The sequence below is a fragment of the Paenibacillus paridis genome, assembly GCF_006345825.1.
GTDB lineage: Bacteria > Bacillota > Bacilli > Paenibacillales > Paenibacillaceae > Pristimantibacillus > Pristimantibacillus paridis.
The window spans coordinates 1-57,671 of sequence record NZ_VCIX01000082.1 but is presented as its reverse complement, the minus strand read 5'-3'; the positions used below and the strand labels follow the sequence as shown (position 1 = coordinate 57,671).

General features: G+C 48.9%; 42 protein-coding genes (1 of these 42 running past the window's edge). 33 read left to right on the top strand and 9 right to left on the bottom strand.

Annotated features, from left to right (window positions below; all coding sequences use genetic code 11):
• On the bottom strand, positions 1-3,332 hold the 5' portion of the coding sequence (locus FJQ58_RS11005; RefSeq protein ID WP_139993259.1) for a DEAD/DEAH box helicase. 22 nt of this gene lie to the left of the window's left edge; the window shows 3,332 of its 3,354 coding nt (coding positions 1-3,332); it begins with the start codon at positions 3,330-3,332; its stop codon lies off the left edge, out of view.
• 152 nt (positions 3,333-3,484) lie between these two features.
• Here FJQ58_RS11005 and FJQ58_RS11000 point away from each other — a divergent pair, with 152 nt between their 5' ends.
• Positions 3,485-4,459, top strand: a complete 975-nt coding sequence (locus FJQ58_RS11000) for an aldo/keto reductase (protein ID WP_139993257.1) — start codon at positions 3,485-3,487, stop codon at positions 4,457-4,459.
• Positions 4,460-4,591: 132 nt separating this feature from the next.
• On the opposite strand, the gene FJQ58_RS10995 is transcribed toward FJQ58_RS11000, so the two are convergent.
• Complete coding sequence (locus FJQ58_RS10995; protein WP_139993577.1) at positions 4,592-4,948, bottom strand: DUF2500 domain-containing protein; 357 nt, start codon at positions 4,946-4,948, stop codon at positions 4,592-4,594.
• A gap of 190 nt (positions 4,949-5,138) precedes the next feature.
• Here FJQ58_RS10995 and map point away from each other — a divergent pair, with 190 nt between their 5' ends.
• Both map and FJQ58_RS10985 read left to right on the top strand, forming a co-directional pair.
• On the top strand, positions 5,139-5,882 hold the full coding sequence (map, locus tag FJQ58_RS10990) for a type I methionyl aminopeptidase (RefSeq protein ID WP_139993255.1): 744 nt from the start codon (positions 5,139-5,141) through the stop codon (positions 5,880-5,882).
• An 85-nt stretch (positions 5,883-5,967) separates the two neighbouring features.
• On the top strand, positions 5,968-7,836 hold the full coding sequence (locus tag FJQ58_RS10985; protein WP_139993253.1) for a DUF2264 domain-containing protein: 1,869 nt from the start codon (positions 5,968-5,970) through the stop codon (positions 7,834-7,836).
• A 689-nt stretch (positions 7,837-8,525) separates the two neighbouring features.
• On the opposite strand, the gene FJQ58_RS10980 is transcribed toward FJQ58_RS10985, so the two are convergent.
• Entirely contained in the window at positions 8,526-9,383 is an 858-nt protein-coding gene (locus tag FJQ58_RS10980; RefSeq protein WP_139993250.1) for an AraC family transcriptional regulator, read from the bottom strand.
• Positions 9,384-9,625: 242 nt separating this feature from the next.
• Between FJQ58_RS10980 and FJQ58_RS10975 the strand changes: the two genes are divergently transcribed.
• The 5 genes from FJQ58_RS10975 (at position 9,626) to FJQ58_RS10955 (ending at position 14,430) form a co-directional block, all read left to right on the top strand.
• Entirely contained in the window at positions 9,626-11,005 is a 1,380-nt protein-coding gene (locus tag FJQ58_RS10975; protein WP_139993248.1) for an ABC transporter substrate-binding protein, read from the top strand.
• A gap of 83 nt (positions 11,006-11,088) precedes the next feature.
• On the top strand, positions 11,089-11,991 hold the full coding sequence (locus tag FJQ58_RS10970; protein WP_238403977.1) for a carbohydrate ABC transporter permease: 903 nt from the start codon (positions 11,089-11,091) through the stop codon (positions 11,989-11,991).
• A gap of 12 nt (positions 11,992-12,003) precedes the next feature.
• Positions 12,004-12,858 carry a carbohydrate ABC transporter permease gene (locus FJQ58_RS10965; protein ID WP_139993246.1) on the top strand — a complete coding sequence of 285 codons (855 nt, stop codon included), beginning with the start codon at positions 12,004-12,006 and terminating at the stop codon, positions 12,856-12,858.
• 68 nt (positions 12,859-12,926) lie between these two features.
• The gene (locus tag FJQ58_RS10960; protein WP_139993244.1) at positions 12,927-13,718 is read left to right on the top strand and encodes a histidinol-phosphatase; all 792 of its coding nucleotides are present in this window, start codon (positions 12,927-12,929) and stop codon (positions 13,716-13,718) included.
• A 13-nt stretch (positions 13,719-13,731) separates the two neighbouring features.
• Positions 13,732-14,430 (top strand): MgtC/SapB family protein, encoded by a 699-nt coding sequence (locus FJQ58_RS10955; RefSeq protein ID WP_139993242.1) that lies wholly within the window; start codon positions 13,732-13,734, stop codon positions 14,428-14,430.
• 84 nt (positions 14,431-14,514) lie between these two features.
• On the opposite strand, the gene FJQ58_RS10950 is transcribed toward FJQ58_RS10955, so the two are convergent.
• Positions 14,515-16,296, bottom strand: coding sequence for an ABC transporter substrate-binding protein (locus FJQ58_RS10950; protein ID WP_139993240.1), 1,782 nt, complete (start codon positions 16,294-16,296; stop codon positions 14,515-14,517).
• A gap of 127 nt (positions 16,297-16,423) precedes the next feature.
• On the opposite strand from FJQ58_RS10950, the gene FJQ58_RS10945 reads away from it, so the two are divergent.
• From FJQ58_RS10945 to FJQ58_RS10910, 8 genes are all read left to right on the top strand, one after another.
• The gene (locus FJQ58_RS10945) at positions 16,424-17,929 is read left to right on the top strand and encodes a DUF4153 domain-containing protein (RefSeq protein WP_139993238.1); all 1,506 of its coding nucleotides are present in this window, start codon (positions 16,424-16,426) and stop codon (positions 17,927-17,929) included.
• Between the two features lie 25 nt (positions 17,930-17,954).
• Positions 17,955-18,938 carry an alpha/beta fold hydrolase gene (locus FJQ58_RS10940; protein WP_139993236.1) on the top strand — a complete coding sequence of 328 codons (984 nt, stop codon included), beginning with the start codon at positions 17,955-17,957 and terminating at the stop codon, positions 18,936-18,938.
• Positions 18,938-19,792: a metallophosphoesterase gene (locus FJQ58_RS10935; protein ID WP_139993234.1), complete on the top strand. Its 855-nt coding sequence runs from the start codon at positions 18,938-18,940 to the stop codon at positions 19,790-19,792. The genes FJQ58_RS10940 and FJQ58_RS10935 overlap by 1 nt, the downstream gene beginning before the upstream one ends.
• Before the next feature lie 76 nt (positions 19,793-19,868).
• Complete coding sequence (locus tag FJQ58_RS10930) at positions 19,869-21,350, top strand: GNAT family N-acetyltransferase (protein WP_162341431.1); 1,482 nt, start codon at positions 19,869-19,871, stop codon at positions 21,348-21,350.
• A 336-nt stretch (positions 21,351-21,686) separates the two neighbouring features.
• Positions 21,687-22,835 (top strand): type III polyketide synthase, encoded by a 1,149-nt coding sequence (locus FJQ58_RS10925; RefSeq protein ID WP_139993230.1) that lies wholly within the window; start codon positions 21,687-21,689, stop codon positions 22,833-22,835.
• Positions 22,828-23,562, top strand: a complete 735-nt coding sequence (locus FJQ58_RS10920; protein WP_139993574.1) for a methyltransferase domain-containing protein — start codon at positions 22,828-22,830, stop codon at positions 23,560-23,562. The genes FJQ58_RS10925 and FJQ58_RS10920 overlap by 8 nt, the downstream gene beginning before the upstream one ends.
• Positions 23,549-24,709: an NAD(P)/FAD-dependent oxidoreductase gene (locus tag FJQ58_RS10915; protein ID WP_139993228.1), complete on the top strand. Its 1,161-nt coding sequence runs from the start codon at positions 23,549-23,551 to the stop codon at positions 24,707-24,709. The genes FJQ58_RS10920 and FJQ58_RS10915 overlap by 14 nt, the downstream gene beginning before the upstream one ends.
• 41 nt (positions 24,710-24,750) lie before the next feature.
• Positions 24,751-26,904 carry an MMPL family transporter gene (locus tag FJQ58_RS10910; RefSeq protein ID WP_238403975.1) on the top strand — a complete coding sequence of 718 codons (2,154 nt, stop codon included), beginning with the start codon at positions 24,751-24,753 and terminating at the stop codon, positions 26,902-26,904.
• A gap of 1,848 nt (positions 26,905-28,752) precedes the next feature.
• On the opposite strand, the gene FJQ58_RS10905 is transcribed toward FJQ58_RS10910, so the two are convergent.
• Complete coding sequence (locus FJQ58_RS10905; protein ID WP_139993226.1) at positions 28,753-29,808, bottom strand: ParB/RepB/Spo0J family partition protein; 1,056 nt, start codon at positions 29,806-29,808, stop codon at positions 28,753-28,755.
• Positions 29,809-30,271: 463 nt separating this feature from the next.
• Here FJQ58_RS10905 and FJQ58_RS10900 point away from each other — a divergent pair, with 463 nt between their 5' ends.
• The 11 genes from FJQ58_RS10900 to FJQ58_RS10850 all read left to right on the top strand — a co-directional run bounded on the left by FJQ58_RS10900 (position 30,272) and on the right by FJQ58_RS10850 (position 48,049).
• Positions 30,272-31,087 carry an AAC(3) family N-acetyltransferase gene (locus tag FJQ58_RS10900; RefSeq protein WP_420799827.1) on the top strand — a complete coding sequence of 272 codons (816 nt, stop codon included), beginning with the start codon at positions 30,272-30,274 and terminating at the stop codon, positions 31,085-31,087.
• A 212-nt stretch (positions 31,088-31,299) separates the two neighbouring features.
• Positions 31,300-33,057, top strand: a complete 1,758-nt coding sequence (locus tag FJQ58_RS10895) for a methyl-accepting chemotaxis protein (RefSeq protein ID WP_139993224.1) — start codon at positions 31,300-31,302, stop codon at positions 33,055-33,057.
• Positions 33,058-33,212: 155 nt separating this feature from the next.
• Complete coding sequence (locus FJQ58_RS10890) at positions 33,213-34,121, top strand: carbohydrate ABC transporter permease (protein WP_139993222.1); 909 nt, start codon at positions 33,213-33,215, stop codon at positions 34,119-34,121.
• Positions 34,122-34,142: 21 nt separating this feature from the next.
• On the top strand, positions 34,143-34,967 hold the full coding sequence (locus FJQ58_RS10885) for a carbohydrate ABC transporter permease (RefSeq protein WP_139993220.1): 825 nt from the start codon (positions 34,143-34,145) through the stop codon (positions 34,965-34,967).
• 121 nt (positions 34,968-35,088) lie between these two features.
• Positions 35,089-36,447 (top strand): ABC transporter substrate-binding protein, encoded by a 1,359-nt coding sequence (locus FJQ58_RS10880; protein WP_139993218.1) that lies wholly within the window; start codon positions 35,089-35,091, stop codon positions 36,445-36,447.
• 137 nt (positions 36,448-36,584) lie between these two features.
• The gene (locus tag FJQ58_RS10875; protein WP_238403973.1) at positions 36,585-38,363 is read left to right on the top strand and encodes a cache domain-containing sensor histidine kinase; all 1,779 of its coding nucleotides are present in this window, start codon (positions 36,585-36,587) and stop codon (positions 38,361-38,363) included.
• The gene (locus FJQ58_RS10870) at positions 38,338-39,942 is read left to right on the top strand and encodes a response regulator transcription factor (protein WP_139993214.1); all 1,605 of its coding nucleotides are present in this window, start codon (positions 38,338-38,340) and stop codon (positions 39,940-39,942) included. The genes FJQ58_RS10875 and FJQ58_RS10870 overlap by 26 nt, the downstream gene beginning before the upstream one ends.
• Positions 39,943-39,958: 16 nt before the next feature.
• Positions 39,959-41,809 (top strand): DUF2264 domain-containing protein, encoded by a 1,851-nt coding sequence (locus FJQ58_RS10865; protein ID WP_139993212.1) that lies wholly within the window; start codon positions 39,959-39,961, stop codon positions 41,807-41,809.
• A gap of 3 nt (positions 41,810-41,812) precedes the next feature.
• A complete protein-coding gene (locus FJQ58_RS10860) occupies positions 41,813-42,934 on the top strand; it encodes a glycoside hydrolase family 88 protein (RefSeq protein ID WP_139993210.1) in 1,122 nt (373 codons plus the stop codon).
• Positions 42,935-43,182: 248 nt separating this feature from the next.
• Positions 43,183-44,247, top strand: coding sequence for a peptidylprolyl isomerase (locus tag FJQ58_RS10855; protein ID WP_139993208.1), 1,065 nt, complete (start codon positions 43,183-43,185; stop codon positions 44,245-44,247).
• A 13-nt stretch (positions 44,248-44,260) separates the two neighbouring features.
• The gene (locus FJQ58_RS10850; RefSeq protein ID WP_162341429.1) at positions 44,261-48,049 is read left to right on the top strand and encodes an S-layer homology domain-containing protein; all 3,789 of its coding nucleotides are present in this window, start codon (positions 44,261-44,263) and stop codon (positions 48,047-48,049) included.
• A 69-nt stretch (positions 48,050-48,118) separates the two neighbouring features.
• Here FJQ58_RS10850 and FJQ58_RS10845 read toward each other — a convergent pair whose 3' ends face one another.
• Positions 48,119-48,787, bottom strand: coding sequence for an AlkZ-related protein (locus FJQ58_RS10845; protein WP_139993204.1), 669 nt, complete (start codon positions 48,785-48,787; stop codon positions 48,119-48,121).
• 178 nt (positions 48,788-48,965) lie between these two features.
• On the opposite strand from FJQ58_RS10845, the gene FJQ58_RS10840 reads away from it, so the two are divergent.
• Genes FJQ58_RS10840 through FJQ58_RS10825 form a run of 4 tightly spaced genes read left to right on the top strand, consistent with a single transcriptional unit; the run spans position 48,966 to position 51,545 of the window.
• On the top strand, positions 48,966-49,862 hold the full coding sequence (locus FJQ58_RS10840) for a copper amine oxidase N-terminal domain-containing protein (protein ID WP_162341427.1): 897 nt from the start codon (positions 48,966-48,968) through the stop codon (positions 49,860-49,862).
• Positions 49,863-49,890: 28 nt separating this feature from the next.
• Complete coding sequence (locus FJQ58_RS10835; protein ID WP_139993200.1) at positions 49,891-50,274, top strand: VOC family protein; 384 nt, start codon at positions 49,891-49,893, stop codon at positions 50,272-50,274.
• Positions 50,275-50,310: 36 nt separating this feature from the next.
• The gene (locus FJQ58_RS10830; protein ID WP_139993198.1) at positions 50,311-50,766 is read left to right on the top strand and encodes a GNAT family N-acetyltransferase; all 456 of its coding nucleotides are present in this window, start codon (positions 50,311-50,313) and stop codon (positions 50,764-50,766) included.
• A gap of 35 nt (positions 50,767-50,801) precedes the next feature.
• Positions 50,802-51,545, top strand: a complete 744-nt coding sequence (locus FJQ58_RS10825) for a spermidine synthase (protein ID WP_139993196.1) — start codon at positions 50,802-50,804, stop codon at positions 51,543-51,545.
• A gap of 16 nt (positions 51,546-51,561) precedes the next feature.
• Here the strand turns inward: FJQ58_RS10825 and FJQ58_RS10820 are convergent, their stop codons facing one another.
• The gene (locus tag FJQ58_RS10820; protein ID WP_139993194.1) at positions 51,562-51,756 is read right to left on the bottom strand and encodes a hypothetical protein; all 195 of its coding nucleotides are present in this window, start codon (positions 51,754-51,756) and stop codon (positions 51,562-51,564) included.
• A 17-nt stretch (positions 51,757-51,773) separates the two neighbouring features.
• Positions 51,774-52,694: an AraC family transcriptional regulator gene (locus FJQ58_RS10815; RefSeq protein ID WP_139993192.1), complete on the bottom strand. Its 921-nt coding sequence runs from the start codon at positions 52,692-52,694 to the stop codon at positions 51,774-51,776.
• A 156-nt stretch (positions 52,695-52,850) separates the two neighbouring features.
• Here FJQ58_RS10815 and FJQ58_RS10810 point away from each other — a divergent pair, with 156 nt between their 5' ends.
• A complete protein-coding gene (locus FJQ58_RS10810) occupies positions 52,851-55,769 on the top strand; it encodes a family 78 glycoside hydrolase catalytic domain (RefSeq protein ID WP_139993190.1) in 2,919 nt (972 codons plus the stop codon).
• Positions 55,770-55,887: 118 nt separating this feature from the next.
• On the opposite strand, the gene FJQ58_RS10805 is transcribed toward FJQ58_RS10810, so the two are convergent.
• On the bottom strand, positions 55,888-56,379 hold the full coding sequence (locus FJQ58_RS10805; RefSeq protein ID WP_139993188.1) for a DinB family protein: 492 nt from the start codon (positions 56,377-56,379) through the stop codon (positions 55,888-55,890).
• 121 nt (positions 56,380-56,500) lie between these two features.
• Between FJQ58_RS10805 and FJQ58_RS10800 the strand changes: the two genes are divergently transcribed.
• The gene (locus FJQ58_RS10800) at positions 56,501-57,448 is read left to right on the top strand and encodes a helix-turn-helix transcriptional regulator (RefSeq protein ID WP_139993186.1); all 948 of its coding nucleotides are present in this window, start codon (positions 56,501-56,503) and stop codon (positions 57,446-57,448) included.
• Positions 57,449-57,671: the final 223 nt, after the last annotated feature.

The following is a 57,671-nucleotide window of genomic DNA, read 5'->3' as shown; positions in this document are numbered from 1 at the left end:
CGGATTTCTTGTTCGCTTAAGGACGAGAGCGCCTCTTGGCCGGGCTGGATGACTTCGTCGATCAGGTTCTTTTTCTTCTGCTGAAGCTCGTACATTTTATCCTCGACCGTGCCTTGGGTGACGAGGCGGATAATTTGCACGACATTTTTCTGGCCGATGCGGTGCGCGCGGTCAGCGGCCTGCTGCTCGACAGCCGGATTCCACCAGAGATCGTATAGGATCACCGTATCGGCGCCGGTAAGGTTCAGTCCGGTTCCGCCTGCCTTTAGCGATAGCAGGAAGACCTCGCGTTCGCCATCATTGAACCGGTTGCAGAGTGCGACGCGCTCGGAGGCGGGCGTCTGGCCGTCCAAATAAAAATAGGGGACCCCGCGGTATCCCAGTTCTCGGCCTATAAGGCCAAGCATCTCTGTAAACTGGGAGAAGATGAGCACCCGCTTGCCCGCGCTTTGGCATTCATCGATAATGTCCAGCAGCTGCTCGAACTTGGCGGAGCTTCCTTCGTAGCCTTCGACGAACAGTGCGGGGTGGCAGCAAAGCTGGCGCAGCCTCGTGATTCCGGCCAATATTCGGATACGGTTTTTTTGAAAGCCCTCTTCATTCAGATGCTTAACCGTTTCCTGCTGCAGCTTGGCTAGAAAACCGACGTACAGCTGCTTTTGCTCCGGCAGCAGCTCAGACGCTTGAATCGATTCGATTTTGTCCGGAAGCTCTTTCAATACGTCGCTCTTCAATCGGCGCAGCAGGAACGGGCGAACCCGTCTCGCAACCGTCTCCCGTGTGAGCTCGTTAAACGCTTGCCTGTTAGGGAAGAGCTCAGGGAATACCGCTCCAAAGATCGACCAAAGCTCCTCCAGCGTGTTCTCAATAGGTGTTCCGGTTAACGCAAAGCGGTATGCGGCGTCGATGGCTTTGACGGCTTGCGCGGTTTGCGTCGTATGATTTTTGAAATATTGCGCTTCATCCATAATGAGCGTATGGTAGCTTTGCTTTGCATATTGTTCGATATCCCTGCGCAGCAGAGGATAGGACGTGATAATGACATCCGCTTCGGATTTTCCCTTTAGCACCGCGGAGCGCTCTGCTTTTGATCCATCCGCGATGACGGCACGAATGCCGGGTGCGAACTTTTTGAGCTCATTCAACCAGTTGTAGACAAGCGATGCAGGGGATACGATCAATGCCGGCTGCTGGCGCTCCCGTATTTCGGGAAGCACAGATAGAAGGAAGGCAATTCCCTGAACTGTCTTTCCGAGTCCCATATCGTCTGCCAGAATGCCTCCGAAGCGGTAATGGGCCAATGTTTTCATCCACTGATAGCCATATTTCTGATAGTCGCGCAGCACGCCAGAGAGCTCTCCGGGCACCGGGAAATCCAAATTGTCCGGATTTCGCATGTTTTCCAGCAGCCGTCGAAACGACTTGCCTAGCTTTATCGTTTTTCCGTTATCCTGCGCGTCAATGAGATGCAGCCCCCGAACGGTTGGAACACGGAATTTTGATCCTACAATATCGCCTTGGCGCAAGCCAACCTCATTCAAGAAACGAATAATTTCCTGGAATTCCGCTCCATCCAGCGGCAGTAATGCCCCGTCAGGCAGCCGATGGAATTTGCGTTTCACCTCTAGCGACTTTAAAAGCTTGCGAATTTCCGACTCGGGTATGCCGTCCATATCGAATTTGAATTCAAGCCAATCGGTTCGCTCCTCAAGCTGAACGGATATTTTAGGCGGAGCATGCTTCGTTACAATTCGGACTTTCACGGCTGAGGTAGCATATACGGCAAGCAGCTTCTCCAGCTGCGGAACGACGTTATGCAGAAATTCGAACTCGGAGTCCTCGTCCTCCATAATATAGCCGCTCTCGGTCTTGGCAAAAGGCACCAGCTCCATTAGCTCCAAAATCCGGCGCTCTTGATCGCCATCGCGCAGCAGAATGCGGTCGGTACCGCGCTTCGTGTCTCCGGTTTCAAGCGGATTAATGACGATATCGCCATATTGAAATTCAAGGCCGGCAAGCAGCCGATCTCTAAGCCGGTCCAAATAAAGCTTGGCTTTCAGCTGAGTTTGGAGAACGCGGTCGGAAATAGTCTCGGCAATCGCAACGCTGCCGAGCTTCATCAAGCCGGGAATGACCTTCTCCATAAAAGGCTCCATTTGCTCCGGTGCGATCTGCACCTTTGGCTTGCGCGAAGTATCAAGCAGCTGCTTCAGCTCAACGAGTTGCTTGCAAGCATCGGATTTCACTTTCAGCAGCTTGCCGCTGGATATAACCAGCCCGTACTCTTCCATAATCGTCAGCTCTTCCAAGCCTTCTACTTTAAGCTGATAGCTTTCGGACTCTGCCTGATCAAAAGCAAAGCTTAATGGCAGCGGCTCATCGCTTATCGTTATACCCGTAAACACCCGGTTGGCGTAGGCAAGCTGCACGGATGGCGCAGCGAGCAGCAGCGGCAGCAGAGCGTCCCAAGAAGACGGGGGAACGAGCAGCAGCCGCTCGCCGCTGGCCGGCGATTCGCCTAAGTAAAGATTGCGATTGGACATTTGGCGATACAACGATTCTTGGCGGTATGCCTCATAGAGCTGCGTCAGCACAGCATCGTCCTCAGGGCGAAAGCAATGCTGAGCGGGATCATACGTGAAGTGCTTGGAGAAAACAAAGGGCTCTCTGCGCTCGACCTTCTCCAAAAATTCCCGTATTCGCTGCACGATATATAAGCGCTTTGGCCCTACTTTAAGCTCAATGCCGAATAAGTGCTTTCGGTAGCCATAAGGATAGAGTTTGCAAGTGATTTCTGCTTCGAGCAAGATTCTCGTGTCAATGAGCGAGCTGCTCTTCCTGGACCGGGGCGGCCGATTGCCGAATAGACCAAGCAAGCTGCCCGCAATTCGGGTATCCGCTGCCTCAAGCCCCGCATGCCCAGCATAGCGTGGAATCAGATGCCCGTCACTCTCCAATGCATCTTCATCCTCTTCCTCATCCTCGTAAGGCTGATCCTCCGGATGAAGCAGTGAGGGGTATACACGTTTGGCGTTACCCTGCTGTGCTTGATAATCGCGAATTTGAAGCAGAGCGGCCGCGACATGCTTGCAATAAAGGTCATACGTGCTGAAAGCAAGGCAGGAGCAATCGGCATCGACATCACCGTTGCGCTTCATATCTATGATGACTTCGTATCTGCTATCTTCCTGTATCGTAATAGTGAAATTGGTTTGCCGGGAATTGACGGCTTCAATAGCCACTTTTCCTGCTCTATAATAAGCTTGCCCTCTCTCGAAGAAGGTATCGCCGCATAATGATTTAATGACGCGGGTGGTCAATTGAGCGCTCATAGCCTATAGTTCCTTTCGGGAGACGGAAACGTTTGTTCCGATTAATCGGTTTGTTCCTATCATATCAGAATTTGAGCGCGAGTTCCTATTTGAAAGTAGGCTATAATTTAAAATACGGAAAGCTTATTTATGGAAAAAAGGAGCTGATTCACATGCAATATCGCCATCTTGGCCATAGCGGGCTTCAAGTTTCTGCGCTCGGCTTAGGCACGAATGCCTTCGGGAAGCGCGCCGACTTCGAGGCATCCAAAAAAATCATTCATTATGCGCTGGATCATGGCATCAACTTTTTGGATACAGCCAATATTTATGCAGGCACCGAATCGGAGAAAATCATCGGGCAGGTGCTTGAAGGGAACCGGCACAGCGTTGTACTCGCGACCAAAGCGGGATTGCCAAGAGGGGCAGGCGTGAATGAACGTGGCTCTTCCCGTTATCATTTGCAGACGGAGCTTGAAGGCAGCCTGAAGCGGCTCAAAACCGATTACGTGGATCTCTACCAAATTCATACGTTTGATCCGGGGACGCCCTTGGAGGAAACGCTGAGAGCGCTGGAGGATATGGTACGGGCGGGCAAGGTGCGTTACATCGGTGCATCCAATTATTTTGCCTGGGAGCTCATGAAGGCGCTTGGCATAAGCGATCGGCTTGGCTTGAACCGCTTCGTAGCTACGCAGGTCAGCTATTCCCTTGCGGATCGTACGCCTGAGAACGAGCTTGTCCCGATGTGTCTCGATCAAGGCGTTGGCATTATCCCGTATTTTCCGCTTGCGGGCGGCATATTGTCAGGGAAGTATGGCAAAGGGGAGAAGGCACCGGAGGGCTCAAGAGCGCAGACGGATCCGAGCTTTCAGCGATTTCTAAACGAACGAACGATCGGGCTAGGTGATCGGGTTAGCGAGGTTGCAAGCCAGTTGGATTGTACGCCAAGCGTGTTGTCGCTTTCTTGGCTGATTCATCAGCCTGTGGTTTCGACGGTTATCGTCGGAGCATCTAAAGTGGAGCAGCTGGCGGAAAATCTGAAGAGCGCATCGCTTGAGCTATCCGCCGAAATGCTGAACGAGCTGGAGAGCGCCAGCGGCTCTTTCCGCCATGGCGAGCCGTTTGCATTCTATCGTTTACCTTAAATAAGCAAAAAAAGGAGGCGTTTCCGATACGGATGCTGCCTCCTTTTTGCTTTGGTTTTCATTTCGCTTCCTGCTAAACGAGCAACGCTCGGGGTGCAACAAATGGATTGCGACGACGGTTACGTTCTGGCCTCACAACGGTTGCCCGCCCATTTGGCGCTGAAAATCAACGATCCAATCGCCTTGAATGGATGCATAACCCGTGTCACCCTCTACGACCAGTCCGTATAATTTTTTGACGTCGACATATTCCCTGCGCTCGCCGTTATCAAATTCCAGCGTAATGTAGTAATAAGTGCGGGAGGAGCTTCCCGCATGACCAACGTCATTGTGGTTATCGTGGTTATGGAGATTCGTGTGATGGCGAACGTCCATGCGCTTTGACACGACGCGCGCGAATACCGTTTCTTTAGCCGCGCTAGCATTTTTGGCATGGGTGAAGATGCTATAAACAATACCGCCAATGACAATAACGAAAATAACGACCATAAATACAGGGACAAGCGAAATGATGCCAACTCCGCTGCCGGAAAATCCAATTCCATTCACAAGCCTTATCCTCCATAATCTTCTTTTAATGTAGTTAATTTTACTATTGAAACCCTTTGTTTGCTAGTGCGCTATGGTGATTCATGCTAAACTACTGATACTTAAGGAAGAAGAAGGGACGGGTTTTGCCATGACTATAGGATCACAAAAGGATGTTGAAGCGCTTCAGGAAATAGGCCGCATTGTCGCTTTTACGCTGAATGAAATGAAGCGGCAGGCGGTAGCAGGCATGACGACAAAGGAGCTGGATGAGCTTGGCGGCCGTATTTTGCACAGGCACGGAGCGCAATCTTCCCCTATGAAATCATTTCAATTTCCGGGACACACTTGTATCAGCGTAAATGACGAGGTCGCGCATGGCATACCGGGCAGCCGCGTATTGCAGCCGGGCGATCTTATTAATATTGATGTATGCGCGGAGAAAGACGGCTATGTTGCGGATACGGGGCATTCCTTCCAGCTAGCCCCTTATAGCGAGCCAGTGCTGCGGCTGTGCCACCACACTCATCAAACGATGATGAAGGTGATCGGTTCGCTGCGGCATGGCGTGAAAATAAACGAAATCGGGAAAATCATACAACAGGAAGCAAAGCGCGGCGGCTACAGCGTAATTAGTGATTTATGCAGCCACGGCGTGGGCAGAGCCGTGCATGAATGGCCGCAAATTCCGCCGGTTTACAATAAGCATGATCCGCGAACGCTCAAAGCGGGCCTTGTCGTTACGATAGAGCCTTTTCTGTCCACGGGGGCAGACTATGTCGTTGAACAAGCGGATGGATGGACGCTTCGTACGCCGGATAGAAGCTTTGCGGCACAGCATGAGCATACGATTATCATTACGAAGGATAAGCCGATTATTTTGACGGTGGCGTAGTTTGGCTGCTTTTGTATGAGTTTAAAGCATAGCCAGCAAGGATGGATTGACTAGTAATTATGATAATGGCAGAGGAGCCTTTACGATGTTCAAAATAGATCTTCCGATTGCAAGCAATCCCCTTCGTACGAGAGGGGATGTCCAGCAAGCGGTGCGCCAGCTCATTGAGCCGTTAAAGCCGTATTATAGCAGCGGTTCAGCACGGGTGAGCATAGGTAACACAAGTGCTTCCTATGAGGATGCCGTTGCGGGAATGGAAGGTTTCTCACGGGTGCTGTGGGGAATTATGCCTCTCATTTCAGGTGGATCGGAGAGCATCCTGTGGGAGCAAGTGATTCAGGGCATCATTAATGGCACAGATCCGGAGCATGTGGAATATTGGGGAGCCATTAACGACTATGACCAGCGGATCGTCGAGATGGCTGCATACGGACTGGCGCTGGTAATAGCGCCCGACCAGCTTTGGGGCGCCCTTAGCGCGAAGGAGCAGCATAACTTCGCTGCGTGGCTCCGGCAGGCGAGCGACCGGAAGGCGTACGACTGCAATTGGCTGTTTTTTGCGGTGCTTGTCAATCTCGGCTTGAAAGCGGTAGGCGAGCCTTACGATCAAGCGGTGGTGGAGCAAAATCTGGAACGCATCGACGCCTTCTATTTGTCGGATGGCTGGTATGCTGACGGAGTAAAAGCGCATAGCGACTATTACGTGCCGTTCGCCATTTATTACTATGGTCTTTTCTATGCGAAGGTGATGGAGCAGGAGGACCCTGTAAGGTCTGAACGATATAAAAGCAGAGCGTCTGCGTTCGCGAGCGATTTTATTTATTGGTTCGCCGAGGATGGCTCGGCGCTTCCTTACGGCAGAAGCTTGGCTTACCGTTTTGCACAGGCTGCTTTTTGGGGAGCGATGGCTTATGCCGAGGTGGAAGCTATTCCTTACGGCGTACAGAAAGGACTGCTGCTTCGCCAGTTGCGCTGGTGGTTTAAGCAGCCCATTTTCCAGCGTGACGGGACGCTGACAATCGGATACGCCTATCCGAATCTGATTATGGCCGAAAACTACAACTCACCGGGCTCTCCCTACTGGGCGCTCAAAGCCTTCTTGCCGCTAGCGCTTGACGAGAGCCATCCCTTCTGGCAAGTCGAGGAATTGCCGCTGCCCAAGCTGGAACCTATTTCCGTGCAGCCCGCCCCTCATTTGGTCATATGCAGGCAGCCGGAGAAAAGCCATTTGGTTGCGTTTAATACCGGTCATGCGACAACGAATGAGCATACGCATACTTCGGCCAAATATGAGAAGTTTGCCTATTCGAACGTATTCGGCTTTAGCGTGCCGCGCGCGGAATGGGGGCTAGGGCAAGGAGCCTTTGATTCAATGCTAGCGCTGTCTGAAGGGGATAATATTTACCGCGTGAAGCGTAAGAATGAGGAGTCCCGGATAGAGGGGAATATGCTCTATGCTCGTTGGAAGCCATGGGCGGATGTCGAGGTGAAAACCTGGCTAATTGCGGGGGCGCCTTGGCATATTCGAGTTCATTGCATCGACTCCGGCAGGGAGCTTGATACCGCAGATGGCGGCTTTGCGCTCGGGCTTGAAAGCCTGGAGGGTTTGCCGAGAGGGTATAAGACTGAGCAGGATGAGCATGGCGTTCTCGCTGTATGCGCCTGGGGCGTCAGCGGTGTCCGTGTGCTTTATGGACCGGGGCAGGCGGAGCTGATTTATCCCAATTCGAACACGAACCTTATGAATCCGCGGACGGTAATTCCAACCGTTAGGACGAGCTTGCAGCCGGGAGTCCACTTGCTGGTGACGGCGGTTTATGCCGAGCCTGGCAGCAATGAAACCTACGAACAGCAATGGGCGAATGGGCCGGTTGCGGCTGTAAAGGATGGCCAGCTAACGTTGAAGGATAGGGACGGCGGCAAGCTATTATTTTCGCATAATATAGACTTATAGATTATGTGTCTACAATGGGTATTAGTGGATGAAGGAAGCTGCGGATTATTTTTTCAGGGGTCTTCTATGTGTAGTGTTAATTCTATTATTAAGAAATAGATATAAGTTGAAATTGGAAAAACAACTGAAGCGTTGTGGGGAGATCGTTTTGGAGAAACTTTGTGCTCGCATTGCAGCTGTATTTATGTTTTTACCACTCTAATGAGATCATAGAATCTTGCTGCAAAAGCGCCATAATGAATGATCACTCACGTCACGACCAAACTTCAACCTCCACCTCATCCATTACAGAAAGATTATAAAGTTATAACAAAATAGATGCCTCGATTCAATGATTGGGGGACACCTTTTGAATCGTTCGTAACGGATTATGAAATTAGAAGGAAAACCTCCCGCTAATATAACGTTATTTACTTTGAAAATGAAATAGATGGAATTTGTCCCGTTAATCTAACCGTTTCCCGTCATTTCCAGCTGACTGTCATGAATTAACGGGAGAAATTCCAGTTAATAGCCAAGAAAAGCTGGAATTCACTAAATTAGAGGGAGAAAATCCAACTAAATTAAAATGGCAGTCAGTTACAAATCACTATGCACGACAAAATGTTAATTTCTAGCTCTACTTCTATTCATACTAAAAAGCTGCGGCAGCCTCCTAAAACAGGCTGCCGCAGCTTTTTTAATTTTATTTACCCGAAAATGCTCGACGGGCCGCTGGTAAAGGTTTGGCGGTATTTCAGGGGCGAGAGCCCGGTAATTTCTTTGAAAATTCTTCCAAAGTGAGTCAGGCTCTCGTAGCCTACCCGCTCGGAGATATCAGCGACCTTCATCCGGCTTTGGGTTAAGAGCACACGGGCTTCCTTTACGCGGACATTATTCACGTATTCCGTGAACGTAAACCCGGTATTATCCCGGAACAGCTTGCAGAAATAGGAGGGGCTGATATAAAACTCACTAGCGATATGGCTGATGGTGAGCGGCTGCTGGTAGTGATGATTAATATAGTTAACGATTTTGAACACCTTATGATGGACAGAGTGCGTTTCAGTTCTCTCGATGGAGTCGGATTCATTCTTACGGTACATAAAGATTAGGAGCTCAAACAGCAGCGTCTTCAAATAAAACTCGTAGCCGGGCGGCTGGTTGTTAAATTCATGGATCATTTTGTCAAATAACTGTTCCACGAAGGTTTGTTCCTGCCTGCCGAGGCGCATCATATGCTTACCGGTCAAAAAAGTGGACAGAACATCGAAGGTATCGTGGTTTGGAAAAAGTGCGTCGACAAAATCCTTTTTGAAAACAAGCGTAATCCTCTCGAAGGACTCGCCGCTGGAATTGACCAGCTTGTGGATTTCATTAATGTTGATGAACAGCAAAACGCCTCTTACGACAGAATAAACTTGGTCCTCTATAAAGTAGTTGATGGAGCCGGAAATGAGATAAAAAATTTCAAAACCATTGTGATAATGCTGGGCCGGCATGCTGGAATGGAATTTTGTCTCACGACTAATGTCAATTTGGGGTGATTCATAAAAGTTGATTTCCATCAGTTCCCCTCACTTATAGATAAGATTTTACATGAAATTAATAAGAATATATGTTGAAAAAAATCTAAAATGAGTAATATAAGTTGAGAAAATAATACTATCATACGATATACTTCAATTCAATAGGACATAAGCAAGAGGGGAGCAAGAAGAGGCGCAGCAAGGATGTTTTCATAATCTCATCTTCATTTCAAGAATTCAATCACACATCATGTTAATTCTATGTAAAGGTGGAGAGCATCATGGGAAAAGCGAAGGATACAAGCAGGTCAACGAAAAATAAAGCTCAAATCATCGTGGGCGCCGTAACGGCAATGACGGTTATCTTGTCTGCCTGTTCAAGTAATGCGGAAGTTAAGGACGGAAATAAGGCAGCCGGAGCTGAAAAAGCAGAGATCGTATGGGTGATGGCAACCGATCCGGAGAAAAAGCCGTGGCAGGATGCCATGGTCTCTACCTTTGAAGATAGCCATCCGAATATTAAAGTCCGCCTGGAGCTCATCCCTTACGATCAATTTGATCAAAAGCTGACCACGATGATTGCGAGCGGCAATGCGCCGGACGTGTGGAACCCCAATCAGGCAGACAGCGGCTTTGCAACCTATATGAAGATGGGCGCGTTGAAGGATCTCACTCCTTATATTTCCAAAGGGGCGCCGGAGTTGGATACGATGGATCCAAACCTGCTCGACATCTACAAAATAGACGGCAAAAATTACGGCGTGCCGCTCGTCAGCAACGCTACTTATCTTTACTACAATAAGGATTTATTCGATCAAATGAATCTTCCGTATCCAACGACGGATTGGGATGACCAATCCTGGACGAACGAGAAAATGCTGGAGCTGGCGCAAAAGCTGTCCCATGATGTCGGCAATGTGCGGAAGCAGGTTTTTGGATTCTCCAGCTCCCTTAGCCCGAACGCGATGGCGTGGGCGTTCGGCGGCGATATGTTTAAGCCGGAGGCCTATACGACAGGGACGATGGGTGAGCCTGATTTGCTAAATCCTAAAAATGTCGAAGCGCTGCAGTTCAATGTGGACCTTATTAACAAATACAAAGTCGCTCCTAACGCACAAACCGTAGCAGCGGCAGCTCAATTGGGCGATCCGTTCATGACGGGTACAGTCGCAATGTATATTAGCGGCGGCTGGGGTCTTGGATCGTACAAGCAGGCGGATTTCCGCTGGGGAGTAGCAGCCGTGCCTTACCATGAAGGCCGCAAAGTTACGCTTTACGTTGATCCTTGGTCCGTATCGGCAACTAGCAAGCATCCGGATGAAGCGTGGGAGTTCGTCAGGCATCTGGCTAATCCGCAGGAAGGCGGAGGAGCCTACCGTTACATGAACGAAGTAGGACGTACGCCGGCGGATTCAAGCTTGTTTGAGGACTGGTACGCTAAGATGGCGAAGGAGATTGGCATGGAAACGGCCGACTTCAAGCAAGTGCATGAGGGCTCGATCAAATACGGACGCGAAGCGGAAAATCATTTGATCGTCAAATTCAATACGATTCTCTCGACGATTAATCAGACCATGCCTACCGTATGGAATGGGGATAAAACTGTGGAGGAAGGCTTGAAGGCGCTGAATGAAAATCTCCATTCCCTGAAATTGAACTAATCGTATTTGCATATGACGGAAACAGTGCATGCCGGTTCTTTGGAGTTTGGCGGAGAATCGGCTGGCGCGAAGGAGGCAGACCGGTGAGAAAGTTAACGATGGAAATGAAACGAGAGGAACGCGCATTTTGGGTTTTCATTTTGCCCTGGCTGATAGGATTCATTGTATTTACAGGTGGCCCCATACTCGTCTCTTTATTGCTCAGCTTCACGGAATACAATGTCATCTCTTCGCCGAGCTATATCGGAATAGACAATTACAGCTCGTTATTCCAAGACAAGCTGTTTTATAAATCTTTGCTGGTCACGTTATATTACAGCGTGATGTCGGTGCCGTTCACGATCATTACCTCGCTTGTTATTGCTGTGCTGCTTAATACGAAAATACGGGGGCAATCGCTGCTTCGGACTGTGTACTATGCGCCAAGCATTATTTCCGGCGTGGCGGTATCCTTTCTATGGTCTTGGCTGCTTAATCCGCAGTTTGGCGTGGTCAATTCCCTGTTATATGACTGGTTCGGCATCGTTGGGCCAGGCTGGTTCACGAGCTCGGCGACGGTCGTGCCATCGATGGTGCTCATGCAGCTGACGGCATCGGGAAGCACGATGGTCATCTTTCTCGCGGCGCTGCAATCGCTTCCGGCGGACCTCTATGAATCAGCTTCGATCGATGGCGCAGGGCGGTTTACGAAATTCGTGAAAATCACCGCGCCTATGATATCGCCGGTCATTCTCTTTAATACGATCATTTCGATGATTGCTTCGCTGCAGGTATTTACGGAAGCCTATGTCATTACTAAGGGCGGTCCGGATTATAACTCGTATTTCTATGTGTATTATTTGTTCGATACGGCTTTCAAACAGTTCCGGATGGGCTACGCATCGGCGCAGGCCTGGATATTGTTCATCATTATTTTTGCGTTGACGGTCGTATCGCTATTAGCCTCCAAGAAGTTTATTCACTATGAATACGATCCCAAGAAATAGGAGAGAAGGCCAATGAAACGAAAAACGTATATCCATGGGCAACTGCGGCCTGCTGAGAAGCTGCTCGTTTATATTCTTTTGGGCGCAGGAGCTATTTTGTTCGCGTTTCCGTTATTCTGGATGCTCTCCACTTCCTTGAAGTCGCCTGGAGACATACACAAAGTGCCGATGGTATGGATACCTGCCAAAATACAATGGGCCAACTATAAGCAAATCTTTATCGATGCGCCGATGGGGAATTATTTGTGGAATTCCATTTGGTATACGGGGATAACGGTCGTTGGAACGGTCATTACGTCCTCCATGGCTGCATTCGCCTTTGCCCGCATGAAGGCGCGCGGCAGCATCTTGTTATTCGGCTTGGTGCTCAGCACGATGATGATTCCGTCGCAGGTTACGCTCATTCCTCAGTATTTGCTGTTTAATAAGCTGCACTGGACCGGAACCTATCTTCCGCTCGTGATTCCAGCTTTTACGGCAAGCGCCTTTACGATTTTTCTGATGCGGCAGTTCTATCTGGGTATCTCCAGAGAGCTGGATGAAGCGGTGAAAATCGACGGCGGAAGCCACTTTGTCATGTATTTCCGCATCCTCATTCCGCTGTCCGCACCAGCTTTTGCGACTGCGGCCATTCTGGAGATGATGTCGCGGTGGAACGATTTATTCGGTCCGCTGATTTATTTAAATGATGGGGCGAAATATCCGCTGTCGCTCGGCTTAGTGAATTTCACGGCCGCTTACGGAGCAACCCCATGGCATTTATTGATGGCGGCTTCGCTTGTTGCTGTGCTGCCGCTGCTTATTATCTTTTTCTTTGCCCAGAAATATTTCATTCAAGGCATCGTTATTTCAGGCTCCAAAGGCTAATGAACGCTTCGGAATGAACTTCCCCAGCCTTTAGCAATCCTACTTTTTCATCATACGGAGGGACACTCATGACATTTGATTTTCACACCCATCATGACCGCTGCGGGCACGCCGTTGGCACAGTTGAAGAATATATCCAAGCTGCAATCGATAAAGGACTGACGATCATTGGCATTTCCGACCATACGCCACTGTTCGCGGCAGAAGAGGACAGACCTTCCCTGCAGGGCTGTATGGCCAAAAGCGACTTTGTTCCTTATATTCAAGAGGTTCTCTCTCTTAAAGAGAAGTATCAAGGACAAATCGAGGTGATGCTCGGAATCGAAGCCGATTTTCTGCCGCAGCATCTGGAGCTTTACCGCAATATTCTTGCTTCTCAGCCGTTTGATTATGTTATCGGCTCCGTACATGAGTTTGGCGGAATTGGCTTGTACGATTCCGAGTTCTGGGATGGACTGACAGCGCAAAGAAAGCTGGAAGTGAAAAATTTATATTATGATTATGTGGCGCAATCGGCCAGCTCAGGGCTATATGATATTTTAGGACATGTAGATGCGCTTAATCGTTATTTCTCCGACTATCCGGATCTTCGGACAGAAATGGCGGATGCCATGCTTCAAACGATCGCTCGGCATGATGTTGCTATTGAAATCAATTCCTCTGACGATAACTGGGTGCCAGGTCCTTATGTGCTGGAGCGCGCCTTGCATTATGGGATTAAAGTGACCTTTGGCTCGGATGCCCATGAACCTGAGCGTGTAGGTGACCACTTTGAGGCGGTGCGCGACCAGCTCAAAATGATCGGCTTCAAGGAATGGGCAATTTTCCGCAAGCGCAATCGAATGATGATTTCGTTGTAGGCTGGCAGAGGCCATGGACAATCCTTGGTTTATCGACAACAGCATGATTTTGATCCGATTGCTGCTTGCCGTGCTGCTTGGCGGTCTCATTGGATTTGAACGGGAATTCAACCATCATCCCGCAGGCTTTCGTACGCATATTTTGGTCAGTCTGGGTTCGGCTCTTATTATGATGTTGTCCATTTACGGCTTTGCGGATTTTATTAAGGAAGAGAACGTTCGGGTAGACCCCGCGCGGCTGGCAACGGCCGTGATCACCGGCATCGGCTTCTTAGGCGCAGGCACTATCATGTTTACGGGAAAAGCGATTAAGGGATTAACGACAGCAGCCTCGCTTTGGGTCGTGGCTTCCATCGGGCTTGGCATCGGTGCTGGATTTTATTTTGCGACGATTGCGGCTACGGGGCTGGTTCTGATTAATTTGTTTGTGTTCAACATTATTGAGAAAAGGTTCCTGAGGAGCAAGAAGGTCCGCAAGCTCGTCATTCAGGCGGAGAATAGCCCTGACCTGCTTGAAAACATATCGGTCAGCCTGATTGCGAATGCGATGAAGACGCATAAGATGAGCCTGCTGGAGCGTAAATCCTCCGAAGGCGAGGCGGATTTCACCGAGGTTCAGCTGCATATCGTCGTTCCTCGCAAGCTGGAGCCGGGCAAGGCGATCGTAGAGTTTAAGAAGATCAGCGGCGTCTTCGCCGTCTCCATTGAATAAGTAACCAAAAAGAGCAGCCGCAGGAGGGAGTTTTCCCGATGCAGCTGCTCTTTTTGGTATTTTTGCCATCTAATCCGAGGAAGGCTATCTGAACCATATATCCCGGAACCGTACCCAGCCCAGCGATTCGAGAGCGATCCCGCGGACGGAGTGATGAAAGGCGGTCTTTAGATGCTTGCGGTAAAGAAACATTAGGCTGTGTCGGCGTTTCAGCTCGGCTTCGATGCTTTGGAAAATAACCATTCTTCCCTTCGCGTCAGGCTCGGCTAAAATCTGCTGCAGGCTCAGCTCCAGCATGCTGTAGGTTTCAGGGGCGGCATGCTGCTGCATGCTCTTATACAAATCGATGAGCCGCAGCTCCCGATGCTCGTCGAGCATGACCGCAAACAGCAGAAAATCGGCTGACATCCGTGCCTGTCCTTTAAACTGCTCCGCTTCAATAAGGCTAATCTCAATGGTGACGCCAAAATGCGCGCAAACTTGCTTAATTTTATTAGCATCGGCCGCGTATTGCGGTATCGTTGCCAAAGTGAGCGTTTCTCCGTTATAACCAGCTTCGGCAAGCTTTGCTTTCACCTCAGCGGGACTATAGATGAAAGGGGCAGCTTGCTCCTCTCCATGAAGCCAGAAGCTGTCTACTCCTTCAATGACGTCCCCTGATAACAGTTGGAGCAGCTGTACCCGATCAATGGCAAGATCGATGGCGGCGCGAATGGCCGGATTTGCGAGAAGCCCATCCTTCTGCTCGTTCACTGTTATGAACTTGCAGGTCATGCCGGATTGCCTAACCTGCTGCCAGCGTTCGGCAGCTGTGTCGGACAGCCTTGCGTTATGCATGACCTGGAAGGATTGCAGCTCGGCATGATTATCCTGCGCGCTATCGCCCGTCACCGTCCATACCTCTACCCGGTCAAGGAATGCCCTCCCCTGAAAATAGGCGGCGAACGCCTCCAAAATCCAGACGCCTTGCTCATTTCCGGCGAAGCGGAAAGGGCCCGTTCCAATCGGGCGATCGCCAAAATGATCACCCGCTGCGTCACACGCATCTTGGGGAACAATGGATGCCCGATTAGTCGTGAGGAAAGGAAGAAAGGCTTCGTTGCGCTCGGACAATTGAATGCGGATAGTCGTGTCATCCGGCGTATCCATAGCGACGATATTGGAATAAACCCAGCTGTACAAGCCTTGCGGCGCCAGCCGCTTAAGCCGTTCAAGCGAATATTTGACATCCGAGGAATCGAGCTCGCGCCCGTGATGAAACATAATTCCTTTGCGCAAATAAAACGTCCAGCGCGTCCGCGATTCATTCACCTCCCACGCATGGGCAAGGTGAGGTAGAATCTGCTCGCCCTTCGGGTCGATGCGCACCAGTCCGTCGAACAGCTGATTGACGAGATGGGATTCCCCCGTATAATGAATGGCTGCCGGATCAAGCGAGAAGATCGTTTGCGGAAGCGGGAAACGCAAAATATCGGTTCGCCGCTTGCCCTGCACCTCGGAGTGGAAGCCGAACTGGCCAGATAGCCATTCCTGGAATTGATCACGAAGCAGAGGAGAATCCTCTGCCTGCTGCAGCAGCTCCAGCGCCGAATGTAAATCCTGCTTCTGCATCATTTCCTGCGCTTCAAGCAAAGCGATTTGTTCCTTGCTGGCAAGGAAGGTAAGGGCAGAGCGGTTGCCTCTCCCACGCCGAGGCTCCCAAGAGAGCCATTCTTCTTGCTGCATTCGCTTGAGCAGCAATACCATATTCCGATGTGTGCAATCCAGCAAATTTGCCAGCTCCTGCGTAGTGGCTTCAAAGGGAGAATGCTCGGAAATAGCGGGAAAGGAACACCTTAATGCCAAGTAATGCCTTCGTATTTTCATGCAAAAGACTCCCGTCTTAAAATATGAAATTTACCAATTATAACTTACACTTTTTGTTCTTGTTTTCTAGGTTACAATAAAAGGAGGAAATTAACAAATCGAGTTTTTGAAAATGGAGTGATCGTGTATGGGAGATCTTGCACCATGGCAAAAACGATATGAAAAAATGGTTGTTCTTGCCCTTTTGTTCGGTCTGCTAAGCCAGTATTTGTTCGTTGGCGCACCTGCCGGTATTTCAGTTATGGTGTTTGTTGCTAGTTTTTATGGCTTGTTCTTCTATTCGGTTCAAGGCAGGCTCGGCGGATTTGAAAAATGGCAGGGGCAGGCGAGCTCCGGTTGGCTTCTCTTTATTCCTATTTTTTTGCTTGCCTTGACGTATACGCTTTACGCAAACATTCTGTTCCGGTTTTTGAACTTTTTTGCTTTATTCGCGCTGATTGTTGCGCAAACGGCAGTGATGACCAGCAGCAGTACAAAGCCCTGGTACAGGGGAGTCTTTTATATCGAGCTTTTATTTCTGGCACTATTGAAGCCATTCGCCTTCATTGGCGTGCCATTTACCCTGCTGACGGATCGTTTGCGAAATAAAGAGAAGGGGAGCGGAACCGGCAGAGGCAAGGTAGGCAAAATATTGCTTGGCCTGCTCATCTCAGCACCGATTCTGATCGTCGTCGTTTCTTTGCTCGCTTCGGCGGATGAAATTTTTATGTCATGGCTGTCGGGCATTCCGAATCTGTTTGGGGACTTCTCCTTTGGCAACGGCTTTTGGCGGATCGTGGTGGGCGCCTTTATCGGCTGCTATGCCTTTTGCTACATATGGGGGCTGCTCTTCAGGAATCCGAAGGAGCAGGCGAGCGTGTCCGCGCCAGTTCCGCAAGCTTCCGCATTATATGCGAGGGGCCGAATCGAATTTGATCCCCTTACAGCGGGCACATTTCTAATTGCGATTAATCTCGTTTATGTGTTGTTTGTCGTCATTCAGTTTTCCTACTTGTTTGGAGCGGCGAACGGGCTGCTGCCCGAAGGGGCGGCGTATGCGGAATATGCACGCAGAGGCTTTGCCGAATTGGTGATGGTCGCTTTAATCAATGTTGGGCTGCTGATGTGCGGCCTCCATTTAATTCGGCGCACAACCGCTGTCGCGGAGCTGGTTCGCAAGCTGTCGCTTACGGTACTCATCGGCTGTACCATTGTCATGCTTGTGTCAGCATACAGCAGGTTATCGTTGTATGAAGAAGCCTACGGCTTTACCCAAACGAGATTGCTGGTGCATGGCTTTATGCTGTACCTTGGCGTGCTGCTCGCAATCGCCATGCTGCGGATTTGGAAAGAGCGTTTCTCCATGGGCAAAGCCTATATTGGCGTGTCGGTGATCGCCTTTGTCCTGATGAATTATATGAATGTTGATGCAAGAATCGCGGAGAAAAATATCGGCCGCTTCGAGCGGACCGGCAATATTGATGTAGGTTATCTGGGCATGCTGTCCACGGATGCGGCGCCTCAGCTGTTGAAGCTGCGAGAGAAGCATCCTGAAATAAAAGGGTTACATGAAGTCGTGGAGCTCTTGCAGGAGCATGCCCGGAATCACGACAAATGGCAATCGTGGAATTTATCTAAGCAAAGGGCAAAGTAATGACATAAAAGCGAGGTAATCGGCTATGCCCAAAATATCAGCATTAGACCGGAGCAGCCGGCTGCTCCTCTCTGTAATCGGATTTCCGCTGACGCTTGCTCAGTGCCTTGTAACTGCGCATGAGCAGCGGAAGTATGAACCAGAGGGCTGGCAGGCGGATATAGGCTCACGCAAGCTTTATGTAAATGTTACGGGGCAGGGCACTCCCACGATTGTTTTGGAGGCAGGGATGGGCGGCTGCTCCCTTGACTGGTCGCTTGTCGTCCCTGCATTGTCGGAAATGGCAAACGTGATTGCGTATGACCGAGCAGGCTTTGGCTGGAGCGCAGCGTCGCCCAGCCTTCCAACGTGCGCCGCTTATGTGGAGGATCTTCGGGCCCTGCTGAGAACGCTTGGCGCGGCGCCGCCCTATTTGCTGGTCGGTCATTCTTATGGGGGCTTAATCATGAGATTGTTTGCTTCGCAGTACCCGGAGGAGACATGCGGCCTTGTTCTGGTCGACGCTGCCCATGAGGACCGTTACTTGCAGGAGCAGGGCAGTGTGCAGAGGCAAGAACAGCTTAAGGCTTCCCGGAAGCGGTACAGGCTCGGCTATTTGCTGGCACCGCTGGGCATTCCCAGAATGTTAAAGCAGCCTATCGGCTCGAAGCGGCTGCCTGCTCAGTGGGGTGCTCAGGTCCGTGCGCTTGGTTATCGCCCGGGGGCGTACCGAGCCGCTTATGCGGAGCTGCTTGCTCTAGCGGAAAGCGGGCGGCAGCTTAAGGATGCCCGTCCGCTTAGCCAAGACCTGCCTGTTGTTGTCCTGAGTGCAGGCCTGCAGAACGAAGAATGGCTTCAGGATCAGCAGAAGCTGCTGCATTTGACCCGCCGCACAAAACAGATTATCGTTGAATGCAGCTGGCACTCCATTCATATTCATGAGCCGGCTGCAGTTATTGACGCTATTAAAAATTTGCTATATGAACTAAAATGGCCAGTGCATAGCATGAAAGCAAGGAGTTTGATGTGATGAAAAGGAAGAAAAAGCGATTGCTCGTTTATGCCCCACTCTCGATTATCGCGCTCCTCATATTTCTTTATTTCGAGAACAACGCCATAGGCATTACCAAATACAAACTAAGCTCATCCAAGCTGCCGGAGGGCTTCGACTCCTACCGCATCGTTCAGCTAACGGATTTGCACAGCAAATCCTTCGGCAAGGAGCAGGAGACGATTACCCGCAAAGTCAAGCAGCTGAGGCCTGATCTGATTGTCATGACGGGGGACTTGGTGGACAGCAGAAAATACGAGACTGAAGCAAGCCTGACGCTTATGCGCAACATGACCGAGCTGGCTCCCGTTTATTACGTCACGGGCAATCACGAGTGGGGCCCTAAATTCCCTCCGCTTGCCAAGAGTTTAAGGGAACTAGGCGTGCACGTCATGCGCAACCAAAGCGAGCTCGTAAAGCTGGGCGAGGGCTTCATTCGGATCGCAGGCGTCGATGATCCTACCTTTAACCATAAGGCGGATGGGGATGTCGCTAGACTAAATGAGCATATGGCAGCTGCTCTGGAGGGCGTAGACCGTGCGGAGAATGTCTATACCGTATTGCTGTCTCACCGGCCGGAGCTGTTTTCCGTATACGCTCAGGATCGCATAGATGTCACTTTCTCCGGCCACGCGCACGGTGGACAGGTCCGGCTGCCATTCATCGGCGGGCTGGTTGCTCCCGGGCAAGGATTTCTCCCCAAGTATGACGGGGGAAAATATGAGGAAGACGGGGCCACGATGATCGTCAGCCGCGGACTCGGAAACAGCATCATTCCGCAGCGGTTATTCAACCGGCCGGAGGTTGTGCTCGTTACGCTGTCCCGTCCATGACGATAAACCTTGATTGAGGCGCTTCGCTTTTTTTGAACGATATCATCCTAACTATAATAATAAGAGGTGCTTACAAGTGAGCCATTCCTTAACGATAGAAACAGAGGCCATTACCTTAAGGCCATTTGCCATACAGGACTTCGACGAGCTTTACCAGTTGACCAGGCAACCCGAAATTACCGATATTTTGCCAGACTGGGATATGACGAAGGAGCAATTAAATGATTTCATGAGTTTTGTTATTGGGAGCTATGAGCAGTTTAACCCCGCTGATGTGCGGATATTGTTAGCCGTAGAGCATAATAACGACAAACGGCTGATCGGCTGGTGCGGCGTATTTCCCAATGATTTGCTAGACCCGTCGGTCAGGGAGGTGGCGTATGCTATTTCCAAGGATTATCGGAACCAAGGCTTTAGCACAAGCGCGGTTGAAGCGATCCTCTCGTTCGTTTTTCAGAAAACAGAGCTTGAACAAATTACTGCCATCGTTAAGCCGTTTAATGGAGCGTCGAGGCGAGTCGTCGAGAAAGCAGGCTTTCAGCATCTAAAGCGTGTCCGGCTGTCTGACGAAGTGGAATACGATTATTTTCAGCTGGAGAAGTGGATTTGGAAGGGAGTGGGCGAAATGGATTCCTTAATCGTGCGCAAAGCGACCCTGGAGGATGCTGAATCATTGGCTGGCCTGATGCGAATAACCTTCGATAACGAAAGGGCAAAATGGCTTTCAGTGGATGCAACACCGGATAATAATCTTTGCCCGCCTGGCTACGATTCCGTTGAGATGCATGCCTTTGCGATAAGGCATTCGGATTATTTCTCCATCCTGTTTGAAGGGCAAATCATCGGCGGGATCAACATTCATTATGCAGGCAGCAGGCATGCGAGAGTAGACAAGCTGTTTATTGCTCCCGGCTTTCAGGGGAAAGGTCTCGGGTCGTGGGTTCTCGCGCTCGTTGAAGCGCTGTTTCCCGCCGTATCGATTTGGAAGCTGGAAACCTCGAGCAAGCAGCTAAGCAATCACCGTTTTTATGAAAAGGCGGGTTATGTGCGTACCTATGCCTCCGATTGGGAGTTTGGCTTCGAGAAACAAGTGGGCATCCCAGCTGAGTCAGAGCACGCTCGATTCGAAGATCGGGACCTAACGCAGGCCTCTTTTGAGAACTGCGCGATGAGTGGAGCCGATTTCTACAATATGAACATGGAAAGCGGCGTATACAGCAACAGCAATATGAAGAGCAGCAGATTTACGGATTGTAACCTGAGCGGCTCCAAATGGATGAACCTGAATCTTACGCAAGCGCTGCTAGCTGATCTTAGGCTGAGCAACAGCGAGATCGGTTTTGTTTCTTTGGACGGTGCTTATATCCATGACACGAATCTTGGCCAAGGGAAGCAGCCGATCCGGTTTGAACGATGCGATTGGAGCAGCAGTGAATTAAAGGACTGCAATCTCTCCAATGTAAGCCTGCAGCAGTGCAATCTGGCGGGGATGAAAATTAACGATATCCCAGTGGAAGAATTGCTGCGTGTATACGAGCAGTCGCTTAAAGTGAAATAAAGGATTTAGTTTTGGTTGTTTTGCCAACTCATTCGTTTATTTTGAACAAAAAGAGACCCACAGCATTCGGTGCTGTGGGTCTTCACTATATATATTACAAAAGGGGGTTGTTTTTATTATAGGCGGCTTTCATTAAAACCAGATGAAAATTAGATTTCAAGTTCATTACAAATCTTTGGAAATCGTTGTAATATTCTTATACATATCGGAAAGATGCTTGGAATAGACTTTCTAAAAGCAGGAAACTTGTCCGTTTGAGGCAATGAGCAGGCGGATCGGCCGCCGTGGATTGCAAGGATAAGTTTAGGAAGGTCTAGAGAGGATGGATGTAACGAGATGACGCCTACAACTTCAAGTATTGCAATATTAGGCATAGGTACGGCCGTACCGCCATATTTGCTGGATCAAGCTGATACTGCAAGGAGGCTTGTGGAAGCGTTAAGCGACAAGCCGGACTCCGCGCGTTGGGGGAGAAGAATCTTTAAGCAGTGCGGCGTGCAAAGCCGGTACACTTGCGAGCCGAACCTGCTCGAGGAAGCAGCGGACTGCCGCTACTTGCCAAGCGGTTCTCCTGCGGATGCACCTTCTACGGCGGAACGCATGGCTGTATATAAGCGGGAGTCGGTGCCGCTTGGATTGCAAGCGGCAAGACAAGCCTTGGCAGATGGAGCCGTAGAGCCCTCGGCGATTACCCATCTGATTACGGTCAGCTGCACGGGGCAGTTTTTGCCCGGTATGGATGCGGTGCTAATTCATGAATTAGGGCTGGCCTCCACGGTAACCAGAATTCCGCTTAATTTTCTAGGCTGCGCTGCCGGCCTGAAGGCGATTGGCCTATCGCGGCAAATCGTGAACAATGACAGTCATGCGAATGTATTAGTCGTATGCGTGGAGCTTTGTACGCTCCATATCCAGCCTTCAGGCGATCGCGAGTCTTTGTTTGCCGCTTCCTTCTTTGGGGATGGGGCCTCCGCCTGTGTGATCGGCTCGAGCAAGCTCCATCATAAGCCGTTATTCAGGCTTGGACAGGAGCACTCCGTCTTGCTGCCGGATTGTGCTGAGGAAATGGTCTGGGAGGTGGGCAACCATGGCTTTGACTTATATCTCTCCCCACATATTCCGAGACTGATTGGCGAATTTATCCCGGCAGAGGTGGAGCGGTTATGCGGAGACGAAGAGCTGGAGCTATGGGCGATCCATCCTGGCGGGAAAGGGATTGTCGATAACCTTCAAAGCGAGTTTGGTCTATCCGACAGCCAAACTGCACATAGCCTTGGCGTGCTAAGGGATTACGGCAATGTCTCATCCGCTACCATTTTGTTTGTGCTGCAAGCGATGAGAAGCCATCTGCAGGACATAGGATCAGCAGCTGCCAGCGGCATAGCGCTCGCATTCGGGCCCGGCCTTACGGCAGAAATGATAAAAATTGCTTATGTACCCGCGGTTTTAGCCCAGGAGCAGCCTGTAGGTGAGGCTTATGTCTAACCGTCTGCGCTACCGGGCGGAGTCGGCGGAGCTCATGGACGATTTCACCATCGGGGGTGAAGAGCTTCATGAAGCGCTGCGTCAGCTCCGTCTATTAAATCGCATTTTTGCAGCATCGGCCCCAACGCTTTATGGCATTAAGCAGCTGTGGGAGAAGGCCAATAAGCCAAGCCGGTTGTCTGTTCTTGATGTTGGCGCGGGCTCTGGTGACGTAAACCGGCGGCTGCTTAGGTGGGCGGACGAGCAGAACATTGAGCTGGCGATTACGCTAGTTGACGTAACGGAGGAGGCATGCGAGGAGGCTAGGCTTTTTTTTCAAAAAGAGCCAAGGGTACAGGTTAAACAGGGTGACTTATTCACATTGCCTAAGGACAGTGCGGATATTGTGACAGCGACGCAATTGTTGCATCATTTCCCGGACGAGGAGCTGCCGGATGCGGTTGCAAGCATGCTTGGAGCAGCACGGCTCGGCATTGTCATTAACGATATCCACCGCCACTGGCTGGCTTGGTCTGCGGTTTGGCTGACGACTCGCATGATCTCATCCAATCGGTATATTTTGAACGACGGTCCGTTGTCGGTAGCGAAAGGTTTTCGCACGGAGGATTGGAAGCGACTTGGGGAGAAGCTTGGCTTATCCGGCATCAACTGCCAGTGGCGGCCTTTGTTTCGCTATTCGGTCATCATTGAGAAGCAGAAGGAACGTACAACTGATGGGCTTGAGTAAAGTACCTGGAAAGGTCGATGTAGCTGTGCTGGGTGCCGGACTCGCGGGAAGCAGCGCAGCCAAGGCGCTGGCCGACAAAGGCTGGGAAACGCTGCTGCTCGACCGTCAGACGTTTCCGAGGCATAAGGTGTGCGGGGAGTTTCTTTCGCCGGAGACACAAAGCACTTTGCAAGCTTTAGGCATTAGCGAACCGGTTTCGGGACTTGGGCATTGCGAGATTGAGCGAATAAAGCTTATTTTCGAAAATGGGGCTGAGACGGAGATCGAGCTTCCCGCCAGGGCGTGGGGGCTAAGCCGATATGTATTGGATGAAGGACTTCATCAAGCCGCGCTGCATGCGGGTGCCGTCCTTCAGACGGGGACGGCTGTGACAGCCGTGCGCACAACCGACCGTGGTTACCTCATTGAAACAAAGCAGGGCAGTGAAATGAATGTTTTTGAAGCAAGAGCGGTCATTGGGGCATGGGGAGCCAACCAGCGGGCAGGGCTTCCTGGTTATCAAAGGCAGCCTGCCGGGAAGGCTGCTTATGTTGGAGTTAAATCCCATTTTCGAGGCGTGAAGATGGAGCCGATTGTGGAGCTTTATTTTTTTCGCGGCGGTTATTTGGGCTTATGCCCCGTGGAAGGCGGGGTCGTCAACGCCTCAGCGCTGCTGGAACGGGGGACAGCGGCGAATGCGGGAAAATCGATTCTCTCCATCATCTATGGAGCAGCGCAGCGCAATGCCAAGCTTTACGAGAAGCTGAAGGACGCTGAGCCCGTTCCGGGAGCACAGGCTGCTGTAGCGCCTGTTTACCTAAACCGCAAGCCGGTGGCCTGGGATCAGCTTCCGCTCCTTGGGGATTCAGCGACGATGATTCCGCCGCTGTGCGGAGACGGCATGTCTATGGCGCTGCGATCGGCAGCATTATGCGTTCCGCTGGCGGACCGCTATTTGCGCGGGCAATCCTCGCTGGGGCAATGGCAGCAGGACTATGCACGCTCTATCACGGAGGAGTTTAGGGGACCGCTGCGCTGGGGCGGCTTGCTGCAGCGGGTGGTTGAAATGCCAGCGCTTGCCGCGTGCCTGCCCCATGCCGCAAGACTGGCCCCGGGCGCGGCGAGAGCGCTTATTCAAGCGACCAGACTAAAGCCGTTTCCGATGTAGATGGCATGTAGAACGAGCAAATAAAGGCTGGGAGGAGCATAATGATGGGCATGCAAGGGATCGCACTATTTTCTTATCGCCATCCGAAGACGGTCATTTTTTTCTGGATGATTATGCTCCTCCTGTCAGGCAATTATGCGCTCAAGCTCGATTCCGTGCTGCAGGATCATGGTTTAAATCCGCAGAGTGGTTCATATGCCAAAGCGCAGCAGCTGCTTGCTTCAGAGTTTGGCATTCCAGACAAGCCCGTTATGCTGCTGTTCCAGAAAACGGATCAGGTTGCCGAGGCGCGCTTCCGCTGGTTTATTGAGCAAGCCCTGCTTCAAATCAACGGGATGGACGGGCTTACTGGTATTGTGTCGCCGCTTGAGCGGCAAGGGATGATGAAGGATAATCATGCGTATGCGCTCCTGTCATTCAGCGATCCTCCATATCGGATGGGAGACGCAATGGAGCATTTGAAACAACAATTGCCCTCCTATAAGGGCATTACGACACAACTGACCGGAAAATCGGTCGTCCAAGCGGATGTGAACGAGGCGAGCCACAAAGACTTGGCCAAGGCTGAGCTTATTGGCATCCCGTTTGCGTTTCTTCTATTATGGTTCGCCTTTCGCAGGTTTACCGCTGCATTGCTTCCCATAATCATCGGCGTGACAGGTGTGACGGTTGCGATGGGCCTCATGTACGGCATAGGGACGAAGCTGGCGCTTTCCAATTTCGTATTAAATGTGATTCCGATGGTAGGACTCGCGCTTAGCATTGATTTTGCGCTTATGCTGGTCAGCCGGTTCCGTGAGGAGCTGAGAGGAAAAACAACGCCAGACAAGGCATTGGCGATTTCCATCAATACGGCCGGGAGGGCTATTTTCGTATCGGCGGCCTGTGTTTTTTTGGGCTTGCTGAGCATGCTTTGGATTCCGCTAACGATGTTTTCCTCCGTTGCGATTGGGGCAATGACCGTGGTGGCGGTTTCGTTTGTCCTGTCCTTTACGCTGTTGCCTGCCCTTCTAGCGATCTGCTTTCCAGCGTCCTACAAGCGGGACCATTATTCTAAAGCCGGTTCTAGAACTTCCCTTTGGGAAAAAACCGGTCGATTAATGATGCGGCGGGCTGCTGTCACAGGCCTCTTAGGCGGCGGTTTGCTACTGATATGCTTGATCCCTTTGGGCAGCATGAAAGTTGAAGTGCCTGATGCGCGTTCATTGCCGGAAAGCTATCTCTCTCGGACGGCTTCTGACGCTTATCGTGCTTCGTTTGAGCAGCCGAACACATCAACCGTATGGGTCATCGTGGAAGGGAATACGGGGTTTCAGCGGCTGTCTGATTGGAAGGAAGCTTATGGAATCGCGGAGCAATTAGAAAGCGATGCAGCTGTCATTCGAGTCGAATCCGTTTATTCCGCACTTCAAATGTCGCCCGAACGGTTGTATGAACTCACAAAGCGACCACTCCAAAAGAAGAAATACGAAGCGGAGCTGCGGCCAATATGGAAGGATAACCGCCTGCTGTTTCAGGTGACGGTCGCAGGCGAATCGTCATCAAGTGCAACCAGGGACTGGCTTCGAGCGTGGGAAAAACGGGGAGGCTCTTCGTCGCTAGTCTTTTATCTTGGCGGGGAAGCTAAATACGAGCAAGAGGTTTTCGATCAGATTTTTGGCAGCCTCGGTTATGTTCTCTTATGTCTGGTTGCCTCAAATTTTCTTGTGCTTTTTGCCGCATTCCGTTCCGTTGTCGTTGCCTTGAAAACGATTTTGCTCAACCTGCTGACCATTAGCGCAGCCTTTGGAATCATGTCGTGGATCTTTGTGGAGGGACGGCTTGGCATGGAGCCAGGCACCATTGCGATTATGATCCCGGTCTTTATCTTCGGGCTCGTCTTTGGCATCAGCATGGATTATGGCGTGTTTCTCTTGTCGCGAATTTATGAGGAGTATCGCCGCACGGGCAAAAATGAGCACGCTGTCGTAAAAGGGCTTGCTGCCGCAGGGAGAGTGATTACGTCAGCGGCAGCGATTATGATCACGGTAACCGCTCCGTTTGCCTTCGGCGAGGTCGCGGGCGTGAAACAGCTTGGAGTAGGGATAGCGGCGGCCATTTTTATTGACGCAACGCTGGTGAGGATCGTGCTGGTCCCTTCCTTAATGAGCCTTTTTGGCAAATGGAACTGGTGGGCACCTAGGTGGATGAAGTAGCTGGGATTAGTGTGTGGTAAGAACCTATGTGTGCTTATAGAGTGAAAACGGCGTGGAAGTTGGCTGGATTTGGTGCTGTAAGCACGTATGTGTTCTTACAGAGCTGGAGTAACGTGGACTAGTGTGCTGTAAGAACCTATGTGTGCTTATAGAGTGAAAACGGCGTGGAAGTTGGCTGGATTTGGTGCTGTAAGCACGTATGTGTTCTTACAGAGCTGGAGTAACGTGGACTAGTGTGCTGTAAGAACCTATGTGTGCTTATAGAGTGAAAACGGCGTGGAAGTTGGCTGGATTTGGTGCTGTAAGCACGTATGTGTTCTTACAGAGCTGGAGTAACGTGGACTAGTGTGCTGTAAGAACCTATGTGTGCTTATAGAGTGAAAACGGCGTGGAAGTTGGCTGGATTTGGTGCTGTAAGCACGTATGTGTTCTTACAGAGCTGGAGTAACGTGGACTAGTGTGCTGTAAGAACCTATGTGTTCTTATAGAGTGGGAGTAACGTGAATTAGTGTGCGGTAAGAACCTATGCGTGCTAACAGAGAGCAAACGGCGTGGAAGTTGGCTCGACTTGGTGCTGTAAGCACGTATGTGTTCTTACAGAGCTGGAGTAACGTGAATTAGTGTGCGGTAAGAACCTATGCGTGCTTATAGAGTGAAATCGGCGTGGAAGGTGGCTCGACTTGGTTCTGTAAGCGCGTATGTGTTCTTACAGCAGTAGAGTAACGTGGATTAGTTTGCGGTAAGAACCTATGTGTGCTAACAGAGTGAAAACAGCGTGGAAGGTGGCTGGATTTGGTGTTGTAAGCGCATATGAGTTCTTACAGAGCTAGAAGTAACGTGGGTTAATGTGCTGTAAGCGCGTATGTGTTCTTACAGAGTCGGAGTAACTTGGACTAGTGTGCTGCAAGAACCTATGTGTGCTTATAGAGTGAAAACGGCGTGGAAGTTGGCTGGATTTGGTGCTGTAAGCACGTATGTGTTCTTACAGAGCTGGAGTAACGTGGACTAGTGTGCTGTAAGAACCTATGTGTGCTTATAGAGTGAAAACGGCGTGGAAGTTGGCTGGATTTGGTGCTGTAAGCACGTATGTGTTCTTACAGAGCTGGAGTAACGTGGACTAGTGTGCTGTAAGAACCTATGTGTGCTTATAGAGTGAAAACGGTGTGGAAGTTGGCTGGATTTGGTGCTGTAAGCACGTATGTGTTCTTACAGAGCTGGAGTAACGTGGACTAGTGTGCTGTAAGAACCTATGTGTGCTTATAGAGTGAAAACGGTGTGGAAGTTGGCTGGATTTGGTGCTGTAAGCACGTATGTGTTCTTACAGAGCTGGAGTAACGTGGACTAGTGTGCTGTAAGAACCTATGTGTGCTTATAGAGTGAAAACGGTGTGGAAGTTGGCTGGATTTGGTGCTGTAAGCACGTATGTGTTCTTACAGAGCTGGAGTAACGTGAATTAGTGTGCTGTAAGAACCTATGTGTGCTTATAGAGTGAAAACGGTGTGGAAGTTGGCTGGATTTGATGCTGTAAGCGCGTATGTGTTCTTATAGAGCTGGAGTAACGTGAATTAGTGTGCGGTAAGAACCTATGCGTGCTAACAGAGTGAAAACAGCGTGGAAGGCGGCTGGATTTGGTGCTGTAAGCGCGTATGTGTTCTTAAAGCAGTAGAGTAACATGGGCTAGTTTGCTGTAAAAACCTAAAGAAGGCTATGTTGTATGCGCTACAACATAGCCTTCATTCTTTTTAGAGATTCTCAAAGATGCAAATCAAAATGAAACGGTCTGGTAAATGGGGAGGAGATTGCGGTTCCCTAACAATCCATTAGATTGTAATGCCGCTCCATCGTTAATTATGATTCTGTTGAGCCTACGGTTTGCAGCTTGGCGCTGGCAAGCTCGCGGATTGTTTTACATTCTGCCAAATGGGACTCCAAACGAGAAATTAGCTCGTTAACCCCTTGAATAAAAGGAACTTGGCCGCTTGCTTGAATGGATCCAATCGATTCAAGCACATCCGCCGACAAGGAGCTGTGAGCTGGTATTGCTGCAGCCAGCTGCTGAATGGCAAGCTCAATCGAGGTAGCGTTTGAAGCACTTTTGGGTGGGCTGATTTGTGCTGCTTCAGGTTCTGGTTTCGATTGTTTATCTGCTTTGACTGGCGCTGCTTTCGGCTCGGCTGGCGGTTTGGCCCGTTCCGCTTTGTTCTGCTCATGGGTGGACCAGGTTTCAATGAGGCCGCTGCCTGATTTGAATAGAAGCTTGTCCTTCGTACTGTCCGATATGGTTTTGTCTTTAAATAGTTTGGCGATCTTTTTTACGTCGCTGACAGGAAGCTCATCTCTTGCAGCAATGAGCGCCAAAGGATCACGGTGCTCCATCGGCAAATCCTTCAAAGGCAGCAATTGATCCTCGGTCAGCTTATCCTTCTTAATCTCCGTGCCGCCGACGATCAGCCTTTTTACCGCATTGCTGAATTTGAGCAGCTCGCATTTGTTTTTAATATACGATTCCGGCTTACCTAGCTTAGCGGATAAAAATTTGGTCGAGCTGCGAAACTTCGGATCATTCAGCAGCTTATTGAACGCCTCAGCTTCTTCAATCGGCGAAAAGCCTTCGCGTGTCAAATTTTCGGCAATTTGCTCCAAATAGATTTCCATTTCGTCAGTAACCGTTGAGACGATACACGGAATCGTCGGACGGCCAAGCATTTTACTCGCTTTGTAACGTCGGTTGCCATATATGATTTTATAGCGTCCATTTGCTGTCGTTCTTACTTTAATAGGCGAGAGCAGGCCAATTTCATCGATGCTCTTCATTAATTCCTGCAGCGCTTCCTCGTCAAACTGGTACCGAGGCTGATCCGTATCCTCATCAATCAAATCCGTAACAATTTCAATAATGTCCATTTAAACTCTCCTTAAAGTTTTGTGAAACAAAACTCGCTTCGTAAGCATCGGCTTAGTTTTGTGAAACAAAACTTGCTTCGTAAGCATCAGCTTAGTTTTGTGAAACAAAACGGTCTTGGCGTGTAGCGGTGTGTGGTTTGTTTTCAACGTTCGATGGTGGCTTATTCTATTATATCGCAAGGGCGTAAATGAGGAAACGCTAGAACATCCTTTGAAGCCGAGAGCATGCAATGAATAGCGTTGTGATAGGCAGACCGGATCGGTTCCTGCTATGGCGCTCGTAAGCAAAGACCATCTTACATCAACATGTTCTTTTGCCTGTGAGTAGGAGTGGGACATTAAACAGGAAAAAACTTATAATGAAAACGGGCATTTCGTTTGACGGATAGCTCAAGTGGCATAGCTGGATAAGCTACTGATGACCTGTTCCTTAGAAGATTACAAATTTGAAGGTGTGATTATTATGGAAGAGATGCAAGAAATACAAGGTTTGTTCATGACAACCGAAACGTTGAAAGCGGATATAGCAAGTTTAGGCGTGCAGCCGGGGATGACAGTTATGATGCACTCCTCTATGAAGGCGCTCGGAGGATTCGTATCGGGAGGTGCGGTCGCTGTCATCCTAGCGGTGGAGGAGCGCTTGGGCCGTGAGGGGACACTTATCATGCCCACACATACGAATGATCTTTCCGATCCTGCCCATTGGCGCAGACCTCCCGTTAAGGAAGCGTGGTGGCAGCCTATTCGAGATACGATGCCTGCATTTGCTGCCGACCTTACTCCTTGTTACGGCATGGGGGCAATAAATGAAGCCTTCAGAAAACAAAACGGGGTCGTACGGAGCAATCATCCCCAAGTTTCATTTGCTGCTTGGGGGGCTAATAAGCATAGCCTTACAGCTGAGCATAGCCTCGGCTATAGCTTAGGCGAATGTACCCCGCTCGCCCGGCTTTACGAAGCAGAAGGATCCATTCTTCTTCTAGGCGTGGGTTACAACCGCAATACGACGCTGCACTTGGCTGAATATCGCGCGAGCTATAAAGGGAAACAGGAAACGAAAAATGGAGCGCCGTTTCTCGTAAATGGCGAAAGGCAATGGGTTGAATTTGAGGATATAGAATTTGAATCGGATGACTTTAATGCGCTGGGTGAAGCTTTTGAACGGGAGACTGGGCTTGTCCGCAACGGAAAAGTAGGCGCTGCGGACGCCAAGCTCATGCCCGTTAAGGAACTAGTCGATTACGCGGTGAAATGGATGGAATTCAATCGGGGCGTTTGAAAAAACAAATCGTCGCGCATTAGCAAGTATGAGGAAGCTGGAGTTGAAGATGCATGTCCAGAGCACTAACTTTAATGTAGAAAAGACGGGGAAAACTCACCAAAAATCGACAAACGATGGTATGATGAACAATATGGTTACATAAAAATCATCAGCCTGAGGTACCCAAGAGAGGCGGCTCGATTGGTAAGGCGTAGAGGAGAACACGGCAAATGGTTACTTTATTAAGAAAGCACCTGATCGTCCGTATTTTATGCGCTATGACGCTAGTTATGATTTTGATTGCTGGCGGCTATGTCGCCACCCAAGTAGCGCAAACCAAATCAGCCGTTGAAGAGGCAATCAACAGCTACAACATCCGGATCGCAGAAAGTTATGCGGCGACGCTGCAGACAGACCGGTTCGCCGAATTTCTGAAGCAGCCACAGGAGACGGAGCTGTATTGGTCTCTCCGCGGGGAGCTTGACCAGTTTCGAACGCAAATTGGCGCCCGCTATGTTTATTTTGTTCGTCTGGATGAGGACCGTGTGCCTCGCATTATGATCGATGGATTGTCCAAGGATGATGCATCTGCTTCACCCATTAATGAAGTAACGGATATGCCGAACGCGGCAGTTGAAAATATATATGAGGGCAAAACCGCAAGCTCTCCGCTTATTGTTAATCCCGTCTATGGTTCCTACTTATCTGCATATGTACCTATGAAGGATGCCAGCGGGGCGGTTGTTGGCGCGCTAGGGATCGACACAGATGCAGCTGTCTTTCAGCAGCTGGCCTCAGATGTTATATGGGAGAGCATCCCTCTTTATATTCTGATGCTCGTGGTTACGATCGTATTAATTGGAGCAATCGTCTGGTTTGTCAAACGTTCCTTGCAGCCCTTGCAGACGGTTAAGGCCAGCGCAGAGAAAATGGCGGTCGGCGACCTTGCGGAAGCGAAAGCGATTTTGCATGCTAGGCCTGTCAGGTCGATCGATGAAATCGGTACGGTATACAAAGCGATGCTTACGATGTCAGAGCATCTCGGCGAGCGGGTACGGGGCGTGGTTGTGAATGTGGAGAAAACGTCGGAGCAGCTGGTGACTTCCTCGCAATCCTTTGCTAGCCACGCGGACCAAATGCTGCAAATGGGCGAAACGGTGAATGGTTCGGTACAGCATATTTATGAGGGTGCCCATGCCCAGAAAAAAAGCGCGGACGATAGTGCACAGGCCATGGAGGAAATTGCACTTGGCATCGTAAGGATTGCCGAGTCTTCGGCTACAGTGTCGAGTGCCGCGTTGCAATCGCTTGAGGTCGCTCAGTCCGGAGAGGCTTCCATGAAGCAGTTGTATGACCAAGTGAAGAGCATTGCTGCCTCCACGGAGCAGACGCTCGAGATTGCTAGGGAGCTGAAAGGCTACACGGGAGAAATTGGTCAGGTGATCGGCTCCGTTCGCGAATTTGCGGATCAGACAAAGCTTCTTGCGCTGAATGCTTCTATTGAAGCGGCAAGAGCGGGCGAGCATGGATCAGGCTTTATGGTCGTTGCCAAAGAGGTCCGCAAGCTGGCAGAGGCCTCCGCCTCCTCGGTGGAGCAAATTTCATCGTTGCTTAGCAATATTGAGGCAGAGTCGGGGAGAATCGGCGACGAAATGGAAAAAGCCTCGAAGGAAATTAGTGAAGGCGTATCGCTGTCCGGTGAGGCTGCGGAATCCTTCTTGAATGCTGTTCAATCCTTCCGCTTGGTCAGTGACCAGATCATGGAGGTTTCCGCAGCAACGGAGCAGTTGACTGCCGGATCCGAGGAGGTTGCGGCAACGGTAAGCGCAATTGCAGACATCGCAAGCGGTGTCTCTGATCAGACCGAGCAAATTCAAGAGCTTACCTCTCGCCAGTTAGCTGTGATGAAGCAGGTATATGAGGCGTCGGTCATATTGAGCGCCAACACGAAGGACATGAGGCAGGCGATTTCACAAGTAAATGTATAACGGGAACGGAAGACTGCCGCTGCGGCAGTCTTTTTTTGTGCGCTAAAAAAATAAAAAAGTAAAATATGTTCCAAAATACAAGGATCTAATTCTTATGAGCCTCCTCTTTTTTTTCTAAAATGAAGCATATCAAGAAAGTTTGGAGGAGGAGCTACATGAAACAGAAAAAAAATTCAGTCCAGCTCAGCATGGGGGCAAGAGAGCAAATAGCAGGCTATTTATTCGTTGCTCCTTTAATGATCGGGCTCGTTGTGCTTACTTTGATACCCGTGTTAGGATCACTGCTGCTTAGCTTTACGAGCTGGAATTTTGTTGCTGGCATTGATGCTATAAAATTTGTAGGACTAGATAATTTCGACCGGCTATTTCATGACTCTGTGTTTATGAAAAGCTTAGTCAACAATCTGATCTTCATTATTACGGTGCCCATTACGATTGTACTGGCCTTAGTGCTGGCGATCATCATTGATAAGCATGTGTACTTGAAGGATATGTTTAAAGTGGTTTACTTTTTGCCGTACATTTCAAGCGTTGTGGCTATAGCGATGGTCTGGCAAGTGCTCTTTCACCCTTCGCATGGGCCGGTAAACAATTTCTTAATCTCGCTTGGAATCGAGAATCCACCCAAATGGCTGGCTGATATCGACTACGCTATGCCTTCATTGATGATGATTCAAATCTGGATTCTGCTAGGCTACAACATTATTATTTTCATTGCTGGCTTGCAGGGCATTCCGAAGGATCTGTATGAAGCGGCTGATATTGACGGCGCGAATACGTGGACCAAATTCCGCAAAATCACAGTGCCCTGCATATCGCCGACTACGTTTTTCCTGCTCGTAACCGGCATTATCGGCACGTTCAAAATTTTCGATTTGATTCAGGTGCTAACCCAAGGAGGACCCGCCAATTCGACAACGGTCATCGTGTATGAATTGTACGACACGGCATTCAATCAATTGAAAACAGGCTACGCATCCAGTATGGCTCTTGTTCTCTTCATCATTTGCCTTGCAATTACGGGCATGCAAATGCTCGCACAAAAAAAATGGGTGAACTATTAATTCAGAAAGGAGGAATTGGCGATGAAACATATAAATGTATCCAAAATCGTATGGACGGTCATTATGGCAGCTTTCGGCATGCTGTCGCTGCTTCCCTTCTTATGGATGCTGACCACTTCATTCAAGCCGGAAGCAGATGTATTTAATTTTCCCATTGAATGGATTCCAACGAAGTGGCATTTAATTGAGAATTACAAGCAGGTGTGGACGGGAGGCTTTCTCCGGTATTACACGAACTCGATCTATATTACGTTAACGACCACCTTGATCAATGTATTCGTATGTGCGCTGGCAGCGTTCGGTTTTTCCAAACTAAGATTCCGCGGAAGAGATACGATGTTTCTGCTCGTGCTTGCCTTATACATGGTACCTCCTCAAGCATCGCTGGTACCGCAATTTTTATTGTTTAATTGGTTAAACCTAATTGATACGCATATCGGACTTATCCTTATTAACAGCTTTAGTATTATTGGCGCATTTATGCTTAGGCAGTTTTTTATGGGCGTAAACAATGAATTTATGGAATCGGCCCGGATGGATGGCGCAGGCCATTTCCGCTCCTTTTTTCAAATTGCGCTTCCGCTTATTCGTCCGGGCCTGGCCACCTACGCGATCCTGCGATTTATTTGGACATGGAATGATTACCAGTACCCGCTTATCTTTTTGAAGTCAAAGGATCTATTTACGATTCAGCTGGGGATCAGGCTTTTCGGTGACCAATATGGTGACATTTACTCCCTGATGATGGCCGGCGCCGTATCAGCGATCGTTCCTTTGCTCATTATTTTTGCGATTGGCCAGAAGCAAGTGATTGAAGGCATCTCTTTAGGCGGGGTAAAAGGCTAACAAAGTCAAAATAGTTTCTCTTCAGTAAAATTTGAGAACTTCGGACCAAAAATGAACGTGGTAGGATTTGTTTGTAGACGTTTTCAAGATGAACCGCGTTATCAATATGAGGAGGGTTACGATGAAAAAGAGATTATCGATGATGTTATTGGGATTGGCTGTATTTGCATCAGCATGCTCCGGGGGCAATGATGGCGGGAGTGCAAGCACGAACAGCCCGTCAAACGCAACGAATGCTCCAAAAGAGCCAGTCGCCGAGCAAGTGACCCTGAAGCTAAGCACGTGGCAAACAGACGGCAAAGCAAAGTGGACGGAGGTTATTGCGGCTTTTGAAGCCAAACATCCGAATATTAAGGTAGAGCTCGACCTGCTGAATGAGAAAGGCGATTCGATTGCTTCCATGCAAAAGCTGGATCTCATGGCTGCATCCAATGACCAGCTAGATATTATCGAGCTGCCTTACACGAACTATTCGCAGCGTGCCGATATTGGATTGCTTGAACCTTTGGATGGCTACATCGCAAAGGACGGCTATAAATACGAAGACGAATATCTTGTCGATACGAAGGTAAACGATAAAATTTACGCCCTGCCTTCTTCGATGCAGCGTTGGTTCGTGCTGTTGAATAAAGAAATGTTAGACGAGGCGGGCCTGCCTGTCCCAACGGATTGGACTTGGAATGAGTTTATGGAATATGCGCAAAAACTAACGAAGGGCGAAGGAACAACGAAGCGTTACGGAGCTTATTTGCATAACTGGCCGGATTACTTCCAGCTGCAAATGATGAGCAAGCCTTCGGAGAACACGTTCCTGAAAGCGGATGGCACATCCAATGCGACTGATCCTGTGCTTAAAGCCAACCTGGAAATGATGAAAAAAATGATGTACGAAGACAAGAGCGCGAATATGTACGAGGATATTATTTCGCAAAAGCTTGCTTACCGCAACCAATATTTCAACGGTCTAGCAGCCATGCTGCCAATGGGCGACTGGATGGTTGCAGAGTCCGGCGGAACGGATGCTATTCCAGCCAACTTCGTGACTGCATTCGCGCCGCTTCCGAAATTGGAAGGCGAGAGCAAGCATTATTCACCCGTACAACCGACTTATATGGGGGTAGCAGCAAAATCGAAAAATAAAGAAGCGGCCTATACCTTTGTAAGATGGTATACCTCGGAAGGGCTTGCCGTCAGCGGCCGCGTATTCTCGGGCTGGGCAAAATCCGATTCCAGCAAGCTGATCGATACCATTGTGGCAGCAGCCAAAGATCCTTCGAAAATCGATGTAGAGTCATTGAAATACACGATGAGCACTACGGTTCCTGGAAATGCGCCGGTACCTGCCAAATATGCGGATGAAGCTAAAAATACGGTTATTCCGGAAGCGGAATTGTATATTTTAGGCAAGCAGGACGTGGATACTACGATTGCTAATATTGACAAAAATATTGCCGAGGTTGTTAAGAATAACGGAAACTAATGATGCGCCGCTTGGAAATTGATCTTTCGTATTAAAGGGCTTACAATGTTGTGGGACAGAACGAGCATCAATTTCTGTCCCTATTCTATTCAGATATGAGGCCTGCGCTTGTGTTAATTCGACAAGATTCATTACGGATGAAATTAGTATGGTCAGCATTGATTTGTTTTGTTATTCCGCTCGCTGTCATTTACCTTGTCACGAACTATGTAACGAAGGATATCATTTTAGACAAAGTGGTCTTGAATGCCGAGGATTCGCTCAAGGTTGCGCAATCGGAAATCAACAGCATATTCGAGCAGACATTAGGTTTATCCAATTTTGTGCTGATGAACTCCGAAATACGCCAGATGTTAATGGTTAATAAAGCTGATTTGATTCTGCAGGAGCAGAAACGGGAATTTGCCGTCAATTTCAGCAAGTTATCTCGAATTTTGGACGATCTTTTTATTCAGCAAAACGATTTTCAGGTTACGATTTTAGGGGTGAAAGACCCCTTTTATACAAACTATGCGCATAGCGATTTGAATCCGAAATTATGGTATGGCAAGGAATGGTTCCATCACTTGAATGAACTGCCGATCTTTTCTTCCTATTGGCTTGGCGAGCAAATGATTACGGGAAAGACGACGACTAATTTCGTTACGATGGGAAGACCGATCAAGAAGACGGCAAGTGTCCCTATTGGCTATATGATCGTGAATATAAATGAACGTTTGGTTCGTCCCTATCTAACGACCAATGAAAATCAAGAAATGTTCTTGTTGGATTCTAATGGAGTTGTCATCTCACAAGCGGATCCCTCCCGAATCGGGGAGAAGCTGCTGTGGTGGAAACAAGAGGGCATGAGCAGAACCATCGAAATCGAAAGCAAAAAATATATTTATGTCGAGCAAAAGCTAGACAGCAATGACTGGCGAGTGGTGAGCATCATTCCCTTGTCTGCGGCCATCGATAAAAACAGACAGGTCTTGTTCGTGAGCTTTATCGTGCAAGCCTTGTTTTTCTCCTTATTCTTCATTCTGTTGACGATACGAATATCAGCGTTGACGAAGCCGATCCGTGATTTAAGCGTGTTCGTTACGAAGATCGGGCGTGGGCAGCTGGATGAGCGAAATGGTATACGCGGTCATAATGAAGTAGGTCATTTAGCGAAAACAATCGATTATATGCTGGACCGTATCCAAGAGATGATTGAGCAAATTACAATCGAGCAAACGAAACAGCGCAAAGCTGAGCTTGAAATGCTGCAAGCGCAAATTAATCCGCATTTTATGTTCAATCTGCTCAATTCAATCCGGCTCAATATATTAGTTCAAGGCGATAAGGAAAATGCTGAATTAATTAAGTCGCTTTCCTCTCTCCTGCGGATGACGATCAATCGGGATAATGAATTTATTCCGCTTCAGGAAGAAGTAGACACCGTGCTCCATTATGTGAAGTTGATGAATTTCCGGCATGCGAATCAGGTCAGAGTATCGTATAGCTTCGAGGCTGGCTGCGAGCAAGCATTAGTTCCGCGCTTCATGATTCAGCCGTTGATTGAGAACGCCATTATACACGGCTTCGAGCAATTTGACGGCGAAATCTTTATTGATGCGAATAAAGAGTACGTGAATGGGCGGGCGCTGCTGCAAATTGTGGTGCGAGATAACGGCATCGGAATGGGCGAGGATAAGCTGAAGGAGCTTCAAGCGAAAAGCGAGGATTTACGCGATCCGCAGGATGGCGAAAGCAAGAGCTTCTCAGGTATTGGCGTCAAAAATGTGTTTCAGAGACTGCGCCTCGTACATGGCGATTATGTCAAAACGATCATCGAAAGTGAAACAGGCGTTGGTACGCAAATAACGTTACGGTTTCCATATGAGTGTGAGAGAGCAGGTGCACGGCATGTTGACGGCAATTCTAGTGGATGATGATTATCCGGTAGTACGTTATCTCTCTCAAACCGTCTTATGGGATGACCTCAACATTAAGTTGATTGGCTGTTATTCCAATGGCCTTGAGGCTTGGGAGTCCGCCTGCCAAAGTCCGCCTGATATTATTTTAACGGATATTGGCATGCCAAAAATGAACGGGTTAGAGATGCTTGAGAAATTTTGCGAAATTAATCCGAAGGGCAGAGCGGTAGTGCTGTCCTGTCACAATGAATTTAAGTATGCGCAGCAAGCGCTGAAATTGAATGTAAAGGATTATATCCTGAAAGAAAGCTTGGATGTCGAGCAATTGCAGCACATTCTGAAAAACATCGTGGCCGATTTGCAGCTGGAGAACAAAACAGCAACGGACATCGTGTTGTATAAGCAAAAAAATCAATCCGCGGTTAAAGAAAAGTTTCTGAAAGATACGTTGTTCCAGTCCTATTGGACCAAAGAGGCATGGATGGAGCAGGCAAGGACGAACGGCATCGCGCTGGATGCCAAAAGCTATATCCCGCTTGTCATTATGATTGACCGCATGTCGACCGTTGCAAGCAACCGGAGACTAAACGATTATACGATTGCGTTCTCGGTAGAAAACGTATTGCAGGACCTGTTGGATGCTTCGCGCTGGTTGACTTTCCGGTTCAGCAATAAGCAGCTGGTTATTTTGTATTGCAGCAACAATGGCGATAAAGAACGGCAAACGATTTATTATGCGATGCGGGAAGCCATTGCAGCTATTCAGAAGTACCTGAAAATATCCGTCTCCTGTATTCAGGGAAGGGAAGCGAGCGGGCCAAAAGAAATACAGGAAATCCTCCTTCCCATGTTAAACGAGCCGGAGCATAGCTTTTATTTAAGAGAATCGACCGTACACAGCTTCGAAAGGCTTCCTTTCTCTAGAGGGGATATGTATACCGATTACGCTTCATTATTTTCGAGCATTAATCAAAGCATTGCGTTAAATGAGCCGGATGTGCTGCGCAGCACGATTATCGGGTGGGCAAATGGGGTTCGAGCGAACCGCTTTCATCCGAGCGATGTAAAGGAACTAGTGCTGCAGCTGCTAATGGATTTGCAAATGAAGACAAAGGTAACGCTGCAGTACCATCCCTTCTTATCGGGAGAAAAGTTGTACGATGCGGTAAACGCGATTGAAACATTGGATCATTTGGAAGAATGGATGATCCAGCATTTGAATGAGCTATCCCGAAGATTAAGCCTGTATGCCATCAGCTCGAAACGAACGGAAGTCATCAAGGCGCAGCAATTTGTCGTATCGCATGTGACGGAGAAATTGACGTTAGAGGATATGGCTAACCATTTGAACTTGAATTCCAGTTATTTTAGCCGTTTGTTCAAAAAAGAAACGAATCAAAATTTCATTGAATATGTCAATATGGTCAAGCTTCAGAAAGCGAAGGAGCTGCTCCAGCAATCGAGCAAAAGCGTGGAGGAGATTTCGGATTACTTGGGATATGCCAACAAAAGTTATTTCATTAAATTGTTCAAGCGGGAGATGGGCATGAGGCCAAGCGAATATTCGGTTTGGAGCAAAGGCCATTTAGAATGAAACGGAGAGAGCTTTTATGGCAGCAACGATTGAATTAGCAAAGTTGGAACTGCGCTCGAAAGCAGATGTGCAGCAAGCGGTTAATCATGCCTTTGAACCGTTGAAAGGCCGATTTACGCCAGGGCATGCGGGGTTAAATCTTGGTGCAACAGGGGCGATCCACAGCGAGGCGATTTCCTTAATGGAAGCCTTCGCCCGCCCCTTATGGGGCTTAGTTCCGCACGCCTGCGGCGGCGGAAAATCGGATTTATGGCCGATGTATGTGCAGGGCATTATTAACGGAACGGACCCCAGCCACGAGGAATATTGGGGCGAGTTCAGAACGAAGGACCAACGGATGGTCGAGCAATCCGTACTGGGCCTTGGACTGGCGCTAGCTCCGGATAAGTTATGGGAACCGTTAACAGACAAGCAAAAAGATAATGTCTACCGATGGCTTAACCAGATCAATCTCGTGGATCGCTCCAATCCGAACAACTGGTTAATGTTCACTGTGCTAGTGAATGTGGGGTTCCAAAAAGTAGGTTTGCCGCATGATCAAGCGATCATGGACGAGTATCTAGATATTATCGATTCCTACTACTTAAGCGATGGCTGGTATTCGGACGGCAAGACGGATCAGCGGGATTATTATATTCCGTTTGCTATGCATTATTACGGACTTCTCTATGCCAAGCTGATGGAGCGGGAGGATGCAGACCGAGCGGCACGCTACCGTGAACAAGCAAGCTTATTCGCTCAGGACTTCATTCATTGGTTCGCCGAGGATGGAAGCAGCATCCCTTTTGGACGCAGCCTCACGTATCGTTTCGCGCAAGTCTCTTTTTGGAGTGCATTAGTTTTTGCAGACGTGCTGCCTTACTCTATGGGAGTGATGAAAGGCATTATTATGCGCCATTTGCGCTGGTGGTTCTCGCAGCCGATCTTTACGCCTGATGGACTGCTCAGTATCGGCTACGCTTACCCTAACTTGCTCATGGGCGAAGGTTATAACGCGCCGGGATCTCCGTATTGGTCGTACAAGGCATTTCTTATATTAGCTTTGCCGGATCAGCATCCCTTCTGGCAGGCAGAGGAAGAGGCATTGCCAGAGCTCAAGCCGCTTGTCGCTCAGCCGCATGCGCGTATGACCATTAGCCGTCCAGAAGAGCATAAGCATGTGATTGCCTATGGCTCAGGCCAAATGGCTAACTTCGATATGTCGCATAGCGCGGCAAAATATTCAAAATTCGCCTACTCGACTTTATTTGGCTTCAGCGTACCGAAGGGCTATTACGGACTTACGCAGGGGGCATATGATTCGACGCTTGCATTAAGTGAATGCGATGAGCATTACCGCGTCCGGCGTTTTTGCGAGGAATTCCGAATTCAGGAGCAAGCGATTTATTCCCGCTGGCTGCCATGGGCAAATGTCGAGGTGCGGACATGGATCATTCCTGCGGGCTTGTGGCATGTTCGCGTACATCGAATCAAGACAGGGCGTGAGCTTGATGTCGCGGAGGGCGGATTTGCGGCACAAACGCTGTCAGGCGATGCCAAGGAACAAGCCGCTGTAATGACGGCAACAAAAGGCGTGCTGGCCAATACGCCAGGCGGATTAAGCGGAATCGTTGCACTTTCCGGCTTTGAACAGGCGCAAATGGTGTACCCCGAGGCGAATACCAATGTGCTTAAGCCCCGTACGATGATACCGACGCTTACCGCTCGTTTGGCACAAGGCGAACATGTACTCCTATCTGCTGTGTTTGGCGCGACAAATAGCAAGGAAAACCAGCTGGCATGGTCAAGCCCTCCTAGCGCCCAGCAGGACAGCTCGGGGAAAATGATAATCGGAAAAATACTTTATCCTGACATATATTTGAGGTGATCAATCGTGACGTGGCAAACAGCAATTGATGATGCGATAGCAAAAGTGAAGCAAAACATCGGCAAACATCCAGGCCGGCTGCCGCATATTTCGGAGGGGCAGCGTTATGAGTGGGGAGAGAACGACGATTGGATCGAAGGCTTTTATATCGGCATGATGTGGCTTGCCTATGAATCTAGCGAAGGTGCTTTCTATAAGGAATCGGCGCAATCTTTTTTGCCAAGCTTTAAAGACCGGCTTGACCGTCATGTAGCGCTCGATCATCATGATATTGGTTTCTTATATTCGTTGTCGGCCGTTGCACAGTGGCAAGTGACAGGAAGCGAAGCGGCCCGTGCGGTGGCGCTCGAAGCTGCCGAAAGGCTTTATTCGCGCTGGCGGCCGAATATGGGCATTATCCAAGCATGGGGCAAGGAGGATGATCCCGAAAATGGCGGGCGAATGATCATTGATTGTTTAATGAATCTCCCGCTGCTGTTCTGGGCTTATGAGCAGACCGGCGAACAAAAATATTATGATATTGCCTATAAGCATGCCTCTGCAAGCCAAAGGTTTCTGGTGCGGGGCGATCGCTCTTCGTATCATACGTTTTATTTTGACCCTAAGACCGGGCATGCGCTTCGGGGCGGAACCCATCAAGGCTATCAGGATGGCTCAACTTGGACAAGAGGGCAAGCCTGGGGCATTTACGGGTTTGCGCTCGCCTATCGCTATACCAAGGATGCCGCTTTCCTAGACACCTCCAAACGGTTAGCCCAATATTTCATTGAGCATTTGCCCGAGGACCATGTCGCTTATTGGGATTTTGACGTAGCGATTGAAGAGGATACGCCTAGGGACAGCTCGGCATCCGCCATTGCAGCCTGCGGGCTCTTGGAATTGCTGGAGCTTCTCGCAGAGGAGGATCCCGATCGCGCGCTATTCGAGAAGGCGCTTCATAGCAGCATGAATTCATTGGTCCGGCACTATGCAACGACGGACATCCCTAATGCGGAGGGTTTGCTGAAGCATGGGTCTTATCACGTGCGAGGGGATCGTGCGCCGGATGATTATATGATTTGGGGAGATTATTATTATTTAGAAGCTCTGGTCCGCATGGCGAAGGGGATCAAAGGGTATTGGTAGAAGTTCCATTCATATATTGATGATTAAAACCTCTGAATTCCTATGAATTCAGAGGTTTTTTTTATGGAGGCGGGAAACAGATCTTTTACGTTAATGGTTTGGCAATGTCGATAGTTTCATTTTTAACATTAGGTAAAATTTATACGATATCAGTCAAATCTGTGCATTATAGCGAAGATTGGTTTCTGTCTATAATGGTACAAAGTTGAAATGTAAGTGCTTACAAGATGAGGGGAGGCTGGGACTGCGTGAAAGGGAAAAAGCTGTTATTTGTGGTGAGCAGCTTGCTTATTGTACTTGCTGCCGGAGCATTATCGCTTGGCAACATGCCTGCTATCCACCCTACAGAGAAGATTGCGTTTACGATCGATCATTACGCCGTATCGGAGCGCGAGTTTCAAGCTTTTTTGCAAAGCAGCAAGGCTTTAACAACGAGTTATTTCAAACGGACCTACAATGCCGAGTATGACAAGGATTTTTGGACTGCTTCTTTCAACGGTGAAAATCCGCTAGCGTATGCGAAGCAAAAAGCGATGGATGAGCTTGTGAAGGTGAAGACCGAGCAAATCATAATGAAGGAAAACGGGATCGTCAGCGATATCTCTTACGAAGCATTCTTGAAGAGCTATGATCGGGAAAATAAGGACAGAGCAAGAAAAGTAGCCAATCATGAGCCCATCTACGGCCCGAAACAATATGGGAAAGCGGAGTACTACTCCTACTATCAAAGCATGAACGTTCAGAAGCTCATCGATAAATGGACGAAGGAAGCACAAAGGACGCTAACAGATGAAGAGCTTAAGCTCTATTACGACAAGGTAAAGCAGCAGTATTTTCATAGAGGGTATACGTTTGACTATGAGAAAATCTCCTTTAATAGCCAGACGGATTTAAAGGAGGAGCTATGGAGTGAAATGATCCAAGCCGCCTCCTCCGGAAATATAACGCTAGTCGAAGCGGCTGCTTCTCTTGGCGTACAGGCAAGCACCGAGAAACTGACACTTAATTTGGCGGAGACCTCCAAAGAGGATACGCTATCGCAAAATCTTTACACCGAGTTTCTTGCTAGCTCAGAGGGCGACTATAGCGATATTTATCAATCAGGCGAGGGAATGTATCGGTTTAGGCTTCTCGTGAAGCGAGATAAAGGTTTGGAAAAGTACGAGGACGTGAAAAACGCTGTTATTCAACTGTATGTACAAGAGCGGCTGCAAGACGATGTGAGCCGGCGCTTGAAGCAAGCGCAGGTTGAAACCAATAAGGAGGTGTTTCCGAAAATAACGTTCATGTCGCAGGCTTATCAAAAACAATAGGAGGATGATTTCTTTGAAACATTTTATGCAGCAAAGGCTTGTATCCATGGTTCTATTAGTCGCACTCTTAACGACAATAGCGATTCCCGCGGTTTCAGCACAGGAGACGGGCGCACCACTTGAGGGTCCACAACTGCTAGCCATAGCGGAGCAGACGGTAACGGGCTCAACGTATTATGTCAGCAATGGGGGCAGTGACGATAACGATGGCAAATCGGAGGATAAAGCGTGGGCGTCGCTAGAGAAGGTTAATAGCGTAGGCTGGAAGCCGGGCGATCGCATTTTATTCAAGGCTGGGGATGTATGGAACGGTTCATTGAAGCTAAGAGGAATATCAGGCACTGAAGAAGCGCCGATCATCTTTGATAAATATGGCAGCGATGATCCTTCTGTGAGACCGATCATTAACGGAAATGGAACAACAACGACAGAGAAATCAGCTATTATTCAGAATTATACTGGCGTGAAGGATAAAACATTATCGGCTACGATCGACGTTGTGGACGGCAGCTACCTGCAGTTTCACAATTTCGAATTAACGAATAAAAATCCTGACGTTGTCTCGCAGCGGGCAGGCATTAATATTAGAACGGCTTCGACAAATGTAACGGAATGGGAAGCTAACCCGCACCGCGGAATCGTAGTGAAGAACAACTATATCCACGATGTCGATGGCAACCCTTCGGGTTGGAAAGTGGGCAGCGGCGGCATACTGATTCTTGGCAATATCGAGGATGTGCTCGTTGAAGGAAATACGGTGGAACGGGTCGATATCGAGGGCATTCGAAATGCAGGCCTTTACCGGGAAGGCGATACGAAAGCCAATTTCCCGCGAGTGTTGAAAAATGTGGTGTTCAATAATAACTATGTTGCCGATGTGCAGGGTGACGGCTTCGTCATGAGCAACGTGGGCAGCAACGGCAGAATGGAATACAATACGGTCGTCAGGCATTCGGCGAAAAACGTAGGCAACGTCAATTATGCCGGCCTATGGGTCATTGGCGTCAAAGACATGGTCATTCAATACAATGAAGTGTACGGCGGCATTTATGGCTACAACGACGGACAGGCCTTTGACGTGGACATGTTTTGCGAAGGCACTCTCTATCAATATAACTATAGCCACAGCAACCGTGGCGGATTCATATTATTTATGAGCGGATCTACCAATTCTCTCGTTCGCTATAATATTAGCGTGAATGACGGAGATGGGCGATATATGTTCCACTACCTTCCTACTACGCTCGGGGACGCTCCGCTCATTCATAACAATACTTTCTTTACGGATGCGCAGGTGCAGACGAGGCTGATCAGCGATCCTGGCAAATACTTAAGGATGTACAATAATATCTTTTACTCCAAGGCTAATACAACGTTAGGGCAGGACCGCTTTGCCGGCGGCGAAATGAAAAACAATATCTTTTATCCGGGCAGCGAATACAAGGATTTGAAGCTGACGGGATTATCGTTGGAACCGAACTTGTTCGTGAGTCCGCAATTCGCAAGGGCGGGCGAAGAGCCGAAGGATATCATTAATGCTAGCCAAAGCACGTTTGATGTAGAGAAATTGAATGGCTACAAATTGCTGCCAGACTCACCAGCAATCGATGCAGGAATGGATATGACGGCTTTGACGCCGTCGGTATGGACACCTGCAACCAAAGACTTCTTTAATAATCCAATCACATCTGCTGCAAAAGTGGATATCGGTGCGCATGAATATTCGGATGATGCGCCAGCCAAGCAAGCACCAGAGGTTATGCCGCAAACGATTGTTATGGACAAACCCATGCTGGAGCTCCATGCGAAGCATAGAGGCGAGAAGATGACGGCTTCTGTCGGTCCTGACAACGCATGGTTTAAAGGAATCAAATGGTCGAGCAGCAATCCTGCGGTAGCGAGCATTAACGCACAAGGTTTCGTGTCCCCGCTGCTTGAGGGCGAAACGATCATTATAGCTGAAAGCACTATAAATCCGAATGTGAAAGCTGAAGCGCGCGTCATTGTTCATGCGCCTTCAAAGGTGGTATCCTACCTGGTAACTTCAGACGAAACGGAGCTATCGGACGAAAAGACCTCGCTGCAGTTAAGAATCGACGGCGTAACAGAGGATCATCATGCAATCGAATATGCGGATTATCATCAAGTGGAGTATGCGACAAATCATGAGAATGTCATTGTAGACTCGTTGACAGGAAAGCTTGAAGTGATTGGCGAGCTAACGGGTGCTACCGAGGTTCAGGTTTCTGCCAAGGTACAGGAATATAAGGACCTGATCTATTCGGAGAGCTTCGAGAACGGCTGGAATGACTTCATGCCAGAGACCGGCACGAGTATTACGACGGGTAGCATTTCGGATAAGGTTGCTTATCATGGCGATCAAAGCGCGCTATTTGTTGTTGGAAACGGCAGCAATGCCATCCAAAAAGTGTTTGGCGGCAAGCAGCAGGGCGTCGTCTCGATGATGCTTTATGATGACGGCTCCGAAAGCTCGAAGACGCGGGTGGTTGCGCATGTCGGCAACGCCAGAAGCAGTCTGCTTGCAGGCATGGGCTTATTATATGACGGCGGCACCTATGGGTCGCTGGAGTATTATTCGGTACGGGCAAGCGCATCATCAACCGCATGGGAGGCTACTCCGGTTAAACGAAGCGTTGGATGGCATGAGCTGAAGTGGGATTATACATCAGGAACAGATTTAAAGATGTATATCGATGGGCAATTGGTGAAAACAACGACAGCGATTGCAAGCTTCGACCGAATCGTACTCGGTTATTTATGGGACAGCGCCAATGGACGTACGTTTGCTTTCGACAATATTAAATATGCTTCGTCGGGGGAATTAGTTTCATTGCCGACTAAAGCGCTGACTCTTACCGTAAAACAACCGGAGCCGGAAGCACCAGCATGGGAAAACGCAGTGTTGGCCGCTTCGAATGTGACGCAGACGGGAGCAACCTTAAACTGGACACCGGCTGTCGATGCGCCAAGCATCACAGAGTATGCCATTTACAAGGATGGCGTGAAGCAGGCGAGCGTAGCTGGAAGTGTATATAGCTATCAAGCCAGCGGACTATCTGCGGATACGTCTTACACGTTTAAGATCGAAGCGGGCAACGCTGGCGGCAAGTGGAGTGAGGATGGCCCAAGTATCGTCGTCAAGACAAATGCGGATACCTCATCTCCCGGAGGTGGCACACCTGGCGGCGGCACGACAATTCCTGATCCAGTAAATCCAGGAGGGAAAGATCCGGAGACGCCAACGCCTGACATTGTTCTAACCGACGTTGATGGACACTGGGCTTCGGAAGCCATTCAGCAAGCGATCAAGCTTAAATTCATAAATGGATATACGGACCAATCCTTCCGGCCAAATGCAAGCGTAACGCGCGGTGAGTTTGCCGCGATGCTGGCAAGGGCGCTGCATCTGGAAGAGAAGGGCGATGCTGATTTTGCAGACATCGGCATGATTCCTGCATGGGCGAGGCCTTATATAGCGAGTGTGGTGAATGCGGGGATCGCGAGCGGCTTTGAGGACAATACTTACCGACCGGCGCAAGCGATTACGCGCGCAGAGGTGGCGGCTATGATCGTTCGGGCGAAGAAGCTGCCGCTAGAGAACAATGCCGAGTTATCGTTTAATGATGCAGATCAAATCCCGAATTGGGCAAAACCTTATGTGGCAGCAGCCTTTAAAGCGCAACTGCTTCAAGGCAGGGAAGGCGGCATATTCGCTCCTGCGGATCAGGCAACAAGGGCAGAAGCAGTGACCATGATATTAGCATTGTTAAATAGTAAATAATTTCAAAGGAATCGGGATGAGTAAGCGGCTTCCCGATTCCTTTTTTTATGCTTGCTAGAGGAGTTGCGCCTACAGGTCTAACTGAAGCTTCTTATCTAAATATTTCATTCCTTTTGCCGAAAAAATCTCAGGGAGCTCCGCTTTGACAAATTCTTTTGCCTCAGCTAAATCCTTCGCGGAATTCATATTTTTGTTCAAGGTAGTTTGCAGCCAATATTCGGAGCTTTCATAGCACATGCTGCTCCAGCCACCCTCGAAGCTGCTCTCTTGTGCGCCGGTAATGACGATATCGCCAAAGTTTTGCAGCTCGACGAGCGCGCGGTCGTAATCCTTTTTTTGTTCTTTAGCGGTCAATCCGCTTTCTTTGCGCAGGTTACGGGCATCGATATGGCCAACCTGCTGAACGATCTGATACACATTCCTCGCATGCGGTGACAGGAGTCCGTCGCTGTAGCGTTCTTCAACGCTTTTTCCTTGGGAAAGCAATAACTGAAGGCGTGGATACCAATCAATAGAGATGAAGCAGCCTTTTGCACCAAAAAATTTGCCGTAAGCCGCATGCTCTTCTTTAACAATTTTTATGCGCCATAACCATGGGTCGAGCTCCGTGTCCGTATGCCAGTTGTCAGGTACGGAGAGGGATGTTAGGGAAGGGCAGTCGGGAATAAAATCAGAGAAAGGGAAAATTTTATATTGGTTTACAAGCTCTACGAATTCGGGATAAGTTGTGATGCTCATACGCTCACTCCTAAAATAGATTACTAGATTATTCTAGTTATATCCGCATTATCCTGCTTTACACCTGAACGTCCGAATTAGCGGTAACGATCACAAGGGATGTAACTTTCCGGAAAAAACAGCGTCTGTATAAATGGGGTTAATTCTAATAAGTTTACTTGTTCAGGGGGCTATCAGGATGAAAAAATATATTCAAATCACAGCTGCTGCAGTGACTGTCATTGGCATGCTTAGTGCAGGCTTTTCCGCAGTCGCGGCACCGGCACCGGCGCAACCTATGAAAATGTTTATAAATGGCGTACATCAGCCGGATGTATTGAACGTGAACGGCCGAACGATGGTGCAGCTAAGGGCGTTTAAAGATCCAGCTAATATGAGCTATTCGTACGATGCAGCTACAAAGACGATCATGATTACCAACCCGCCAAAGCAGATGACGGTAAAACTTAAAAATGGCTTGAAAACTGCTGAGGTTAACGGTAAAAGCATAGCATTAGATGCCCCAGTTACGGTACAAGATGGCCGAACTTATGTGCCTGCGCGCTTTGTGACGGAAACGCTTGGAGGCACGGTTTTCTATAACGGCAGCACGAAGCAGGTGATCGTTCGAACGCCTACGGGAGAAGAACAGTTTAATACGCTGAGAAGCGGCGACCTTACGAAAGCGCGCAACCTAGCGCTCAAGCTCCCTAAGCTGAATAACGGAATTAATATTGAGCCATACGGAGAAGGTTTTACTACGGTTTACACCTTCCCCAAAGGAGAAGCGCTGCGCTATTTTATGGAGTATAAAGGTTTATTGGCATATATCGAGATCAACGCGAGCGGACTTGCGGAAATAAAATGGCAGAAGGATACGTTAGGACATAATGGCCAAGCGGGTATTGAGCCGGAGCCATTTGGCGACTCGGTCTATTTCAGTGATAATTTTATGGCCGATATGCTAAACTACGGTACAATAGACAGCACAGGCAAACTTACGGAAATGGGAGCAATCAGCCGGTATAGGAATGAAGAATATGCCAACGTTATTAGTGTGTCGATTGAAGGAGAAGTAAGGACGGACGCTAAATAAGCAAGCTTTTTCAGGAGGAATACCTACATTGCAAATTAATCGATTGGATCATCTTGTACTTACGGTGAAGGATATTAACGCTACTTGCGCTTTTTACAGCAGGGTGCTTGGCATGAAGGTCATCACCTTTGGTGAAGGAAGAAAGGCGCTGCAATTCGGTCAGCAAAAAATAAACCTTCATCAACAAGGGCAAGAATTTGAGCCGAAGGCAGAGAAGCCGACCGCCGGCTCGGCTGATCTCTGCTTTGTTACCGAGCTGCCATTGCAGAATGTGCTGCTGCATTTATCGGAATGCGGGGTCGAGGTGGAGGAAGGGCCTGTTCGGAGAACCGGCGCCACAGGGCCGATCGAATCGGTCTATTTTCGGGACCCGGATATGAATTTGCTGGAAGTATCCAATTACGTAAAATAGCTTTGATATAGCTATGGATAGATTAGGAGAGCAAGCATGATTAAAGCCATTGATATTACCGTTGAGGCGACGGCAGAAGAGGTGCTGCGCATTCAGCTGCCTTCCTATCGGGTAGAGGCAGAGCTGATTTCATTTGATCGGATTCCGCCATTGTTAGATAGCGTTAGTACGCTGCAAGCATGCGGAGAAACCTTTTATGGCTATTACGCGGGGGAAAAGCTATGTGGAGCTATTTCTTGCAAAAGGGGAGACGGGGTAGTGGATATCCATCGCTTGATGGTTCATCCCGATCACTTCCGGAAAGGTATTGCAGGGCAGCTTCTGGCGCATTTGGAAGCGTGGGCGGGGGATCGTACGGCATTGGCAGTAGCAACCGGCTCCAAAAACGTGCCCGCGGTCCGTTTCTATAAGCAAAACGGATATGTTGAGACAGGGATCATAGAGGTTGAAGAAGGCTTGTCTATTACAACGTTCATGAAGAGCAAGGCATAAGCAGCCGCTTGCGGACAGGAAAGAGGAGCAGGGAATTGCATTTATTAGCCAAGGAGATTAGCGGAACGCAGGAGATCAGCGTCTACGAAGCCAATCAGCTTTATGGGAAGGTGGGCAAATATCGGTATTTGCAATTTTCCAATGAGGCGATCCAGGGCGCGATAGATTTAAAAGATCCGGGCCGTGTCGTAATGGAATACCCGAGAGCCATCATTCATTTAATGGAGCGAAATAATTCAGCGTTTGAACAGGTATTTATGATCGGACATGGCATCGGGACTATCGCGGGTTATTTTTCGAATAAAAAGGTTACGATTGCGGAAGTGGATGAGAAGGTCGTGGAGCTCAGTAGAGCTTTTTTTCATTATTACATGGATAATGTTGTCATCGGTGACGGCCGTGCCATACTTGCAGGGCAGTCTCCTGGCAGCTTTGATTATATTGTCGTAGACGCGTTTACGAAGCAAGGCACTCCGTATCATTTGACGACATTGCCTTTTTTTGAAGAGATGAAGGAGAAGCTTTCAGCTAATGGCGCAGTGATAATGAATCTAATGGGAAAGATAAAGAACGACAAATTGATTAATGCCATTCATTCGACGCTTAGGGAAGCCTTTGATGTGGTTCAGGCTTTTTCTCTCCCGGCGGAGGATGCCGCTGACATACGGAACATCATTGTAATGGGCAGCAGCAAAGCCGTTGCTTATGATCCACGGGCGATGGCGGGTTTCTTCGGGCTGGAGCTGGAAGAAGGACATCGGCTGATGGACAAAGGATAGCCCTTTAGCGTTGGCATTAAGACTTGAGAAGGAGCAATCGGTCAGCCAGCTCTTTCGTCAAACAATCGGCATACACCTCAACCGTTTGCAAGCGGTCCAGAATCCGAATAGAGCGGATGTCCTTTTTTATAATGCCCATCCACGCTGTGGAATGCCAGGTTTTACGGCAGACGAGGTATCGATTATCAACAGCAATGACTTTCCATTTCATTCACTTATCCTGCCTCTCTATATTGTAGTATTGTGGAGCGGGCTCGTAATAGGTTTGGAAGGCTCCTGAACCATGCGCCGATATTCTCGTGGTGTCATGCCTGTAATTCTTTTAAAGTGAGTCAGAAAAGCGTCCATATTTTTGTAGCCGGACTCTTCCGCAATATGGCTGATTTTAAGCTGTGAGCTTCTTAGAAGCTCGCAGCTTTTTTTGATGCGAAGATGCTGGATATAATGCAGAAAGGTTTGTCCGGTATGCTGTTTAAATACGCGGCTGAAATGCCGTTCGCTCCATGAGCAGCGTTCAGCGAGCTGGGCGAGCGAGAGTGGTTCATGGGCATGCTGATCCAAGAAATTAAGCACATGATGGAAGGCGACCGAAGCGCTTCCTTCTATTATAGCTTCCTGTGAATCCTTCATGATGCGATAGATCGACAATAGGAGCTGAACAAGCAATGACTGCAAATAAGCGGCTGAGCCGCTTCGCGGAAGCTCGTATTCGCGCAGCAGATTGCGAAAAAGCCCGTCAATGACATTGTCGGAGTCAAAAAGCGATTCTGGTGCACTCGGGTCAGTTAGGCGCTGCTCAAGATGATCGCTGATTCGTGTATCCCCGATCCAACCGCTTAACTGCAAAAGAAGCGAGGGAAGGAAAATGCAATTATAGACGATTAAAGGAGGACTGGTCCGCGAAGGCGTCGAGGGCCGAAAAACATGGGACATGCCCGGCGGCAATAGAAACAACATGCCCTTGTAGACCGGGACGACCCGTTCTCCGATATGATGAAAGCCCTTGCCTTCCGCGACATAGGCAAGTTCAATGAAATCGTGATTGTGCAGCGGCAGATGGAAGTTTTCCTCGGCGCGGTTTACATAAAGAAAACCGTTTTTATGAAAGTAGTTCTCTCCTTTGTATTGTTCCGAAGGCCTGGTCAGCATCTGATTGCTCCTTTTTGCTCTATGTCTTTTATAAGGGATAAAATGTCCGGAATAGGGGTAAATCACTCCTTTGATTTTACTATAATTAAAGAGGTAATGCACCAAGGAATCGAGATATGAAATCTATAATAGATAATAGCTAAGGAGCGAAATCGCATGTTAAATCAGGATTGGAAGGCCAACTGGATTTGGGGCGGTGAGATCGAAAGCCCGCGCAATGAATGGCGCTGTTTTAGGAAGAGCTTTGATGTGGCACCGCATGGAGGCTCAACTGATCAAACATCAAAGACACTTAGAATTAGCGCGGATTCACGCTATGTTCTTTATATTAACGGTGAACAGGTAGGCAGAGGGCCTGTCCGATCATGGACGGTTGAACAATTTTATGATGTCTATGATGTGGGGCATTTGCTCATTCCTGGGCAGACCAATAGCATTGCGGTGCTGGTGCTTCATTTTGGCGTATCGACCTTCTATTATGAGCGGGGACGCGGCGGCCTGCTTGTTCAATTGGATCAAATCGGAGCAGAAGGCACCGAAACGATTTTGACGACGGACGCGACATGGCATACGGCTATTCATGCAGGCAATCATACACGCTCCTCCCGGATGTCCTGCCAGCAGGGCTTCACAGAATATATCGATGCAACCTTGTGGGATGGAGATTGGGCAAGTGAAGCTTATGATGCTGCAGGCTGGGAAAATGCTGGGCTTATAGGTCCTGTCGGCACGGGACCGTGGACCACGGTCAAGGAGCGGGATATTCCGCTGCTCGCAGAGGCTCCGGTATACCCTTCACGCGTATTGATGCTAAGCAGCGTAAAATCCTTTACTTACTCTACCGCCATCGATATGCGCAACGTGATGGTTGAAGGCAGCGAGAACCATGCCAATTTCGTGTCGTTTACGGGATATGTAGCTACGATCCTGTCCGTACAGCAGGAAACGGAAATTGTGCTCGGTTTTCCAAGCGCCGGAGAATGTACAACAGCGGTTTCGTTAAATGGCGTTGTACTGGAAGAAGCTGCATTTACGGGCGTACTGCCGGAGAGATATGCGGCCGTCACCCTGCATAAAGGCGATAATCTTTTGCTTATTGATGTTAGCGGACTGAGAATTCATACAGGCAAGCTGCACTTGGGAATATATAGCGATTCGGATGTAGTGCTGAGATCACCGATCACTGCCGAGCAGCAGTCACCGCAGGCATCCGCCTTTATAGCGATTGGTCCTTTTGACAGTGTCGTTGATTTGGACCATCAGGAAACCAGGGCAATTGATTTTGAAGATCCGCAATATAAGGGAGTGTTAAACAAGGTTTCCGGGCCAGCAGATTTGGCGTTGTATTCCTCTTATATCCGTTCAATTGACGAGAGTCTCGTGAGTGAAGTCGACGTATTTGGTTTATCTGTGTGGAAGAAAGAGAGCAATCCCCGCGTTATTCCGGCAGCTTTGCAAAATATCGTGATTCCGAATGCGTTGCCGGGCATTGTACCGGTCTATCCGGGTTTGGATACAGAGCTGATTATTGATTTTGGCAAGGAGCTCACCGGCTATTTGACCTTTGAATTGGAGGCAGCTGCGGGTACAATACTGGATTTCTACGGGTTTGAATATATGACAGCGGATTACCGCCAGGATACCTTCGGTTTGGACAATTCCCTCCGGTATGTGTGCCAAGAAGGGAGGCAGCGTTATGTTTCGCCCATTCGTCGGGGCTTGCGTTATTTGATGCTGACCATACGAGACGCTAGCCAGCCTGTAAAGCTGTTTAACGTTCATTTCCTATCCAACCATTATCCGGTTGCGGAGATCGGGAAATTCCACTCTTCTGATCCATTGCTGAACGATATTTGGGAGATTAGCCGCCATACGACAAAGGTTTGCATGGAGGATACCTTTGTAGACTGCCCGGCCTACGAGCAGGTTTTCTGGGTAGGAGACAGCCGGAATGAAGCGCTTGTGAGCAACTATTTGTTTGGCGTCAATGAAATCGTCAAGCGCTGCTTGCGGCTTGTTCCGGGATCAAAGGAGCAGACGCCTCTTTATATGAATCAGGTTCCGAGCGGCTGGAGCAGCGTCATCCCGAACTGGACTTTTTTCTGGGCGATTGCATGCCGCGAATATGTGGAGCAGACAGCGGATTTGGATTTTGCCAAAGAGATGTATCCGCATATCCGGTTTACGCTGGAGCATTATTTGAAAGAGATTGATCAGGATGGCTTGCTTGCCATCAAAGGCTGGAACCTGCTTGACTGGTCTCCGATCGATCAGCCGAATGAAGGCATCGTCACTCATCAGAACTGCTTCTTGGTGAAAACCTTGCGTGTAGCCGCTGAGATGGGTGCCTTGTCCGGGGATGCGGAGGGGCAGCTGTATTTTATTGAAGAAGCGGATAAGCTTCAAACTGCCATTAATAAGTTCCTATGGTCGGAAGAGCAGTCTGCCTATCTGGATTGCATTCATGTGGATGGCCGCAAATCGGATAATTTCTCTGTACAGACACAGGTTGTTGCCTACTTAACCGGCGTGGCGCAAGGGGAACGCCGAAACGTAATGGAGAGCTATTTAACGGATGCTCCTGCTCATTTTGTGCAAATTGGCAGTCCGTTCATGTCTTTCTTCTATTATGAAGCGTTGTCGGAAGCGGGACACGTCTCCACGATCGTTGATGACATTCGCCAAAATTTTGGGCAGATGATCGATAACGATGCAACGACTTGCTGGGAAATGTACCCGAATTTCGCGGAAAACCGTCCTAACCCCGATATGCTGACCCGCAGCCATTGCCATGCGTGGTCCGCAGCGCCTGGTTATTTCCTCGGACGTGAGGTGCTTGGCGTTCGCAGCAAGGCGATGGGATGGACAGAGGTAGATGTCATGCCGAATCCGAGCGGATTAACTTGGGCGAGAGGCAGTGTCCCTCTCTCGGAAGCGGGACAAATCGATGTTGCTTGGAAGCTGATAGGGGAAAATAAAATTGAGATCTCGGTCCAATCTCCGGAGTCGGTTAAGGTAAACATTATCGTTCCGAACGGTTACGAAGGGATTATTCGCGAGAAGAAATTCATCTAACTATAGAAAACGATAGATGTTCAGGCGAGAAACAAAAGAACCTTCAACTCCGTATCTGTTCGGGGTTGAAGGTTCTTTTCATGCTAGCTGGCGGTACATGCCTAAGCACGCAGTGTCATTAGTAGAGATCAAACATGCTGATTTCGTAGCCTTGCATTTTCAAATAGGTGAATAGTTGTGCACGGTGATGCTGTGCATGGGTCGTAATTTCGATGAGCCATTTAGCTTGAACCGAGCCATGCTCCAAATAGAAAGGTTTGGTTGACTTGCGCAGAAACTCTTCATCGGTTAGCCCTTCCATATAGCTCCGTACTTCATGAACTCCTTTGGTCATCCATTCGGTTAGTTTCTCTATGCTTGGATCTTCAGCGATATCGGCTTCCAGCTTTCGAATATCCGCTTCACTGCTCTCCTTAAGGATCAGCAGGTCAGAGGAAGGCACGGAAACGAGATGCTCGGCAAGCTCAAGAAGCGATCTCATGTTTTGGTGCGGCCTGAAGTGCCAATGCTCCGTTGAGATTTTTCGTATCAGGTTGTTGGAGGTATTGACGATATGCTCTAGTTCTTCTAGCAGCAAGGCTTTGAGTTCGTTAACGTTTGCGGTTTGCATGCGGCTTCACTCCATTCATTATATTGGTTGGGATCAGATAGCCATAGTAGGCTTATATCCGATTGTAGCTTATAATAGTGACAAGAGTTGTCATGAATATAAAAAATAATGGGGGTTCACATTGTCCAAGTCGAAGCGGCTCATCGAATTAATGATGACGGTCAACCGAAAGCGTAAATTTACGGTGAAAGAGCTTGCCCAAGAATTCGAAGTATCTACCAGAACAATACTCAGAGACCTACAGGAACTAAGCGAGCTTGGAGTTCCTCTGTATTCTGAGGTAGGTCCGCACGGCGGCTACCAAGTGCTTAAGGAAAGAGTGCTGCCGCCCATTGCATTTACGGAGGAGGAAGCGGTCGCCATATTTTTTGCAAGCCATGCCCTGCGGCATTATTCTTATTTGCCGTTTGAGACAGAAGCATCTTCGGCCTTAAGCAAATTTTACTTTTACATGCCGGGAGATGTGCGTGATCGAATTGACCAGATGAAAAACCGGGTTGATTTTTTCACGCCCGCTCGAAAAACGGGCGACCCCCATTTGGCAGTTCTGCTCGATGCCTCGATTCATCAGAAGGTGTTGAAGGTCGAGTATGAATCGAGAAAAGCCATTTCCAGCCGCGAGATTCAGCCGATCGGCATTTACGCCAGCAACGGGCTTTGGTATTGTCCGGCCTACTGCTTTCTTCGTTCCGAATTACGATTGTTCCGCTGTGATAGAATTCGCTCTGCTGCAGAAAGCGACTCAACAACAAAGCCTATGAATTTTCGTGAAGTGCATTTAGGCAATCGGGACTCGCATTTTCAAACGGAAGAAGAATACGTCGCTATTCATGTGGAACTCACCAGAGAAGGCGCTCAACGCTGCGAGGCAGACTTATGGCCATCTCCTAGGCTTCATCTTCGCGAGGATGGCAGCGGTTGGTTAGACGGTCATATCAGAAAAGCAGATATTCTATTCTTTACAAAATTTTTTATTGGATTAGGCAATGAAGCAACGGTAAAGCAACCGGCACAGTTATTGGATAAGATGAAACAGATGCTTTCCGAAATGTTGGCTAAATATACGTAGAAAAGGTACGCTGACAAACTTATAAATCCTTATATTTTCAAAAAGAATGAAATTAATTTTAAAAAACACTTGCAATAGTATGCGAGTCCATGGTATATTCTATTTCCGGCCAAGAAATACACCGGAACAAAAGAAAAACAAGCAACACGAACGAAAGAATAGATTGCTCTTTGAAAACTGAACAACGAGTAATAACTGCCTCGCAAATCCTTTGGGATAAGCG

What these genes read in the sequence shown, in the direction of transcription:
- FJQ58_RS11000 (WP_139993257.1), top strand. Translation starts at nt 3,485, where the DNA reads ATGCAATATCGCCATCTTGGCCATAGCGGGCTTCAAGTTTCTGCGCTC.
- FJQ58_RS10995 (WP_139993577.1), bottom strand. Translation starts at nt 4,948, where the DNA reads ATGGTCGTTATTTTCGTTATTGTCATTGGCGGTATTGTTTATAGCATC.
- map (WP_139993255.1), top strand. Translation starts at nt 5,139, where the DNA reads ATGACTATAGGATCACAAAAGGATGTTGAAGCGCTTCAGGAAATAGGC.
- FJQ58_RS10985 (WP_139993253.1), top strand. Translation starts at nt 5,968, where the DNA reads ATGTTCAAAATAGATCTTCCGATTGCAAGCAATCCCCTTCGTACGAGA.
- FJQ58_RS10980 (WP_139993250.1), bottom strand. Translation starts at nt 9,383, where the DNA reads ATGGAAATCAACTTTTATGAATCACCCCAAATTGACATTAGTCGTGAG.
- FJQ58_RS10975 (WP_139993248.1), top strand. Translation starts at nt 9,626, where the DNA reads ATGGGAAAAGCGAAGGATACAAGCAGGTCAACGAAAAATAAAGCTCAA.
- FJQ58_RS10965 (WP_139993246.1), top strand. Translation starts at nt 12,004, where the DNA reads ATGAAACGAAAAACGTATATCCATGGGCAACTGCGGCCTGCTGAGAAG.
- FJQ58_RS10960 (WP_139993244.1), top strand. Translation starts at nt 12,927, where the DNA reads ATGACATTTGATTTTCACACCCATCATGACCGCTGCGGGCACGCCGTT.
- FJQ58_RS10955 (WP_139993242.1), top strand. Translation starts at nt 13,732, where the DNA reads ATGGACAATCCTTGGTTTATCGACAACAGCATGATTTTGATCCGATTG.
- FJQ58_RS10950 (WP_139993240.1), bottom strand. Translation starts at nt 16,296, where the DNA reads ATGAAAATACGAAGGCATTACTTGGCATTAAGGTGTTCCTTTCCCGCT.
- FJQ58_RS10945 (WP_139993238.1), top strand. Translation starts at nt 16,424, where the DNA reads ATGGGAGATCTTGCACCATGGCAAAAACGATATGAAAAAATGGTTGTT.
- FJQ58_RS10940 (WP_139993236.1), top strand. Translation starts at nt 17,955, where the DNA reads ATGCCCAAAATATCAGCATTAGACCGGAGCAGCCGGCTGCTCCTCTCT.
- FJQ58_RS10935 (WP_139993234.1), top strand. Translation starts at nt 18,938, where the DNA reads ATGAAAAGGAAGAAAAAGCGATTGCTCGTTTATGCCCCACTCTCGATT.
- FJQ58_RS10925 (WP_139993230.1), top strand. Translation starts at nt 21,687, where the DNA reads ATGACGCCTACAACTTCAAGTATTGCAATATTAGGCATAGGTACGGCC.
- FJQ58_RS10920 (WP_139993574.1), top strand. Translation starts at nt 22,828, where the DNA reads ATGTCTAACCGTCTGCGCTACCGGGCGGAGTCGGCGGAGCTCATGGAC.
- FJQ58_RS10915 (WP_139993228.1), top strand. Translation starts at nt 23,549, where the DNA reads ATGGGCTTGAGTAAAGTACCTGGAAAGGTCGATGTAGCTGTGCTGGGT.
- FJQ58_RS10910 (WP_238403975.1), top strand. Translation starts at nt 24,751, where the DNA reads ATGATGGGCATGCAAGGGATCGCACTATTTTCTTATCGCCATCCGAAG.
- FJQ58_RS10905 (WP_139993226.1), bottom strand. Translation starts at nt 29,808, where the DNA reads ATGGACATTATTGAAATTGTTACGGATTTGATTGATGAGGATACGGAT.
- FJQ58_RS10900 (WP_420799827.1), top strand. Translation starts at nt 30,272, where the DNA reads ATGGAAGAGATGCAAGAAATACAAGGTTTGTTCATGACAACCGAAACG.
- FJQ58_RS10895 (WP_139993224.1), top strand. Translation starts at nt 31,300, where the DNA reads ATGGTTACTTTATTAAGAAAGCACCTGATCGTCCGTATTTTATGCGCT.
- FJQ58_RS10890 (WP_139993222.1), top strand. Translation starts at nt 33,213, where the DNA reads ATGAAACAGAAAAAAAATTCAGTCCAGCTCAGCATGGGGGCAAGAGAG.
- FJQ58_RS10885 (WP_139993220.1), top strand. Translation starts at nt 34,143, where the DNA reads ATGAAACATATAAATGTATCCAAAATCGTATGGACGGTCATTATGGCA.
- FJQ58_RS10880 (WP_139993218.1), top strand. Translation starts at nt 35,089, where the DNA reads ATGAAAAAGAGATTATCGATGATGTTATTGGGATTGGCTGTATTTGCA.
- FJQ58_RS10875 (WP_238403973.1), top strand. Translation starts at nt 36,585, where the DNA reads ATGAAATTAGTATGGTCAGCATTGATTTGTTTTGTTATTCCGCTCGCT.
- FJQ58_RS10870 (WP_139993214.1), top strand. Translation starts at nt 38,338, where the DNA reads ATGTTGACGGCAATTCTAGTGGATGATGATTATCCGGTAGTACGTTAT.
- FJQ58_RS10865 (WP_139993212.1), top strand. Translation starts at nt 39,959, where the DNA reads ATGGCAGCAACGATTGAATTAGCAAAGTTGGAACTGCGCTCGAAAGCA.
- FJQ58_RS10845 (WP_139993204.1), bottom strand. Translation starts at nt 48,787, where the DNA reads ATGAGCATCACAACTTATCCCGAATTCGTAGAGCTTGTAAACCAATAT.
- FJQ58_RS10840 (WP_162341427.1), top strand. Translation starts at nt 48,966, where the DNA reads ATGAAAAAATATATTCAAATCACAGCTGCTGCAGTGACTGTCATTGGC.
- FJQ58_RS10830 (WP_139993198.1), top strand. Translation starts at nt 50,311, where the DNA reads ATGATTAAAGCCATTGATATTACCGTTGAGGCGACGGCAGAAGAGGTG.
- FJQ58_RS10820 (WP_139993194.1), bottom strand. Translation starts at nt 51,756, where the DNA reads ATGAAATGGAAAGTCATTGCTGTTGATAATCGATACCTCGTCTGCCGT.
- FJQ58_RS10815 (WP_139993192.1), bottom strand. Translation starts at nt 52,694, where the DNA reads ATGCTGACCAGGCCTTCGGAACAATACAAAGGAGAGAACTACTTTCAT.
- FJQ58_RS10810 (WP_139993190.1), top strand. Translation starts at nt 52,851, where the DNA reads ATGTTAAATCAGGATTGGAAGGCCAACTGGATTTGGGGCGGTGAGATC.
- FJQ58_RS10805 (WP_139993188.1), bottom strand. Translation starts at nt 56,379, where the DNA reads ATGCAAACCGCAAACGTTAACGAACTCAAAGCCTTGCTGCTAGAAGAA.